Genomic DNA, 57501 nt, shown 5'->3' with positions numbered 1-57501 from the left:
CTGAGGGTCCCGGATGAGGACTCCCACCAGCCCCGCGTCCCCGGTCGGCATCGGGCCGATCGCCTCCCGCTCGGCCGCACTGATGCCCGAGGTGAACAACTCGGTGATCTGCTTGCACTCCGGGTCCACCACCCCGAGCGCCCCGAACCTGGCCCCTGCTAGTTGGGTGGCCGTGTCCACCAGGTGTTGCAGTGTCGTGGGCAGATCGAGATCGACCCCGACGCTCAGGACCGCCTCCAGGAACAGGGCGAGCCCGGCTTCCGTCGCCGTGTCCTGCCGTGCACCGGCGGGCGGCCGGGCCCGCTCGTCACCCTTCGGACCGTTCACGCCGGATGTGCCTCCGCTGTCACTCGACCTCTGCCAGTGGGTTGAGCACCAGCGGCCGGATCTTGCCCTCCAGCATGGCGCCCAGACCCAGGATCGCGCAGATGTCCGGACGTTCCGCAATCTGTACCGGCATACCGGTCGCATCGCGGAGCATCTGGTCGAAACCCGGCAGTAGTGCACTGCCCCCGACCATCATGATCCCCCGGTCCGCGAGGTCGGCGACCAGGTCGGGCGGGCAGTCCCGCAGCACCTTCCCGATGCCGTCGAGCACGGAGGTGAGGGGGGTGTGGATGGCGTTGCGCACGGCGGCGGTGTTCACCTGCACCGAGCGGGCCAGCCCGGTGGCCACGTCCCGACCGTGGATCTCGGTGGACTCAGGGCCCTTGGAGGTCAGACCGTTGCCGTGCAGCGCGATCTGGAGAGGGCGCACGGACTGGCTGGGCAGCATTAGCTCGTGCTGGGTGCGCAGGTGCTGGATGACCGCGTGGTCGATGGCGTTGCCACCGACCGGCACCCGCTCTGCGGTGACGATCGAACCGAGCGAGAGCACCGCGATCTGCGTGGTCGCCGCACCACACACCATGATCATGGTCGCGGTCGGCTGCTCCACGGGCAGCCCACAGCCGACCGCCGCCGCGATGAGGGTGTCGACGAGTTCGACGCGCCGGGCTCCGAGGCCCACGAGCGTCTCCACGGCCGCGCGCTGGGCGAGGGGATCACTCAGATGCGGGGTGCAGGCCGCCGCCCGCAGTCTCGGCTTGCGGCGCAGTTGGCGGCGCAACTTCTCCCCCAGCAGATGCCGGATCATCCGCTGGGCCATGTCGATGTCGACGACCGTGCCGCCGGAGACGGGACGGGCGACCCTGATGTAGTCCGGGGTGCGGCCCGTCATCTGCTCGGCCAGTGCCCCGACCGCGATCAGCGCACCGGTGCGGGTGTTCACGGCGGCGACGCTCGGTTCGTCCACGACGAGCCCGGCACCTTTGACGAAGACCCTGGTCCGCGCGGCACCCAGGTCGACGGCGACATGGCAGCGGCGCAACTGCTCAAGACTGACGGTCACGGCGATTCCTCCCGAGTGCGGTACCTGAGGGCATCGTCCGGCGGCCGGGGTCCGGGCGCGCGCTGGGTGGGCCGCTCGGGGGTACGGGAGCCCCGGTCGCCACAGTGCAGGGGTCGTACGAGGGCGCGGGCGTCCACCGGGCCACGGCGCAGCTGTGCCCGGCGCTACACCAGCCGCTGGAACAGCCCCCAGCAGAACTCAGCGGTACGGATCTCCCCGCCCGGGAGGGTCAGGGAGAGTCCCCAGCGGGTCGGCGCCGAGCCCGGCAGCGGGGAGGCGGGGGCGAAGGCACGTGCGGCCTCGTCCACCGTGCACGACCAGGGCCGTAGATCTGTGGCGGTGTGGAGATCGGGACCCGCCGCACCCGGCGCGCGCACCAGCCATTCGTTCCACACCGAGCCGCCGCGCGCCGCCGCCATCACCTCGAACCGGAGGTCGGGCCAGAGCGGGACCGGCCACAGCAGCGCCTCGCACTCCAGATCGCCGATGCGTCGTCCCTGGCGCGATTCGGGTTCGCCGAGGACCGAGCGGTAGCGGTTGAGCGTGCCCCGGCCCTTCGGTGAACGCACCATCGCCTGCCAGCGCCGGTTCGCCTCGCGCATGGCCGCCGTGGACACGCCGAGCCCGCGCCGGGCCTCCTCCACCAGCTCCGGGTGGAAGTCGGCCATCCGGCGCAGGAGGACCAGTTGGAAGTCGAGGGGCCCGAAGGGCGCTGTGGCCGTCATGGGCACCATCCTGCCGGTGCCGGTGGGTGCCGGGGATGGTGACGGCGGCGATGCTCATGCCCGGTCGGCTTGCGGCGCCCCCATGGCCCATTCGTACGCATGGGCGAAGAGTCCTCACCGCATCCTCACACCATCCGTCACTTCCGCGCCTTCCCGCCTCATAGCCTTCGGGGCCCATGGACTACTGCCACCCCTGCCAACGGCATCTGAACGGAGCCCTCGCCTGTGCGGGCTGTGGAACGCCGGCGTACGAACTGATCCGGCCCGCCTCGGCAGCCCCGGGGCCGGGCCGCGGCGAGGACGCGGTGGGCCGGAGTGCCGATGCGATCGAGCCGATCGACGTGGTTTCCAGGAGATCGCACTCCCGCCCCGGCCCGCGACCCTCCGTCCGACCAGGGGCACGTTCCCGGCGAGCCCGCAAAGGCCGTGGACGCAAGGTGCTGATCGGCGGTGTCTGCCTCGCACTCACTGCGGGCGCCTGGGGTCTGGTCGAGCTCACCCAGAACGACGAAGGGGCAGGGGCCGCCACCTCGGTCAAGGAGGCGACATCGCCGGAGCCGGAACCGGTGCCCGAGTCGACCGCCACCGTCGAACCTCCAGCCGATCCCGGTGATTCAGGCAATTCAGGCGATTCAGATGAGGCGACCGGTCGACCGACCACCAGCGCCCGCCCGACCGAACGCCCGCGCAAGCCCGCAGCGGATTCCCGTGCCGACCGCACCCGGGCGCCCTCGCCGACTGCCACCACTGCCCCCTCGTCGCGGCCCCCGAACCGACCCACCAGCCCCACCCCCAGCGCTCCCGGCCGGACCGCGAAGCCGCCGCAACCACGCCTTTCATCGCTGCCGACACCTTCGCCCTCGCCGTCCGACGACTGCGAGCAGTTCCTGTGGTGGTGCGTCTAGGCGTGCCGCCGCTCGGGCTCGATGTGCCCGCGTCGCCGGCTGGAGTCGGACGCGGCGCACCTCCCTCCCCGGGCGGCCGTCAGCGATCGGACGGACCGTATGTCCCGCCGAGCCGATGGATCTCCTCCAGCGGGTACGGAGTCCGTCTGCTCCGGCGCCGGAACTCGCGGTTGAAGTCCGACATCACGGCGGCGACCGGCGCGTGCCGGGCGATGATCGCTGCGGCCTCCTCGGGAATCCCGGTGGGACGCTTGCCCTCCGCATAGGCGCGCACCAGCGCGCCGCGGCCGTCCCGGTCCTCGATCTGATATCCGTACAACGCGGTGACCAGCCAGTTCACCAGATGTGTGGCGATGTAGCAGCGGTCGTACGTCTGATGTCGGTCGAAGAAGTCGACCTCGTCCTGCGACAGTGCGAAGCGCGAGGAGATGGCGAGGCCGTAGTCCGCGAAGTACAGCCGGCGACCGTCGGTGAGGATGTTCTCGAAGTGCGCGTCGAAGTGCTGGAGACCGCGGCCGTTCATGAACGAGGCGCCGGCCGTCAGCTCCCGCTCCACCATGGCGCAGGCCCGGTCGGCGGCCCGGTCTCCCGCTGCGATCTGCGTGCTCAGCCACTGATGCAGATTCTGCGGAAGGTACTCCAGGAACAGTGCGACGCTCGCCGATGACTGCTGGAGGGCCTCGATCCGGCTGCGCACCTGCGGCTCACCGCCCCAGTAGGCAACGGCCCGGTCGACGTCGGCCAGCTCTTCCGGCAGGGGCGTCGAGTCCGGCAGCACCCGCCAGTGGTACATCAGCGGGAAGCCCTCGTGCTCCGCCGCGAGCACCCAGTCCGTCGTCATGGTGTGCACGGCGAGTTCCCTCCAGGCCCCGAAGCCCGGCCCGCCGATGGCGCCGACGCCGTAGTGGCAGAAGTCCGGCAGCTCGAACAGGTTCGCCGTGGACCGGACGTGTTCGGGCCGCATCTCCAGATCGGTGAGGGGTACGCGCTTCACGAAGACCGGAGTTCCGGCGATCTCCAGCAGGGCCGACTTCCCGCCGATGCCGGATCCGATCGGCGCGGCCGAGTCGACGAGTTCGAGGAGGGCACGATCACCGTGCCGGGCCAGGGCCGCGGAGACGGCGCCATGGGCGGCCAGCCGGGCACCGTGCGACATGTCGGGGCACTCCACTGCGGCCTCCACCTCGATGTGAGCTCAATGGTTCGACTCTGGTCAGCCCGCCGCCGTCGCGATGACCTCGTCCAGGACTTCGCGCGTGTAACGCAGGTCCTCGATCGAGCGGTCGATCCGGCTGCGCTCTGCCTCCAACTGGTCGACCAGCCAGGGAGTTGCCGTCTCCGCCGGGCCCCCATCGTGGTCGCGCATGCAGGGAAGGAGGCTCGCAATCTTGTCGCCGCTCAGCCCAGCGGCCAGCAACTGCTGGATGAGGATCACACGGTCGACGGCTGCCTCCTGGTAGTCCCGGTGCCCTCCGCTCGTGCGCTCGGAGGCAAGGATGCCCTTCTCCTCGTAGTAACGGAGGGAGCGCACGCTCACGCCCGTACGCTGGGATAGCTCGCCGATCTTCATGGGTTTCCAGCCCCTCACTGAGCCCAAAGGTTGAACCTGACACCGACGTCAGATCCTACGGTTCCCGCATGACAAACACAGCCCCTTCTCCCCTCCTCGTCCCCTACACCTCCGGCAGCCTCATCCTCCCCAACCGTCTCGTCATGGCCCCCATGACCCGGTTCCGCGCACACGAGGATGGAACACCGCTCCCCGTCGTCGCGGACTACTACGCGCAGCGTGCGGAGGCCGGGCTTCTCATCACCGAGGGCATCTGGCCGCACCGCAGGGGACAGAGCGGCTGGCGCCTCCCGGGGCTTGAGACCGAGGCCAACATCGCCGGCTGGCGCGCGGTGACCGAGGCGGTGCACGCACGCGGCGGGCGGATCTTCGCTCAGCTCATGCACGGCGGACGCCAGGGGCACCCCCGCTCACGGCTGCTCGGCGACATCCCGGCAGGGCCGTCCGCTGTTCCGGTCCCCGGCCCTGTGCACGTCAAGGACGGCAAGGCCGAGGCGCCAGTACCACGTGAGATGACGGCGGCCGATATCCGTACCGCAATCAACGATCACGCGACCGCCGCGCGAAACGCCCTGCGGGCAGGCTTCGACGGTGTGGAGATCCACGGCGCCAACAGCTACCTGACCCACCAGTTCCTCGCCGACAACACCAACCTCCGCACCGACGGCTATGGGCGCGACAAGACCCGGTTCGCCGTCGAACTGGTCACCGCAGTCGCCGAGGCCATCGGAGCGCACCGGCTCGGGCTCCGCCTCTCACCCGGCAACCCCCAGTTCGGCATGTCCGAGCACGCACCAGCCCCCGTGTACCGCTCGCTGCTCAACGCGCTGGCCCCGCTCGGCCTGGCCTACCTCCACCTCACCGACAACGACGACTACCCGGCCCTGGCAGATCTGAGACCGCGCTGGAACGGCACACTCATCGCCAACGTCGGCGAGAACCACGCGCCCACCACCCAACACCAGGGAGAACAGGCGCTCACGCAAGGCCACGCGGACCTCATCTCCTACGGACGCGCGTTCCTCACTCACCCCGACCTGCCCGCGCGCATCGCCGCGAACGACCCGCTCGCCACACCGATTGACATGGAGCACCTCTACACACACGGCGCACAGGGCTACACCGACTACCCGACGCTGGACGAGCAGCGCGCGAGGCAGCTCACCGCCGCAGCGCCACAGTGACGCTCCAGGCGGGTGCACGGGGCAACATCGCTTCAAGGCGATCGACTTCGCCCAGTACACCTGGCGGCTCGGTGATCCACACTGAACGCCCAAGGGCGCCGCCCGGCCTCGTCGATGTGTTGTCCGCAGACACCAGATGAAGCTGTTCAACGCTCGCACGGGCGAAGTCTGAGACCGCGAAGGGATGCCGTGGGCCTGTGAGTACCACCAGCCACCGTAGGCAAGAGGACGAAGCCGATGCACCTTTCGGTGAAGATGAAGTCCTGATCTTCATGCAGAGGCTTGCTGAGCTGGGACTGGTTGCCACCGTTTCTGCCAACGGTGGGGCGGCAGGAGACACAGACCCGCTGCGTTGGACGTTTCGCGTTTTGGGGCAGGGCGGCGTCGTGACCGAGGGAGCATCAGTGGGGGAGTGTGTGCGCCGTGCATGGACCACACTGCGCAATGCCGGCCAGCCCATGGACGTGCGGCTGCCGGACTGGGCGGGGGATGCCGGTGGCGATGGAATCGGCATCCTCGTGTTGGACTGGCTCGTGGACCAGGGCGCCAGTGTTTTCCTCAAGGCCGATGGGGAGCGGTCTACGCCTGGCTGGACCTTCATCGTTCAGTTCGGCCCCCTGACCCAGACCCTGCGGGCCGACGGCCCCAGGGTGGAACGATGCTTCGGCCAGGTCGTGTCTCGGCTCCGGGCCGAAGGGACGAATGTGCCGGTCTGATGGATGAGTCGATCGTGATCGACAGTGCGGTGCGGAGGGGGTTCCAAGTCGAACATCGGTAGACCTCGCTGCACCTCATGTCGTGCACCCCACCTTGCCAAGCGGGTAAGCCGGCCCTCAGCGCTTGTACGCCTGCCCCAGTGCTCTGGTCCTCGTCCTAGCCTGGTCAGCCCGGCCCGTCGCCCAGCATGCGCTTGAGGAGATCCCGCAGCACCCGACGCTCTTCGGGCGACAGCTGCGCCAGGGGCTCGCGGGCGAACTCCAGCGAATCCCGGAGCCGCCCCGCCGTGCTGGCGCCCTCCTCGGTGGGCGCGGCCAGCTTGACCCTGCGGTCCTGCGGATCAGCCCGCCGCTCGACGAGGCCGCGGGCCTCCAGCCGGTCCACGATCCCGGTCACGTTCGACGGCTCGCAGGTGAGCTTCTCCGCTATCCGGCGCATGGGCAGCGCTTCGGCCGTGAGTAGTCCCAGCACCTTGGCCTGGGCCGCGGTGAGGGCCTGTTCGGCCGCAGCCTGTTCGTACTCCGCGTGGTAGCGGGCCACGACGGCGCCGATCAGGTCGACGACTTCGCGGGTCAAGGGGTCACTGCGCGGTGAGGCCATGGTGGACACCGTACCCAGATGTTTGTCATGGTGAAATATTCAGGTCGACAAGTATTCCATGTGCTGAACCAAAACCCGGAGGCTCCCCAGCATGTCCGCACTTCCCACGACCAGTCGTGAATGGCACCTCGTCGCCCGCCCCCACGGCTGGCCGACGACCGATGACGTCGCCCTGCGCGAGGTGGCCGTATCCGCACCGGGCGAAGGACGTGTCCTCGTGCGCAATCGCTACTTCAGCGTCGACCCCTACATGCGCGGCCGGATGAACGACGTGAAGTCCTATGTGCCGCCCTTCGAGCTGGACCGGCCCATGGAGGGCGGCGCGGTCGGTGAGGTCATCGCCTCCGCCGCGGAAGGGTTCGCGGTCGGCGACCACGTCCTGCACGGCCTCGGCTGGCGTGAATACGCCGAGGTGCCCGCCGCCCAGGCCACCAAGGTCAGCGCCGACCTCGCCCCGCTCTCCGCCTACCTCGGCGTCCTCGGCATGACCGGCCTGACCGCCTACGCCGGCCTGTTCAAGGTCGCCTCCTTCGTCGAGGGCGACACGGTCTTCGTCTCCGGTGCGGCCGGCGCGGTCGGCAGCCAGGTCGGCCAACTGGCCCGTATCAAGGGTGCGTCCCGGGTGATCGGCTCGGCCGGCTCCGCCGAGAAGGTCCGGCTGCTCACCGAGGAGTACGGCTTCGACGCGGCCTTCAACTACAAGGACGGGCCGGTCGCCGAACAGCTCGCGAAGGCCGCCCCCGACGGCATCGACGTCTACTTCGACAATGTGGGCGGCGACCACCTCGAAGCGGCCATCTCCTCGTTCAACCTCCACGGGCGCGCCGCTATCTGCGGAATGATCTCCCTCTACAACAGCACCGAGCCGTCGCCCGCGCCGCGCAACCTCCCGCTGATCATCGGCAAGCGGCTGCGCCTCGAAGGCATGTTGGTGTGGGACCACGTCGACCTTCAGCCGCAGTTCGTCCAGGATGTGGCCGGATGGCTGGCGTCCGGGGAGCTGAAGTACCGCGAGACCGTCGTCGACGGGATCGAGAACGGCTTCGACGCCTTCATCGGACTCCTGCGCGGCGACAACACCGGCAAGATGGTCGTCGCGCTCGACCACTGACCCGCGCGGGCGCAATCGACCAACGGCCGGACCCAACCCGCGGCGGCCTCAAGTCCCACAGCTGCGGGGCCTCGAAGCCCCGCAGCACGACCACATGCCGAAGGCCGCACCCCCGAACATCGGGGGTGCGGCCCTCACGCACTGGGTCAGCGGGTCAGCAGCGCCCGTCCGACCTGTGCGAACACACCCTTGGGGTGGTCGCGGAACATCGGCTCCGTACCGAACAGCACCACCGGCGCACCAGCCGCCGAGGTACCGCTGACGATCGACGCCTTGCCCGCCGCGTCGGTCGGTCCGCCCGTGCCGCTGCTGGTGGTCCGCCAGTGGCCCGACACCAGCGGGTTGCCCGTGCCGTACGTCTGGTCGGCCCGGACGCCCGAGCCGAGGCCGGTGAACCACAGCGGCGAGTAGACGAAGGTGTGCTCCGGAGCGCCACCGGTGATCGCGCCGCCCGCGTTGGACACCTTCACCACGCCGTTGGCGTCGCCGTTGCCCGCCACCGCGGTCACCGGGATCAGCCCGGCGCCCGCGTTGAAGTTCGCACCGCCGGCACCCCGGCCCACGACCGAGACACCGCTTGCCGCGAACGCCTCACGCGCGGCGGGGTTCAGGGTCGCAAAGCTCAGACCGGTCGAGACGATCAGCGCGTCCGTGCCCTTCCAGTCGTAGCCGGCGTTGAGGATCGCCGTCGAGACCGGGACCACGTCGAAGCCCATCTCCCGCAGGGCGAACAGTTCGCCCGCGGTCACCGAAGCGGCCACCTTGGTCCGCTTCAGCGGCGCGACCCCACGGTCCCACGTCGCATTGAAGGACACTCCGAGACGCGATGCCTGGGTGTAGGCGGCCTTGCGCGCCGACGCCGGCACGATCGCCGCACCGTCGGCCGTACGCCGGACCGAGACGCCCTGGGCCAGCAGCGCGTTGACCGCGGCCAGCTCCTTCGGGTCGTCCAGACGCAGCTTCAGGTCGCCGAACGGGGCGACGTAGCCGGTCGGACCCGCCGAGTTCACGGAACGGCTGATCACCCGGAGGTCACCGCTCGTGGCCTTGTGGACGGTCGCGCCCCACAGCAGTCCGAGGCTCCAGCCCGAGATGTCGTACATCGCCGACACATCGGGGCTGATGTCGCGGCCCTCGGCGAGGATCACATTGGCGATGCCACGCTTGGGCTGACGCATGTCCACGACGTACGAACCCGCCGGGTGCACCTTGCCCGCCAGCTTGAACGGCAGCAACGCCCGCTCGACCCGGATGTCGTTGGCGATCAGATGGTCCACCAGACGGCCCGCGGCCACTGAGCTGCGCTGGTCCCGCCCGGTCGGAATGACGTACGCCCGCGGGAAGGTGGTCGTGTAGACGTCCTCCGGACCGATCCCGGGCACGCCCGGCACGGTCTCCGAGGAGATCGGACGCTGTGCCTCACCGGCCGCGCCGCGTCGGAAGGTCTCGATCTGGTCGGCGATCACCGAGGAGCGGTTGGCCTGGGTGTAGTCCAGGGTCGACCGCATCACGGCACCGGCGATGTCGGTGTTGATGGCGGAGCGCCGACGCAACTCCTCCACCGGCAGCGACTCGTACGAGGCGTTGTTGACCCGCATCGGGAACTCGATGGTGTGCGAGGCGACCGCGCCCTGGAACGGCATGTACTGCGGGGTGAAGATGGGAGGCCAGTCGTCCCAGCCCTCCGCCTGGTCCCGGAACGGGATCTCGGCGGGCAGCACGCCGTCCTTCTCCGCGGTGTACCCGAGGCCGTTGACGGCCTTCTCCATGCCGAGGGCGTTGGCGTAGGAGTTCTTCAGGAACAGGTCGTACTCGTAGTTCTCACCGTGCGGCGGGGTCGTCGGCTCGATCAGCGTGCCGTTGACGTAGCCGTGCAGGTCGAGCATGACCGCGGGCTGCTTGTCGATCGCGATCTGCCGGATGGCGCGCGTCTCGGGCTGGGACGCCGTGATGAAGTCACGGTTGAGGTCGAAGCCGTTGGAGTTGGGGCGCGTGCCCGCTATGCGACCGTCGGGGTTGGCGGTCACATTGAGGTAGATGCGGTTCTTCGCCAGCAGGCCGGCCGTCTTGGAGTCCTTGGCCTTGGCGAGTTCCTCGATCAGCTTGAGGGCCGCGTCCGTGCCCTCCCACTCGTTGCCGTGGATGTTGTTGTTGATGAAGATCGGGGTCTTGTACGAGGACTTGATCTTCCGGTCCCGGGCCGCGGACGCCGGGGAGTTCTCTATCTGCTCGCGCATCCGCTCCTGGTCACGGACCTCGCGGGAGCTCTCCGGCTCGGTGACCGTCACGAGGTACAGGTCGTGACCGGCGGCCGACTTGCCCGCCAACTCCACGCTGATCCGGTTGCTGAGCCTTTGCAGGTCGTTCAGCTTCGGCGCGATCGAGTGGTAGGGGATCAACCCGAGCTTGATGGACTTGTCCGCCGGGTTGGTGGCCGGTGCCTTCAGGGCGGTGCGTCGGGGATAGGCGTTTTCCTTGTGGAACGAGGGGTGCTTTTGCCCCAGCGCCTCCGGGGAAACCCGGGACTTGCCGAACGTCGCGAGCGGGGAGAGCGTGGAATCGCTTCCTCCGCGGTCCCGAAGCGGATGTCGGTCGTCAGACGGCTTCGGTGCCGTGGGAGCGGCGGTGGCGGAAACGGGCGCGAGCAGGACTGCAGTGGCCAGCGCTGCCGTGGCGACCAGGACGGGTCTGGAAATGCCCATGCGTGGATGCCTCCGGGGTAGAGGGTCGATCGGCGCGACACGTGTCACATCGATCGTTAGGCGTCGGTCTATCGGTTGTAGGCCGCAACAATCAAGACTTGTAATCCACTTTGTTCTGGTATCTCAGTACGCGGGGTCTCCTCGGACCGGCCGTATGAGCAGCCCGGATAGGGTGCACCCATGCGCGATTTCGGGGTGGGTTTCAGCTACTTGATGAAGGGCCAGCGGTGGGTCGGTACCCACGGCCGCTGGTTCGGACTCGGTCTGCTGCCAGGCTTGTTGACGTTTCTGCTGTACGTGGGCGCCCTCATCGGGCTCGCCTACGGAGCCGATGACCTGGTCGGCTGGGCGACCCCTTTCGCCGATGACTGGACGTCACCCTGGCAGGGGCTGTTCCGTGGATTCCTGACCGGACTTCTTTTCGTCCTCGGGCTCTTCCTGTCGGTGATCACCTTCACCGCGGTCACCCTGCTGGTCGGTCAGCCGTTCTACGAATCGCTCTCCGAAGAGGTCGACCGGACCGAGGGTGGCGAGGTGCCGGAGTCCGGTCTGCCGCTCTGGCGCGAACTGTGGATCTCCGCCCGTGACTCGCTGCGGATCCTGGCGCGGGTCGCCTGCTACGGCGTGATCCTCTTCGCCCTGGGCTTCATCCCGGTCGTCGGACAGACCGTCGTCCCCGTCATCGGTTTCTGTGTGACGGGCTACTTCCTCGCCGAGGAGCTCACGGCGGTCGCGCTCCAGCGCAGGGGCGTCGAGCTCAAGGAACGCCTCCAACTGCTGCGCGGCCACCGGATGATGACCATCGGGTTCGGCCTCCCTCTGGCGCTGGCGTTCATCGTGCCCTTCGTGGCCGTCTTCCTGATGCCCGGAGCGGTCGCCGGAGCGACGCTGATGGTACGCAGACTGGAGGGCGCCGAGGATGGTGTGGGCGGCGTGGATGGTGTGGGCGAGTCCACTGATGGAGCACCGGACAGCCTCGCCGGCACCTGGCCGCAGCCTCCCGGCCATGGGTCCGATATGACGTACTGAACGTCCCCGTACTGGATGTCCCGTCACATCGGACGCTGAGCCAGGACAGCGACCGGAACGCATGTGCGGAGCGAAGGCCCGCCGCGTCCGCTCGACCTCCGGGCCCTCGTACACCGTGCTCTACAAGCCGCTGCGAGGACCGGGTGGGGAAGGGTGTTCTGAGCCCTTCCCCAGGGGCGGCTAGCCGCTGGTGGCCCCTTCGACGGCCGCTTCGGCGATCGCCAGGGACCGCACGGACCGCCCCGCCGTCGCCAGCAGGGTGCCGTCCGGCCCCCAGATGGAGCTGAGTCCCGGGCAGTCACCGATGTCGCTCGGTCCCGTCTGGTTGGCGAGCACCACGAACAGCCCGTTCGTGCGGGCGCGCACCGGATAGACGGTCTCGAATGAGTCGTTGCCCTCCTCCAGCACCGAACTCGCCACGTACACCCGACAGCCGTCCGCCCCGGCCCGCTCCGCGATCTCCGGGAACCGGTTGTCGTAGCAGACCGCCATCGCGAAGCGGACCCCATCGAGGGTGAACCGCCCGTCCGCAACGCCCGGTGCGAACAGTTCATGTTCCTCGCCGTGGAGATGACGCTTGTCGTAGCGGGCCAGCAGGGCGCCGTCCGGCCCGATCACCAGCGAGGTGATGCCCGGCAGCTCACCGGCCGTACGGACCACGGCGTTCACCACCACGGCGGTCGACGTCGCCCGGCACGCCTCCCGGATCGCCTCCAGCCGTGGATCGTCCTCGGTAAGCCAACTGCCGGGATCCCGGGCGATCAGCTCCAGCGCATATCCCGTCACCGCCAGTTCGGGCAGGACGACGAGCCGGGCGCCCTCCCCGGCCGCCTGGACGATCAGCCCACGGATGGTCTCCAGATTGCCCGCAACATCACCGGGTACGGGGGTGAACTGCGCCGATGCCAATTTCATGAGGTCATCATCGCTTCCCTTAGCGGTGCGGGCGCCGCTGCCCCTCGCCGCGAGGCCCCAACGCAGCGGGCCGGCGCCACCTTCGGCGCGAGCGCCGGCACCGCCCCGCTGCGGTCAACCGGTCCCCGGCCTACGGCTGGGCCGCGACCTGGATGATCGCCCGCACCTGGGCGATGATGTCCAACCGGTTCTGCACGAAGACCGGGTCCGTGACCTCGGCGCTGTTGCCCGGGCCGAACTGGAGGACCGGGGTGTGCACATGACCTCCCGCGTTCGTCAGCCCCAGCCGGTCGCGCAGCAGGGTCGCCCGGTAGGCGATCTCATTGGACAGGTAGTCACCGCCACCGCCGGCCCGGGCCGTGGAACCGGGCGTGGGGCCGTTCGGTGCGACGACCGCCGTGGTGGAGCCGGCGGGAATCTCCGTCACCGCCCGGTTGTCGTACACCGGGAAGCGGCCGGTGGGGCTCGCCACGATCCGGGCGTGGGGCAGGGTCGTCGAAGTCCACTGCGGTTGCGACGACGGGTCGGCCACGGGCACCGTCTCGGTCCGCGAGACATTGAGGTTGTCCGGGAAACCGCCCCGCCAGGCGCCGTTGGTCCGCTCGATGTCGAACCGGCCCACCCGCCCCTGGCTCACCGTCGTGAAGAGGTCCGCCTTCGGCAACTGCGCGCGGAGCGTGCGCTCCACCGAGCCGTCAGCGAAGTCCTGCCAGCGCACCGGGAAGATCGCCGTCTCGATCCGGGCCGGGCCGGCCGCCGTCTGGATCAGCGTTCCGTCCAGGGCCAGTGCGCTCGCCCCCGAGGGGTTGCTGATTCGGATGTCGCGATCGAGCGTGAAGGGGTCGAAGCCGGTCATCACCACGCGCTTGATCCGCTTGCCCGACGGCAGGTCGATCGAGTCCTGACCCCGCGACGAACGCTCCAGCCGGTCCAGGAGCCGGGCGCGCTGGCTGTCCGTCAGCCGGAAGGAGGGCTGCCACTGGCGCAGCTCCAGCGTCAGCGACAGGCGCGCCCAGTACAACGGCCGATCGTCGTCCCTGCTGAGATCGCCCACCGCGGGACCCTTGCCCTGTGCCCGGTAGACCGCCCGCTCCCAGAGGTCGGAGCCGTGCTCCTGCACCGCCTTCCGCGCCTGCCCAAAGCTCCGAGCACGATCGAGCGCCTTGCCGAGATCGGTCGCCTCGCCGTCGAACCCACTGCGCCGCAGGATCTCCTGCGGCACCGCATGGGCGAGCCGCGCTTCCTCGACGGTGGCGCCCGCCGTGGGGGCAGGGGCGGGCGAAGCCGTGGCGGGCAGCGGTACGGAGAGGGTGAGCGCGGCGGCCAGAGCGGTGCCGACCACCGTCGCGCGGGCGCGTATCGGGGACACGGGTAATCCTTCCGTTGGGGGGTGGCGGAAGTATCACCTTGGGCTCGCGGCCATGGCTAGAGAGATCATTTCGGCCAACAGGGGCGTGGACGGTCCGCATGGGGAGAAATCCCGCCAGCCTCAGTGAGAACACGGGCCACGTCCCGCGCCTGCCCGTCGAGGGGGAGCGGTGCGGCAATCCCAGCGTGCTGGGATTGCCGCACACTCGGGTACGGGATCACTCCGGGGGCACCGGCCGACACCCCCGTGCAGGCCGTGTGCGGCTGTGGATCGTGCCGCAGGCAACGCGGCTGACTAGACAGGCGGCTCGGCCGCCGTGACGTTCCGGTAGGCGATCTCCGCCAGCCGGCTCTGCCCGACCTTGCTCGGATGGAACCAGTCCCACCGGCTCAACAGGTCGCCGTCGAAGCGGTACTCGAACACCGCCCCGCCGTCGTACCGACAGCGCAGGTCCTTTCCGCAGACGTCCTTCAGCACCGCGTTGTACGCGACGACCCGCTCCTGCACCAACGCCCGGCGCTGGTGTGCCTTGGCGCTCACGTCCTCCGCATCGCCGAGCATGGTGGCGCAGATGCCCAGCTTCCAGATCTGCCGGCCCAACGCGTTCTCCTTGCCGGTGGACCAGAGCCGCTTGAGGTCCGGGACGCTGGAGACGTAGACGTGCGCCTTGGGCGCGGTGCGCCGCAACTCCCGCAACGCCTCGCTGAAGGACGCCCGGAAGTCCTCCACCGGGGTCATCAGCGTCACCGAATCGGCGCACGCGTCGTTCGCACCCACCATCACCGTCACCAGTTCCGGCTTCTGTGCGGCAGCCTTGGTCATCTGGGCCGGGAGGTCCGCCGCCTCGGCGCCCGTTCGGGCGTAGTTCCACGCCCGCTGGGCGACGGTCGCGGGTTCACCGATCAGCCGGGTGGCCAGGCTGCGCACCTTCTCGTCCGTGCCGGTTGCCCAGGACGCTTCGGGGCAGTCGGAGAGCACGACGCACGCGTCGAAGGCGCGGGTGATGGAGTCACCCACGGCGGCGATGGAGTCGGGGCTGCGATCCCAGACAGGAGTGGCGATGATGCGTTTCTTGGCGGGGGCGCCCTTGGTCTGCGTATCCGACGGGGAGTCACATCCGGTGAGCGCACCCGCTGTGAGGAGCGCGGCTGTGGTCAGGGCCGCGGTCGTCCGGATGCCTCGTGACTGATGGATCGGTCGTTTCCGTGGTGGCTGCATGGTGTTCTGCGGTGTGCGCTGTCCGCGCATCCCGTTCCCCTCCGTATCGACTGGCTGCCCCCGAGGTCCTGCCGAGTGAAAGCTTGGTGCGTACGGTCCTTGGAGCGAGATTACGGCACCTCGCAGTCACCTGCGCACGGTAGCTTTTCCCCGTCGATCCAGAGGCATCGTGCCCATCGGCTCCGGCGGTTCCGGTAAATTGCGTCACGTCACATACTGTCCCTTTTGCGGAGATTCACTCGTGATGCTGTTTACTGAGGCCGTTGGGAAGGCGATCCTCGTCCCACACTGGAGGTCCCGGTGACGACACGCGGCGTTTTGTATGTCCACTCCGCACCACGCGCGCTCTGCCCGCACGTCGAATGGGCGGTGGCTGGCGTGCTCGGTCTGAGGGTTCAGCTTGACTGGATCCGTCAGCCGGCTTCGCCGGGTACCTGGAGAGCCGAGTTCTCCTGGAAGGGTGAGGTGGGGACGGCGTCCAAGCTCGCATCGGCCCTGCGGGGCTGGCACCTGCTGCGTTTCGAGGTGACGTCGGAACCCTGCGCCACGGCCGAGGGCGAGCGCTATAGCGCCACCCCTGACCTGGGAATCTTCCATGCGGTGACGGGAATGCACGGCGACATCCTCATTCCGGAGGACCGGCTGCGAGCTGCCATGGTCCGCTCGTCACAGGGCGAGACCGACCTTGCAGCGGAGATCGAGAAGCTGCTCGGCAAGCCGTGGGACGACGAGTTGGAGCCCTTCCGCTACGCCGGTGAGGGCGCGCCGGTCCGCTGGCTCCACCAGGTCGTCTGAGCCCCTCTGCGCCACCTCGCCAAGAGTGTGCGCCCCGGTGTGCCTCCCGGTTGGACGCCAACCGTGAGCCCACGCGCGCCTTCGTGAACGAGCAACCGCCGTCCCACGGCTGACCCGCCCTTATGCCTGAGCGGTCGGGGTCGTCGGGGTCGAGGTCGCCGGGGTCGGGGGCGTTGGAGCGCGGCGCTCAGTCGATGCCATCGATGCCATCGATGCGGTCCCGGTGCGAGCCGGTCGCCACCCGACTGCGTTTCGGTGCGCCGGCGCGGTCCGGCCCGGCGTGCGCCCCCACATCGCCCGAGTGGCCCAATGGCGTCGATGTGTTTGAACGTCGGGTGGCCCCGGTCCGTGCACACGGCCCACGCACAAGGCCCGCACCCCCGATGGACGGGAGTACGGGCCGGGAGTACGGGGCCGAAGCCGAGAAGACCAGCCTGCCGGGGCCGCGGGCCACGCGGCCCGGCAGAAGGGCGATATGGGTGCGGTCAGACCGTCCGGAACGCCAGCACCACGTTGTGGCCGCCGAAGCCGAACGAGTTGTTGATGGCGGCGATGGTGCCCTCCGGCAGCGCACGCGGCTCGCCGCGCACGATGTCGGCCTCGACCTGCTCGTCCAACTCGTCCACGTTGATCGTGGGCGGGGCGATCCGGTGGTACAGCGCCAGCACTGTCGCCACCGTCTCGATACCGCCCGCACCGCCCAGGAGGTGACCGGTCATCGACTTCGTCGCCGAGACGGCCACGTGGTCGAGGTCGTCACCGAGGACCAGGCGCAGGGCCTTGACCTCCGCCACGTCACCCAACGGCGTCGAGGTGGCGTGGGCGTTCAGGTGGACGATCTCCTCCGGCTTGAGGTCGGAGGACTCCAGCAGATTGCGCATGGCCGCCGCGATGCCGCGACCCTCCGGCTCGGGCTGGGCGATGTGGTGGCTGTCCGCGGACAGACCCTGCCCCAGCACCTCGCAGTAGACGCGGGCCCCGCGCCTGGCGGCGTGCTCGGCGGACTCCAGCACGATCACACCGGCGCCCTCGCCCAGCACGAAGCCGTCGCGGCCCTTGTCGTACGGGCGGGAAGCCTTCTCCGGCTCCTCGTTGTTCTTGGACATCGCCATCATGTTGGCGAACGCGGCCACCGGAAGGGGGTGGATCGCCGCCTCGGTACCGCCCGTGATGACCACATCGGCCCGGCCGTTGCGGATCATCTCAAAGGCGTAGCCGATCGCCTCCGCGCCGGAGGCGCACGCGGAGACCAGGGAGTGCACGCCCGCCTGGGCGTTCACCTCCAGGCCGACATTGGCCGACGGACCGTTCGGCATGAGCATGGGCACGGTGTGCGGGGAGACCCGTCGCGGGCCCTTCTCCTTGAGCACGTCGTACTGGTCCAGCAGCGTCGTCACACCGCCGATGCCCGACGCGACCACGGCACCGAGCCGGGTCGGCTCGACCTGCTCGTCCTCGCCGGCCGGTGCGGTGAAGCCGGCGTCAGCCCATGCCTCCCGGGCCGCGATCAGCGCGAACTGCGCCGAGCGGTCCAGCTTGCGGGCCAGCGGACGCGGCAGTACGTCCAGCGGGTCGACCGCCGCAAGCGCGGCGATCTTGACCGGGAGTTCGGCAAAACGCTCGTCGTCGAGGAGCTTCGCTCCGGAGCGGCCGGCGAGCAGACCCTCCCAGGTCGATGCGCTGTCGCCACCCAACGGTGTGGTTGCGCCGATACCGGTGACGACCACGGTGCGATTGGTCGAGTTCATCGGAATTCATTCTCCACGTGTAAGGGGTGCTGAATGTGATGCGACGCCACCATCAGGTGGCGACAAGCGCGCCTTGGGGCTCAGGACCGATGGCCCGAGCCCGGGGCCGAACCGGTTACTTGGCGACCTGGTGCTTCGCGATGTAGTCCGCGGCGTCACCGACGGTCTTCAGGTTCTTGACGTCGTCGTCCGGGATCTTGACGTCGAAGCGCTCTTCGGCGGCGACGACGACCTCGACCATGGACAGCGAGTCGACATCCAGGTCGTCGGTGAAGGACTTGTCCAGCTGGACGTCCTCGACCGGGATGCCGGCGATCTCGTTGACGATCTCCGCGAGACCGGAAACGATCTCTTCCTGCGTGGCGGCCATGTGGCGCTCCTTCGGTTTCTATATCTAGCGGTGTGGCGTCCGGATGGTCCGGTTGCCTAGGGGAGGGTAACGACCGTGGCTGCGTAGACGAGACCCGCCCCGAAGCCGATGACGAGAGCTGTGTCGCCGCTCTTGGCCTGCCCGGTCGCCAAGAGCCGCTCCATCGCGAGCGGGATCGAGGCGGCCGAGGTGTTGCCGGTGGTCTCCACGTCACGGGCGACCGTGACGTGATCCGGCAGTTTCAAGGTCTTCACCATCGAGTCGATGATCCGCATGTTGGCCTGGTGCGGAATGAAGACGTCCAGGTCGCTCGCGCTGATTCCGGCCGCGTCCAGCGCCTGCTGGGCGACCTTCGCCATCTCGAACACGGCCCAGCGGAAGACCGCCTGGCCCTCCTGCATGATCGCGGGGAAGCGCTCCACCGTGCCGTCGCGGTAGTCGGTCCACGGCACGGTCTGGGTGATGGTGCCGGACTTGTCGCCCTCGGAGCCCCAGACGGTCGGACCGATCATGGGTTCCTTCGCGGGCCCCACGATCACCGCGCCGGCGCCGTCACCGAAGAGGAAGGCCGTCGCGCGGTCCTCCAGATCGGTGAGGTCGCTCAGCCGCTCCACGCCGATGACCAGGACATGGCTGGCCGAGCCGTCGGTCACCATGCCCTTGGCGAGCGTGAGGCCGTAGCCGAAGCCGGCGCATCCGGCCGAGATGTCGAACGCGGCCGGCTTGCCCGTGCCCAGCTTGTCCGCGATCTCGGTGGCGACCGCAGGGGTCTGCTTGAAGTGCGAAACGGTCGCCACGACCACGCCGTCGATGTCCTTGGGAGTGAGCCCCGCATCGGCGATGGCCTTCCCCGCCGCCTCCACGGACATCGCCGTCACGGTCTCTTCCGGAGAGGCCCAGTGACGCGTGGCGATGCCGGAGCGGGAGCGGATCCACTCGTCGGACGAGTCGATCGTCTCCAGGATGACCTCGTTGGGCACCACCCGGGTGGGCCGGTAGCCGCCGACGCCCATGATCCGCGCGTACGGGGAGCCCTTGCTGGGCTTGATCTTCGCCATCTCTACGGCTCTCCTTGTCAGACTCGGCAGGGCGCGGTCAGGCGCCCGAACGGTCGGCGGCGGCGTCGGTCCCCGCGTGCTCGGCGAACAGCGCCCGAGCCGCGTCGAGGTCGTCCGGGGTCTTCAGGGCGAGGGTGGCCACGCCCGGCAGGGCCCGCTTGGCGATACCGGTCAGGGTGCCCCCGGGGGAGACCTCCACGATCGCGGTCACACCCAGGGCCTTGAAGGTCTCCATGCACCGGTCCCAGCGCACCGGGTTGGCCACCTGCCCGACCAGTCGGGCGATGACCTCGTTCCCCGTGGCGACGAGCGCGCCGTCCTTGTTGGAGACATAGGGCAGGGCGGGATCGCCCACGGTCAGCTTCCTGGCCGCGTCCTCAAGGGCCACGACCGCGGGGGCCATGTGCTCGGTGTGGAAGGCTCCGGCGACCTTCAGCGCGACGACCCGCCGGACGTTCTCCGGCTTGTTCTCGGCCAGAGCGGTCAGCTGCTCCGTGGTACCCGCGGCGACGATCTGGCCGGCGCCGTTCACATTGGCCGCCGTCAGCCCGAGCCCTTCGAGATGGGCCACGACCTGCTCCGGTTCGCCGCCGAGCAGGGCGGCCATCCCGGTCTCGGTCACCGCGGCGGCCTCGGCCATCGCCCGGCCGCGCGCCCGGACGAAGCGCAGCGCGTCGAGCTCGTCGATGACCCGTGCGTACACGGAGGCGGTGATCTCGCCGACGCTGTGGCCCGCGACGGCGTCAGGCTTGGCGTCCGTGCCCAGCGCGGCAGCGGACAGCAGTCCCGCGGCGACCAGCAGGGGCTGGGCCACGGCGGTGTCCCGGATCTCGTCCGCGTCGGCCTTGGTGCCGTAGTGGACGAGATCCAGTTCGATGGCCTCCGACCATTCCCCGACACGGCTGGAGAGCCCAGGGAGGTCGAGCCATGGGGTCAGGAAACCGGGCGACTGAGCGCCTTGGCCGGGAGCGACGAGTACGAGCACTCTCACACTCTCTCTTGTGTACGCCCCTGGACGCCCGTGGGGACAGGGACGAAGAACCGTCAGGGGAATTGTTGGTGTCTGACAAAAGTCTAGGACTGTGGATCAGCGTCAGCCAAGCGTCCGAGGATGAGAGCGATTCGCAGAGTGAACGCGGAGCGAACATCGGAGGGTGACCAGCCGGTGACATCAGTCACACGTCGGAGCCGGTAGCGCACGGTGTTGGGGTGAACGAACAGCATTCGTGCCGCGCCCTCCAGGCTGCTCGCCTGTTCGAGATAGACACTGAGCGTTTCCAGCAGCGCGGAACCGGCCTCTTCCAGTGGTCTGTAGATCTCCTCCACCAACTGCTCACGCGCGGCGGGATCGGACGCAATGGCGCGTTCCGGCAGGAGGTCGTCGGCCAGAACCGGCCGCGGAGCGTCCTGCCAGGCCAAACACGCCTTGAGCCCGGCCGCTGCCGCCTGGGCCGACTTCGTGGCCGCCAGCAGGTCGGGCACCACGGGCCCCGCGACCACCGGTCCTGCGGCATAGGGGCCGATCAGCGCTTTGGCGACCTGGATCGGATTGTCGCTACCGCCCGCGATCACCACGAGACGGTCCCCGAGCACTCCGGTCAGCACCTGGAGCTTGGCGTGCCGGGCGGCGCGCCGAATGGCCTCGACGGTCAGTTCGCTGTCCCCGTCCGGAGCGGTGCCAAGGATGACCGAGACGTGCTCGGGCGAGTTCCATCCCAGCGCGGCGGCCCGGGACACCGCGCCCTCGTCGGCCTCTCCCGACAGGACGGCGTTCACCACCAGGGACTCCAGTCGGGCGTCCCAGGCGCCACGGGCCTCGGCGGCCTGCGCGTACACCTGTGCGGTTGCGAAGGCGATCTCACGTGCGTACACGAGGAGGGCTTCCCGGAGCACCGACTCGTCACCCGGTGCGGCGACCTCTTCGATCGCCGACTCCATCACCTCGATCGTCGTACGCACCATCTCCACGGTCTGACGCAGGGTGATCGCCCTGGTCAGCTCGCGCGGGGCGGTGCCGAAGACATCGGTCGAAATGGCCTGGGGCGTGTCGGGGCGCCGGAACCACTCGGTGAACGCCGCGATGCCGGCCTGGGCGACCAGGCCGATCCATGAGCGGTTCTCCGGTGGCATCGCCCGGTACCAGGGCAGCGACTCGTCCATGCGTGCGATGGCGTTCGCGGCGAGCCGGCCGGATGACTGCTCCAGGCGGCGCAGGGTCGCGGAATGCGGGTGGGCGGCGTTCGATGCAGGTTCGGGCACGGGGACAAGAGTGCCTTATCGGGACGCCGTAGCTAAGTGCCGGGGTTCGTGGACGGTGAACGGGACACGGCCGGGCCCATGGCGGAGGCTACGGTGGGCCCGTGATCGATGTACGGCGTTCGGATGAGCGCTACAGCGGTGGCGAGCCCGCACGGGGCATCACCACCCGCCACGCCTTCTCGTTCGGTTCCCACTACGACCCGGACAATCTTCGCTTCGGTGAGCTCATCGCCTGCAACGAGGAGCGTCTGGAGCCGGGGGCCGGCTTCGACGAACACCCCCACAGCCATACCGAGATCGTCACCTGGGTCGTGGAGGGCGAGTTGACCCACCGCGACTCGGCGGGCCACACCACCGTCGTACGGCCCGGGGACGTCCAGCGGCTGAGTGCGGCGAGCGGGGTCCGGCACGAGGAGCGCAACGACGGCGACACGCCCCTGGTGTTCGTCCAGATGTGGCTGGCGCCGCGCTCCCACGGGGGTGAGCCCTCGTACGAGGTGGTGCGCGCGATCGGGGACGCCGAGCCCTATGAACTTCCCGCATCGGGTGCGCTGCTCCACATCCGCCGCCCGGCGGTGGGGGAGCGGACCGCGCTTCCCACGGCGGCGGCGGTCCACGTCCATGTCGTCCGCGGTGAACTCCGGCTGGGCGAAGACGACCTGGGACCGGGGGACGCGGCGCGGATCACGGACGGCCGAGGGCTGGAGCTGATCCCGACCGCCGGACCGACCGAGGTGCTGATCTGGGAGTTCACCGGCTGAGCCGCTCGGTGGGGGCTCAGCCGGCAGCCGAACGCAGCTCGGCGAGCACGGCGTCCGTGAACGGTGGCCATGCCTCCACCGCCCACGCCCCGAAGGCCCGGTCGGTCAGGGCCACACAGGCCGCCCCCACCTCGGGGTCGATCCACAGGAACGTCCCCGACTGGCCGAAGTGCCCGAAGGTGTGGGGCGAGGAGGAGGCGCCGGTCCAGTGCGGCGACTTGCCGTCCTTGATCTCGAAGCCGAGACCCCAGTCGTTCGGCCGCTGCCGGCCGTACCCGGGCAGCAGTCCGTCGAGCCCGGGGTGCACGACCGTCATCGCCGCCAGGACCGTACGCGCGTCTAGGAGCCGTGGCGACTGCACCTCGGCCGCGAAGCGGACCAGGTCGTTCACCGTGGAGACGGCGTCCTTTGCCGCGGAACCCTCCAGCGAGGTCCCCGTCATGCCCAGCGGCTCCAGGACGGCCTGGTGCAGATACTCGGCGAAGGGGATGTCGGTGGCCTTGGCCACGTGGTCGGCCAGCACCTCGAAACCGGCGTTGGAGTAGATCCGACGCGTCCCCGGCTCGGCGCTGACCTTGTGCTCGTCGAACGCCAGCCCCGAGGTGTGGGCGAGGAGATGGCGCACCGTGGACCCCTCGGGTCCGGCCGGCTCGTCCAGTTCGAGCGCACCCTCCTCGACGGCCACGAGGACCGCGTACGCGGCGAGCGGCTTGGTGACGGAGGCGAGCGGGAAGCGTCGGTCGACCGGACCGTGCGCACCGGTCACGGTGCCGTCCGCGCGTACGACGGCCGCCGCCGCGGTCGGAACGGGCCAGTCGTCGATCATTGCCAGGCTCTGCATGACCACGAGCCTAAAGGGTCAGTCTCATGGCCGGATCGGGGGTCCGGACGAACCCGAGGGAGGCATAGAGCGGTTCGGCCTCCGGCGACGCCCGAAGCTCGACCCGGGTCAGGCCCCGCTCCCGGAACCAGTCCAGCAGGGCTTCCACACAGCCGCGGGACAGTCCCCGACGGCGCATGTCGGGGTCGGTGGCGACGCTGAAGAGATGACCGTTCCTACCTCCGGGGTTGCCCGGACTACCGAGCCGGCGCTCCACGGAGCCCACCGCACAGGCGGCCAGTGCGCCGCTCTCCGCACGCTCCGCGACGAACGCGGCCAGGTCAGCGTCCACGGGCGCGAGCCGGCTGCGCAGATCGGTGATCGCGACCGGTATCCATCTCCCATCGGGGTCAGGACTGCCGTAGGAGTCGAGCATGACTTTGCGCAGTCGGATGAGTTCCTCGGCGTCGGCGGGTGTGGCACGGCGAATGCGACTCATGGCCATGAACCTAGAACGGTCCGCAGAGCGAACTCCACCGGATTCCGCTTGCTTGGAGTGCACTCCAAGGTCCTAGCGTGGAGGACATGACGCTGACCGAGAGCAGCACCACCAGGGAGCGCATGTGCTTTGCCCCCGCCGAAGCGCTTCCCCGCCCCGACGGCCGGGACCTCTACACGATCAGCGAGGTCGCGGACTTCACCGGACTGAGCGCACACACCCTGCGCTGGTACGAGCGGATCGGGCTGATGCCCCACGTGGATCGCTCGCACACCGGGCAGCGCCGGTTCAGGAACCGCGATCTGGAGTGGTTGTCCCTGGTCGGAAAGTTGCGGCTGACCGGAATGTCGGTCGCCGACATGGTCCGCTACGCCGAACTGACCCGGGTGGGGGACTCAACTTTGGCAGAGCGCCGTGAACTGCTGGCGCGCACCCGCCGTGATGTCCTCACCCGGATCGCGGAGCTCCAGGGCACCCTCGCGGTGCTGGACTACAAGATCGAGTTCTACGCGGACCGCCAGCAGGCGGCCGACTGACCACTGGGGGCGGCCCGGTCGTGTCCCGTCCACCTTCGAGACCTGACGGTCGAACGCCCCGTTCCACCGTCCCATTTCACCGGCCTGTTTACCGCCCCTTCGACCGACCTTCGGCCGACTCCGATCGACCTTTCGCTTGATCGCTTGATCGCTTCCACTGAAACCGAAACGGATTGAATCTGATGGACACCAGCAGGATCGCATCGACCCGACTCGGCACCCACGGGCCTTCGGTCGGTGTGCAGGGCCTGGGCTGCATGGGCATCAGCGAGTTCTACGGGACCACCGACGAGTCCGTCGCCCGCGAGACCCTGGACGCCGCCCTCGACGAGGGCGTCACCCTCTTCGACACCGCCGACGCCTACGGCCGCGGTGCCAACGAACGGTTCCTCGCGCCCTTCTTCCGGGCGAACCGCGACCGGATCACGATCGCCAGCAAGTTCGCGATCGTCCGCACCGACAATCCGGAGGACCGCGGTGTGCGCAACGACCCCGCGTACGTCCGGCAGTCCATCGACGCCAGCCTGTCGCGGCTCGGCGTCGACGTGATCGACCTCTACTACATGCACCGCCGCGATCCGGCGGTTCCGCTGGCCGAGTCGGTGGGCGCCATGGGCGAACTGGTCACCGCGGGCAAGGTTCGACACCTCGGTCTGAGCGAGGTCACCGGCGCCGAACTGCGCGAGGCACACGCGGTGCACCCGATCACCGCGCTCCAGTCCGAGTGGTCCCTGTTCAGCCGCGATGTGGAGCACAGCGCCGTGCCCGCGGCGGTCGAGTTGGGCATCGCCTTCGTCCCGTACTCACCGTTGGGCCGCGGCTTCTTGACCGGGTCCTTCACGGACGCGGCCCGGGACCTGGCGGCCGGCGACTACCGTTCCCACCAGCCGCGGTTCACCGGTGACAACGCGCGACTCAACGCCTTGCTGCTGGAGCCCGTGCGGAAGATCGCCGCTGCACACGGGGCGACACCCGCGCAGATCGCCCTGGCCTGGGTCCAGCAGCGCGCCACGGTCCACGGACTGTCGGTGGTGCCGATCCCGGGCACCCGCAGCCCCGGTCGCGTGCGCGAGAACACGGCAGCGACCCGGCTGACGCTCACCGAAGCGGAATTGGCGCAGTTGGAGCCGATCGCGGGCCAGGTCGCCGGGGACCGCTACCCGGATATGACGTGGACCGCGGTGGCACGGGAACGGTCCTGACGGCACTGCCCACCCTTCCGTAACAACTCTCAGGCGAGCCCCAGCGCGAAGACGGCGAATCCGGCGGCGAGCACGCCCGCCGCCGCCCGACGGACCCCCGCCGATGCGCTTCCCGTCCGCCACGGCGATTCAAAGCCCCGTGCGTACCGTCCGATCAGTATGAGCAGCCCGGCGAACAGTGGGAGGAAGGCGATCCGGGCCAGCACCCAGCCGAGGGTGTCCGGGGCTGTGGTCAGCCCGGGCACCGCCCCCGCGAACGACACGGGCACGGCCGCCGCCAGCATCGCCGTCTGGTGCCAGCACAGGATCGTCATCGCGGACAGGTTGATGACCACGACGGGGGCCCAGAGCGCGGGCCGCGCCAGCAACTTCGCCAGTCGTCCCCGCAACAGGATCGCGGCGCCGCTCTGGACCATGGCCAGTGCCAGGACCAGCAGCGACGGCGGGTGGGAGTTGGTGCGGGCCTCGCCCGGAACACCGACCATCGACGCCGGGTAGTGGAAGACGGCGAGCAGCAGGGCGAACAGTGCGGCGCCGCCGATGAGCAGCCCACGGGCGTGCCGCCGGGTGATGCGGCCCTCGCCCCAGCTCACTCCGAGCTGATAGGCGAACAGCCAGCCGGGCAGGATGTTGAGCATGCTCAGCCAGGAGGGCACGGCATCCGCGTACGGTCCGTACCGCAGCAGGTCCACGACGGTCACGCTCAGCAGCAGCGGGGCAGCGGCCCAGGCGCCGAGTCTGCGGGCGGCCCGGATGCAGTAGGGCGTCAGCGCGGTGATCACCAGATACACGCCGACGAACCACAGGGGTTGGACGACCAGGGTGGAGCCGGTGCGCAGGGTGGTGAGGGGCACCCCGACCGCGTACAACACCGGGAGCAGCACGGCCCACACCGCCGTGACACCGAGCACGGGCCGACCGAGGCGGGCCGTGCGCTGGCGCAGCCACTGACCGGTGGTCCCGGTGTGCCGACGGAAGGACAGCACGGAGGCGTAGCCACCGACCAGGAAGAAGATTCCCAGCATCTGGAGCACCCAACTGATCGGTGCGAAGACGCCGAAGGAGGCGAGCGGACTGGCGTTGCGGAGTGCGCCGTCGTCGCCGAGAGCGAGACCGCCCAGGAGCCAGTGGCCGAGGGGGACGGCCAGCAGGGCGAGCGCCCGCAGCCCGTCGACGGCGCGGTCGCGGTGTGCGGGGGTGCGGGCTTCGATCTTCGCGACCGTCGCGGCGAACGTCATCGTGTGCCTCCCGTCCTGGCGATGGCGGCGAACGCGTGGAGCGAGTCGGTGCCGGGGACGAAGTAGCCGCTGTGCCCGTGGGCCTGGCGGGCCGGTACGGGACGGGCGCCGAAGTCCGGGTCGGTGGGGTCGTTTCCGTGGCCGAGCCCCAGGAAGTGCACAGGGGGCACCTTGGAGATCCAGTCGTCGGCGCTCTTGGCCGCCCACACCGGGGTCTTCAACTCCCGTGCCGAGTCGGCGCGCACACCGGGGGAGCCGAAGACGACGATGCCGGAGGCGTTCAGGCCCTCGTCCCGGGCGCCGAGTCCACAGACGACCGAGCCGTAGCTGTGGCAGAACAGCACAGGAGCCGGTAGCGCCAGCGCCTTGAGTCCCTGCCCGAAGCGGGTCAGCCGCACGGCCCCTGCTTCGGCGAGCTTCCCCGTGGCGGCGTCGGGACCGACACCGACGGGTGTCGTGTACCCCGCCCAGGCGATGACGGCGGTCCCGTTCCCCGCCGCGGTGCGCAACGACTTGGCCATGCCCGTCGGAGTGCCGTAGGGGTCGCCGGTCCGATCGAAGGTCCCGGCGTCGATGTCCGCCCCGGGCACGACCACGGACACGGTACGGGCCCGCTCCAGGTCCCCGTACACCTCGGCGACCTGCCCCCGCCCCCGGGGATCGAAGGCCAGGATCTGCCGCCCGGGAGCAGCCAGCCGCTCGAAGGAGGTGCCGCGCACCGCCAGTGAGTTCGCCCGGTAGCGCAGCGCGACGGGTACGCCGTCCAGGTTCCCCACGACGAGCGGATGCCGTCGCACGAGCTCCCCCTGCTGCGGAGGGCTCAACGTACGGAAGAAGCCGGCCACCTGCCGCGCCGATGCGGTCGCCGGGTGCGGCAACGCCCGTCCGATGGAGCGGTCTTCGACCCAGGCGTCGGTGCCGGGCGGCGGCCCGGTGACCGCGCGCTGCGCACTTCCCGACGCCCATCCGGCCGTCCCGGTGATGACGCTGGTCGCGAGCGCGACGGCCAGCAGGGTCCTCTTGTAGCGGCGCATCGGCCCGTCCCCTCCTTCTCCCGTTGGGTGTGACGGGAGGAAGGTAGGAAGGCGACGGGTCGGGGATCGTCACCCCGGGGAGCCAAGCCGGGGATGCTACTGGGGTAGGGGGTGTAGGGGGCGTGCACTCATCGGCGGTTAAAGCGCGCGGTGCCGACGGGAGCCCCTGATCAACGATGGCCGGGGTTCGGCACCGATGGACGAGCGGCATGGACGAGCCCCGACTCGTATGCGCTGATGACCAACTGCGCACGGTCCCGAGCGCCCAGCTTGCTCAGCAGCCGACCCATGTGGGTCTTGACCGTGCCGCCGCTGAGGTGGAGGTACTCGCAGATGTCGGTGTTGGACAGTCCCCGCGCCACGAGCACCAGGACCTCGCGCTCCCGTGCGGTGAGGGCCTCCAGTACGGGGCCCGGCGCATGGTGCGCCCGAGGGAGCCGGGCGAACTCGGCGATGAGCCGCCGTGTCACCGAGGGCGCGAGCAGGGACTCTCCGGCAGCGACCGTGTGGATGCCCGTCAACAGGACCTCGGGAGGGGTGTCCTTGAGGAGGAACCCGGCAGCCCCGGCCCGCAGTGCGCCGTACACGTACTCGTCGAGGTCGAAGGTCGTGAGGATGAGGACGCGCGTACCGGCGGTCTCGGGAGATCCGGCGATGCTCCGCGTCGCCTCGATCCCGTCCGTCCCGGGCATCCTGATGTCCATCAGCACCACGTCCGGGCGGAGCCTTCGGGCGCCGTCGACGGCTTCGGCACCATCGGCCGCCTCTCCCACGGCGGTCAGCCCCGGGGCGGTGTCGACGAGCACTCGGAAGCTGCCTCGCAGGAGAGCCTGGTCATCGGCTATGAGGACCCGGATCGGTTCGGTCACCTCGACCTCTCGTATCGGCTTCCAGCCGTGCTGTGCGGAGGTTCGGGCGGGAGTCGGGCCAGCAGGGCGAACCCGCCGTCGGGTCGTGGCCCGATCGTCAACGTCCCCCCGTGCACCGTAACGCGTTCCCGCATTCCCAAGAGCCCATGACCGCCCTGGAGTTCCGCGCTCCCGGAGGAGGTGGTGTTCCCGGCTCCGTCGTCCACCACTTCGATCGTCACTTCTCCCCGTGCGTCGACCGCGATCGTCACCTGGCAGTGCGTTCCGGCGCCAGCGTGCCTGACCACGTTGGTCAGTGCCTCCTGGACGATCCGGTAGACGGTCAGTTCCGTCCCCTGGTCGAGGTCGGCGGTCGGTGGGGTGCGCAGTTCGATACGGACTCCGGCCTGTTCGGCACGGTGGACGAGGTCGGGCAGGTCGGCCAGTCCCGGAGGGGGATCGGTCTGCGCAGGGCCGGGCTCTCGCCGGTGGTGCGCTGCGGATCCGCTGCGCAGCACGCCCAGGGCCCGACGCATCTCGGTCAGTGCCTCCCGGCCGGTCCGCTCGATCGCCCGGACGGCATCCCGCGTCTCCTGGGGGCGCTCCTCGGCCACATGATTGGCGACTGCTGCCTTCACGACGATCACGCTGAGGCTGTGCGACACGATGTCGTGCAGTTCTCTGGCGATGCGCAGACGCTCCTCGGCCAGGGCATCCTCCAGCAGACGCCGATCCCTTTGGACCGCCCGGGCTCCCCGGGCCCGCGCGACACGGCCCGCCGCCCAGGCGGCCCCGACGACGAGCCAGACGAACGCGGCGGTTCCGATCGCCTCCGACCACGGACCGGCCGGTGTGATGACCGCCTCGCCGATGACGACCGCGGCTGCCGAAACCACCAGGGCACCGACCAACCCTGCCGAGGCCCGTCGTACCGGCTCGACGGACGCCACCGCGCAGGCGGCCAGCGCAGTGGCCAGATAGGGATCGCGTGTGATGTCCAGGAGTGTTGCCGCCGTCGTGGCCCCGACGACCACGGCCAGGACGGGCAGGGGCCATAGGCGGCGAACGGCCAGCGGCCCTCCCACCCCGACCGCCACCAGCCAACCCAGCCACCACGGGCCGCAGAAGCGGGGCAGACCGTCGGAGGCGTCCTGGCCCGCCAGGACCACATAGACGGCCGTCAGGACCGCCGCCGTACAGGCGTCGAGGGCCAAGAGATGTGTGCCCGTCCGCGGGCGCCACCGGGCCGTGTGCATCGCACGACGATAGCGACGGTCGTTCATCCGGCCCGCCCGAAGAGGAACATCGCGACGCCCACGGCCCCCACCAGCAGCAGCCTTCCGGCGATCGTGGCCGCTCGGGGCACAGGCCCCGAGCGCAACGCGGCCACCCCGAGCGGGACGAGTGCGACACACAGTCCGACGGCGGCGACGACCGACCATGCAGTGGTTCCCTTCAACACCCCCAGCGGCATGACCGACCCCAAGGCCAACGCCGCCGTACGCAACGGGCCGAACACCCCCGAGCGGTACGCGCCGACGGCCAGCAGAACCCAGCCCCCCATGACGGCGGCGTTCAGCGCGCTGAACACATGAAACGCGCCGTACGTCTCGCTCACCGTCTGCGTCGCCGATATCGCCCCCTGCACGGTGACCAACTGGAAGCCCAGATGATCCACGCCGGCGTGAAACGCCCGGGCGAACAGGCCGAGGACCGTGAGTGCACCGCCCCACACGGCCAACTCGCGAAACCGCCCACCGATCCTGGCGGCGAGGAGCACGACTCCCGGCCAGAGCAACACCCACCCGACCGCCACCAGACCGTACGAGGTCGACATGAGATCCGGATGGCCCTCGTAGGCATTCAGTTGCGAGGGGAAGAAGAAGTCGAAGCGCAGGCGGAGCAGCACTCCGGCGAGCAGGAGCAGGGGGCCGATCACCAGGGAGGCACCGCCCACCCAGCGTCCCGGCAGAACAGGGCTCGACACAGGGGCCGTCGCAGCTGTGATGGTCATGGGGGAACATTGGCCCGGCTTCCGGCACCGCGTCGTCGGAGCACGGGCCGTACTTCCGGATCGGACCGTGGTCGTACCCGTGGTCCGTGTGCTCCGTGTGTGTCCGTGGACCCGTGTGCCCCGTGCCCGTTCGGCCGGTGAAGCGGACGCGCCGGCGGGTTTTGCGAGGTGTACCGGCGAGCTGTTGTCCCGTGTCCGGATCGACGTCTGCGGCGCCCCTCGCGGACGGCTTGAGCCGCGCCCCTCGCGGACAGTTTGAGCCGCGCCCGCATCCCACGCGCCCGAATGGGTCTGCGGAGTGGGCCCGGTGACCGCTACGACGACCCCGGCCGCACCAACCCCGACTCGTACGCGAAGATCACGGCCTGTGCGCGGTCCCGCAGGGCGAGTTTGGCCAGCACCCGCCCGATGTGGGTCTTCACCGTCTGCTCGGCCAGCACCAACTGCTCGGCGATCTCCCGGTTCGACAGGCCCCGGGCGATCAGCTCCAGCACCTCCGTCTCCCGTGGCGTCAGGCCCTTGAGCCTCAGCGACGGGTCCTTGCGCGGTGCCGGACGCTGGGTGGCGAAGTCCGCGATGAGCCGGCGGGTCACCGAAGGCGCCAGCAGGGCCTCCCCTGCCGCCACGATCCGTACCGCGGCGATCAGATCGGCGGGCGGTGCGTCCTTCAACAGGAAGCCCGAGGCACCGGCGCGCAGCGCCTCGTACACGTAGTCGTCCACGTCGAAGGTCGTTAGCATCAACACCTTCGGCACATGGATCACCCCCGGCGGCGGGGACAGGATCGCGCGGGCGGCGGCCAGGCCGTCCATCTCCGGCATCCTGACGTCCATCAGCACCACGTTCGGATGGGTGCTGCGGGACACCTCCACCCCCGCCCTGCCGTCCGCGGCCTCGCCCACCACGTCGATGTCCGACTGCGCCGACAGGAGCGCGGCGAAACCGGCGCGCACCATGGCCTGGTCGTCGACGATGATCACACGAATGGTCACGAAGGATCCTTCGGGCCGGCTGGCGGGGTCAGGGGCAGTTGGGCGGCCACCGTGAAACCGCCGTCGGGCAGCGGTCCGGTGTCCAGCCTTCCGCCGGTCAACCGTACGCGCTCACGCATTCCGACCAGGCCGTGACCGGTGCCGGGATGGGACTCCAGGGGGGCGGCGCGCTCCTCGGCCGGGCCATTGACCACCAGGACCATCAACTGCGCGCCGTCCGAGGTGATGGACACCCGCGTCGACGCTCCCGGCGCGTGCCGCACCACGTTCGACAGCGCCTCCTGGACGATCCGGTACGCCGACAGATCGACCGACTGCGGCACCGCCCCCGCCGGTGGGCTCATGGTCAACTCAGCCGGCACCCCGGCCCGCACCGCCGCCTCCACCAACTGCTGTACGCGGGACAGACCCGGTTGCGGTGCCAGTTCGCCCTCGGTGCCCTCGCTGCGCAACACGGTCAACAGTCGGCGCATCTCATTGAGCGACTCCCGGGCGCCGGCCGCGATCGCCGCGAACTCCTCCTGCGCGGCGGGTGGCAGACCTTCGATCCGGTACGGGGCCGAATCCGCCTGGACGGTGATCACCGACATGTGGTGGGCGACCACATCGTGGAGTTCACGGGCGATCCGGGTGCGTTCCTCCAACAGGGTGCGCCGGGCGCGCTCGGCCTCGCTGATGGTCTCCTGGGCCACCAATCTGCGCTGTGCGTCGCCGCGTTCGCGCAGCGCGCCCGTGACCACCAGGACCACCCCTGTCAGCACGAACAGCAGTACATGGACGCCGTCGCTCAGCGTCTGGGAGATCAGTTCGAAGACGAGCCCCGCGACACCGGTGGCCAGCCAGACCGCCGCCAGCGTGCGGCGCGGCTCCCGTAGGCCCACGAAGGCCATCAGCAGCAGATAGCCGACCACGACCATGGGCGTCCAGGGCCAGGCCAGCCCCTCGGTGCGGTCCGCGCCCATCAGGGCCACCGCACCCAGCACATCGGCGGTGTAAATGATCCACCACGCCTTCAGCGGGCGGGTCACGGCGAGCAGCAGCGGTGCGGTCTGGGCGGTGGCCAGCGCACCCGCGAGGGCGCCGTTGAGGCCGTACCCGTTGGTCAGCACGTTGATGGTGACCGGCAGCAGCGCGGCGACTCCGGCGAAGGCGACGACGTACGGCAGCGCCCGCAGCCACTGTCTGCGGGCCGTGCCGAGCAGGGGGGCCGTCGAGGCGGACGGCGCCCGGAGGTCGGCCGTGAGGAAGCCCCAGCCGCGGCGGGCGGTGTGGAGCGCACGCCTGCGCAGGTCGGGGGGGTGGGGCGGAGGAGTATCAGACATGGCCTGGTCAGAGTAGGCAGACCGGTTCGGCGAAGCGTCATACCCAGGAGCCGAAACGGGTGTCATACCTGGGTATGACACCCGTTCGAAGGCCGCCGAAGGTCAGAGCTCCGCCAGCAGCTGCGCCTTCTTGGAACTGAACTCGTCGTCGGTCACCAGGCCCGCCTGATGCAGTTCGCCGAGGTGTCTGATCCGCTCGGCGATGTCCGCCGGGTCGCGCCGGGCGGTGTGCAGGGCCAGAGCGGGCGCAGCGCCGGACTTCTGGACCGATTCCAACACCGCAGCCGCGAAGGGCAGCGACTCGTGCACCGGTCCGCTGCGGACGCCGAACACGACCGCTGCGGGATCCTGGTCCACCCGCGCGGGGGGCGTGCTCTCCTCGCCGAGGAGGACGTCCGACCGGCGCAGCAACCGCAGATATCCTTCGGCGGCTTCGGGCGTGCGCCACTCCACCCCGCTGAGCTCGCTCACCGAGAAGCTCTGGTCGCCCGCCTTCCACTTCGCTGAGGAGGCCCCTGTGCGGGACCAGCGGAAGCCGACGTGCCGGCCGTCGAAGGAGGCCCTTCCGTCGGACGCCTTGAACGCCAGCGGTGCGTCGGGGGCGGCAACGGTGTACCGCTCGGTGGGTCGGTCCGCGTCCACGGCCAGCGCCGCTCTCAGTTCCCCGGCATGGAACTCGGCCATGTCCTTGCCATCGGCCGGTAGCACCAGTCGATAGGGGTCGCACGCTTCCTTGAGCTGTCCGGCCGCGGCTTCCATCAGCGGGTCCGCGCCGGGTCTGGGCGCCGCGTACAGCACCACCGTCCCCCGCCTGCCCGGGGAGAGAGTCACCGATGCCAACGCCTCGTGGGGGATGCGGCGTTCGTGGAGCGCCTGCAAGAGCTTCGGCGTTCGGTGTCCCCGTTCATAGCGGATGAGCACGGAGTCGGACTCAAACTCCCATGTGGCTTGAATTCCAGCCAATACATCACCCATACGCATCATCGTAGGCTGCCGGCGCTTCCACGTCGCCCCTTCGTCAGATGTGCAATACACAGAGCTCTACGCGCGTCAGGCCGCTGCTTCACCGAAAATATCGTGGCCGCACTCGATGTCCGCGGGTGAGCAGACCACCTCGGCGTAGGACCCGACGCCTATCACCGCCAAGTTGGCGATGCTCTCGGTGCCCGGCTCGAAATAGCCGCTGTGGCCGATCGCGCCGTCCGCCGACATCACCCGTGCCCCGAACTCGGGAGCCATGGGATCGGCGCCGTGACCTAGGCCGCCGACCTGGAGATGGGGCACGTCCTCAATCCAATCATCCCGGTCCCGCATCGCCCACACCCGGGCACGGGCGCGTAGTTCGGTCACATTGCCGGCGCGCATCCCCGGGCTGCCCGCGACCGCGATGTCCGTGACGCGGGGCGACAGCTCCCTGGCCGCGAGCCCGCACACCACCGAACCGTAGCTGTGGCAGAACAGGGCGATCTCCGATGCGCCGGGCAGCGCGTCGACCAGCCGGGTCAGCCGCACCGCACCGTTCTCCGCGAGCCGCCCGGTGGCCGAGTCCATCCCGAGCCCAGCGGGAGCGATGTAGTCGGCCCAGGCGATGACCGCGGTACGGGTACGGGGCGAGGCAACGCGTTCGGCGGCGTAGAGCGACTGGGCCATGCCCACGGGGGCGCTGTACTTGCGGGCGCTGCGCTGGAAGGTGAGGAGATCGGTGTCGACCCCGGGGACGATCACCGAGACCCGGTCGGCCCGTTCCAGACTGCCGAAGACCTCGGCAGCCCTGCCGGAGCCGGCCGGATCGAAGGCCAGGATCTGCCGTCCGGGCCGCATCAGTGCCTGGAAGCGATGGATGCGTCGCATGCTGTGGTGGCGACCTTCGGCGGTGAGCCGGGCCGTCTTGCGTCGCTGGGTCTCGACGGCGAGCGAGCGGGCAATGGCCGCGCGATTGGCCTGATAGCGCAGCGCGACCGGGGCGCCGTTGAGATTGCCGACCACCAACGGGAAACGCTGGGCGAGCCGATCGCTCCGGGCGCGGTCGAGCGAGGCGAAGAAGGCGGCCAGCTGCGAGGGCGTGCTGTCCGTGCCGGGTAGGGCACGGCCGTCGACCCTGGCTTTGCGCCATGCCGTCGACTCCGCCTCGAAGAAGTCACGCGGCGCGCTCCGCTGGCGTTCGGCGGTCCAACCGGTGGTGGTCAACATGATGAACACGACCGCGAGCGCAAGGAGACCGCGCCAACCGGCCAGGGCGGGAGAAGGGCTGAAAGGAGTCACTGCCCACCACCCTAGGAGAGACGTGATGGGCCTCGTGGGGACCGTGAGGTAACTCACGTGTTCAAGAGGGATATCGGGAGTGAAGGGGGGAAAGGCCGTGACTCGACGGGCAGTGGATCGTTGGCGCAGGCCCGCATGACGGTCCCTGACGAGCCGTCAGGCGCCGCAGCGCGTCAGAACCGCAGGGTCGTTTGGCCGGGACGCGATGCCGCGGGACCGTTAGTCACTGCTCACTGCTCACTGCTCACTGCTCACTGCTCACTGCTCCTACTGATTCACCGTCGAGCGCGGTCTCGCGGCTCCCGTGCCCGCTGTGCCCGCCGTGCCAGTCCTGGGCCAGTGCCGGACCCAGCTGCACCAGGTATTCGGCGGTCAGGTCCCGCAGGGCGTCCTTGCTGGGGTCGTCGCCACGGCTCCACAGCTGTCCGGCCACCCTCATCACCGCGCTGAAGGCCGCCACCAGGGTGCGCGGTCGGGGGTCCGCGTCGACATCGAGCCCTTCGCGCGCCGCGATCAGCCGGGCGACCTGCTCTTCCATCTCCGTGGAGCGGCGCAGATGCGCGGCGAGCAGGGCGGGTGTCGACTCGATCATGAGGCAGGTCTGGAAGTGGATCTCGACCGGCGCGACCTGGCCGAGCGCCTCGTCGATGTGGTCCCAGCCCAGGAGGACCGCGTTCCGCAGGGCTTCGAACGGCACTTCGTGGGCCGGGCGCTCCTTCAGGAGTGCGCAGAAGCGGTTGCTGACGAGGTCCTGGAGGGCGAAGGCCACTTCCTCCTTGCTGGTGAAGTACCGGAAGAAGGTCCGCTGGGAGACGTCGACCACGTCCGCGATCTCATCGACGGTGGTCTGCTCGTACCCCTGGGAGATGAACAGCTCCAAGGACGCACGCACGAGCGCATCACGGGTGAGCTGCTTCTTTCGCTCACGCAGCCCGGTCGGCTCGGCCATGGGCTCGGCCGCCATCTGGCCCGTCACTTGGCCCTCGATTCATGGTCTCTTGCACACCGGACGTCTCACCGCACGTGCCCGGCGCGTTGAACTGATCGACCGGTTCAGCCTACCTGTGAGACAGATGACAGTCACCGACTAAAGAAATCGTTTGTCAACTGTCAGAGGCTGTCACTAGTCTCATCGCATGACTAGTCAGACCACCATCGACAAGACGCCGCAGGATGACCCCCTGGGGCCACGCGACGTAGCGGCGGGTCCGGCCAAGGGGCTTCGCGGCCACCCTTGGCTGACGCTCTTCGCAGTGGCCATCGGCGTGATGATGGTCGCACTGGACGGCACCATCGTAGCCATCGCCAATCCCGCGATAGCCGCCGACCTCAAGGCCACGATGGCCGACGTCCAATGGATCAGCCACGGCTACTTCCTGGCGCTCGCCGTCACCCTGATCACCGCGGGCAAGCTGGGTGACCGCTTCGGCCACCGCCAGACCTTCCTCATCGGCATCGTCGGCTTCGCCGCGTCGTCTGCGGCCATCGGATTCTCCGAAGGCATCGTCTCGATCGTGACCTTCCGAGTGGCCCAGGGCCTCTTCGGAGCCCTGTTGATGCCCGCCGCGCTCGGTCTGCTCCGGGCGACCTTCCCCGCCGAGAAGCTGAACATGGCGATCGGCATCTGGGGCATGGTCATCGGTGCGTCCACCGCGGGCGGACCGATTGTCGGCGGTCTGCTGGTCGAGCACGTCAGCTGGCAGTCCGTGTTCTTCATCAACGTTCCCGTGGGCATCATCGCCCTGATCCTCGGTCTGGTGATCCTCAAGGATCACCGAGCGGAGAACGCCCCCAAGTCCTTCGACGTCCCCGGCATCCTGCTGCTGTCGGGCGGCATGTTCTGTCTCGTCTGGGCGCTGATCAAGGCCGGCGAGTGGGGCTGGGGCGATGGCAAGACATGGGGCTTCATCGGTGCCTCGATCGTCGCCTTCGCGCTGTTCGCCTTCTGGGAGAACAAGGTCGCCGAGCCGCTGATCCCGCTGAAGCTGTTCCGCTCGGTGCCGCTGTCTGCCGGTGTGGTGCTGATGGTGCTCATGGCCATCGGCTTTATGGGCGGTCTGTTCTTCGTCACCTTCTACCTTCAGAACGTCCACGGCATGAGCCCGGTCGACAGCGGTCTGCATCTGCTACCGCTCACCGGAATGATGATCGTCGGCTCCCCGCTGGCCGGCGCGGTGATCACCAAGGTCGGACCGCGGATCCCGCTCGCGGGCGGCATGCTCTTCACCACGATCGCCCTGTTCGGCATGTCCACCCTGGAGACCGACACCAGCAGCCTGACGATGTCGATCTGGTTCGCCCTGCTCGGTCTCGGCCTCGCGCCGGTCATGGTGGGTGCGACCGAGGTCATCGTGGGCAACGCCCCGATGGAGTTGTCCGGTGTCGCCGGCGGTCTCCAGCAGGCAGCCATGCAGATCGGCGGCAGCCTCGGCACCGCGGTGCTGGGCGCGGTCATGGCCGCCAAGGTCAACAGCGATCTCGCGGGCAACTGGGTCGCCGCGAAGCTCCCGCTGCTGCCCCCCGAGCAGATGGACAAGGCCGCCGAGGCCGTCGAGGTCGGTGTGGCGCCGGTCGGCGAGGGCACCCCGCCCGAGCTGGTCGCCAAGATCACCGAGGTCGCGCATGACACGTTCGTGTCCGGCATGGGCCTCGCCTGCCTCGTCGCTGCGGGCATCTCGGCTCTGGCCATCGGGGTGGCGCTGCTGACCAAGCGCGGCGCCAACGCGGAGGCGGGCGCCGGCGCGGCCCACATCTGAGCCGTTCCATCTCCGCGAGGCGTCAACCTCGTACCGCCAACAGCCCCACCGGGTCAGCCCGGTGGGGCTGTTCGCCTATCAGGGTGATCCCGCTCGGTGCCCCTGTTGCCGTCGTCGGGCCGTGGGTCAGGGTGCGGTCGACCGATTCATATGATCACGGGGGTTCACTGTCATGCGACGACACACCATCGCCCTGTCCGCACTCATCGCCCTGGCCGCCCTGAGCACGGCCCTCACCCCGGCGGGGCCGGCGCTGGCCGCGACGCGACTGGGGGAGTGCCCCACGGGCGCGCTCTGTCTGTGGGAGCGGTCCGGCTTCGGCGGAGCCCGGCAGCTGTACGAGCTCTCCGGCACCGACATCGAGAGCTGCATCCCGTTGCGCGCGGGGACCACCGCACAGTCGCTCGCCAACCGCACCGGGCGGCCCGTCACCACCTACCAGTCCGCCGAGTGCCAGGAGACGGGCGAGTTCGAGACCTATCCCGGCTCCGGGACCTGGTCGCCCCAGTCGCCCTACCGGGTCCGGGCGTTCAAGATCTGGGAGAGCTAGCGGACCGGCCCGTGGCCCGGCGCAGCCGGGAGGGCCCGTAAACCGGCACGAGGGCGGCGGAACCTCATCGGAGGTTCCGCCGCCCTCGTGTTCACACCGCTGGGGGCGTCAGGCGTCGCCGCCCGCAGGGCCGGGGTCGGCCGCCGCCACGTCGAGCAGCTGATAGCGGTCCACGGCCTGCTTCAGCACCGAGCGATCCACCTTGCCCTCGCGCGCCAACTCGGTCAGCACGCCCAGCACGATCGACTGCGCGTCGATGTGGAAGTAGCGACGGGCCGCACCACGGGTGTCCGCGAAGCCGAAGCCGTCCGCGCCCAGGGAGGCGTACGTACCGGGCACCCAGCGGGAGATCTGGTCGGGTACCGAGCGCATCCAGTCGGAGACCGCCACGAACGGACCCTCGACACCGGAGAATTTGCGCGTGACGTACGGAACGCGCTGCTCCTCCTCGGGGTGCAGCAGGTTGTACTCCTCCACCGACACCGCCTCGCGGCGCAGCTCGTTCCAGGACGTCGCCGACCAGACGTCGGCGCGCACGTTCCAGTCCGTCGCCAGGATCTGCTGGGCCTCGACGGCCCACGGCACGGCCACACCGGATGCCAGGATCTGTGCCGGGATCTGCCCCTGCTCGGCGCTCTTGTAGCGGTAGACGCCCTTGAGGATGCCGTCCACGTCCACGTTCTCCGGCTCGGCCGGGTGCTGGATCGGCTCGTTGTAGACGGTCAGGTAGTAGAAGACGTCCTCGTTCTCCTCGGGCGTCCCTCCGTACATCCGCCGCAGACCGTCCTTGACGATGTGGGCGATCTCGAACCCGAACGCCGGGTCGTACGCCACACAGCCGGGGTTGGTCGAAGCCAGCAGCTGCGAATGGCCGTCCGCGTGCTGAAGGCCCTCGCCGGTCAGCGTCGTGCGGCCCGCGGTCGCGCCCAGGACGAAACCACGCGCCAACTGGTCAGCCATCTGCCAGAACTGGTCACCGGTGCGCTGGAAACCGAACATCGAGTAGAAGACGTACACCGGGATCAGCGGCTCGCCGTGGGTGGCGTACGCGGAACCGGCGGCGATCAGCGAGGCCGTGCAGCCCGCCTCGGAGATGCCGTCGTGCAGCATCTGGCCGGTCGGCGACTCCTTGTAGGCGAGCAGCAGCTCGCGGTCCACGGACTCGTACTGCTGGCCCAGCGGGTTGTAGATCTTCGCGCTCGGGAAGAAGGAGTCCATCCCGAAGGTGCGGTACTCGTCGGGCGCGATCAGCACGAACCGCTTGCCGATCTCCTTGTCCCGCATCAGGTCCTTCAGCAGCCGCACGAACGCCATGGTGGTGGCGATCGACTGCTGCCCCGAGCCCTTGCGCACGGCCGCGTAGGTCTTGTCCTCGGGCAGCGCCAGGGGCTTCGCCCGCACGACGCGGGTCGGCACATAGCCGCCCAGCGCCTTGCGGCGGTCGTGCATGTACTGGATCTCCTCCGAGTCGCGACCCGGGTGGTAGTACGGCGGCAGGCCGCCTTCCAGCTGGGAGTCCGCGATCGGGATGTGCAGCCGGTCCCGGAAGCCCTTGAGGTCGTCGACCGTGAGCTTCTTCATCTGGTGGGTGGCGTTGCGGCCCTCGAAGTTCGGGCCGAGGGTCCAGCCCTTGACCGTCTGGGCGAGGATCACGGTCGGCTGGCCCTTGTGGGCCTTGGCCGCCGCGAACGCCGCGAACACCTTGCGGTGGTCGTGGCCACCGCGACCGAGGTGCAGGATCTGCTCGTCGGACATGTTCTCGACCATGGCGCGCAGCCGCTGGTCCCCACCGAAGAAGTGCTCGCGGATGTACGCACCGGTCTCGGTGGCGTACGTCTGGAACTGGCCGTCGGGGGTGGTGTTCAGCTTGTTCACCAGCAGGCCGTCGCGGTCCTGCGCCAGCAGCGGGTCCCAGGAGCGGTCCCAGACCAGCTTGATCACATTCCAGCCGGCGCCGCGGAACTGCGACTCCAGCTCCTGGATGATCTTGCCGTTGCCGCGTACCGGACCGTCGAGCCGCTGGAGGTTGCAGTTGACGACGAAGGTGAGGTTGTCCAGGCCCTCACGGGAGGCGATGGAGAGCTGACCGAGCGACTCGGGCTCGTCCATCTCGCCGTCACCGAGGAACGCCCACACATGCGACTTCGAGGTGTCCGCGACGCCCCGGGCCTGCATATAGCGGTTCATCCGGGCCTGGTAGATCGCGCCGAGGGGGCCGAGGCCCATCGAGACCGTCGGGAACTCCCAGAAGCCCGGCATCAGCCGCGGGTGCGGGTAGCTGGAGAGCCCGTTCGGATACTTCGACTTCTCCTGGCGGAAGGCGTCGAGCTGGGTCTCGCTCAGCCGGTCGAGCAGGAAGGCGCGGGCGTAGATGCCGGGCGAGGCATGGCCCTGGAAGAAGATCTGGTCGCCGCCGTCGCCCTCGTCCTTGCCCCGGAAGAAGTGGTTGAAGCCAACGTCGTAGAGCGAGGCTGAGGACGCGAAGGTGGCGATGTGGCCGCCGACGCCGATCCCGGGACGCTGGGCGCGGGAGACCATCACCGCGGCGTTCCAGCGGGTCGCGTTGAGGACCTTGCGCTCGACCTCCTCGTTGCCGGGGAAGAACGGCTCGTCCTTGGTGGCGATGGTGTTCACATAGTCCGTGCTGCGCATCTCGGGCACGGCCACGCGCTTCTCACGGGCGCGCTCGATGAGGCGGAGCATCAGATAGCGGGCCCGTTCCCGGCCTCGCTCGTCGACGGCGGCGTCGAGTGAGTCCAGCCATTCCTGGGTCTCTTCGGGATCGAAGTCCGGAACCTGACTGGGAAGGCCGCCAATGATGATCGGGTTGCGATCTGATCCGGAAGCCACGCTGATCCTTCACTGTTCGGGGTGGTGAGCCGAGTTTTCTGGCAGAGTTTGCAGAGATCGTGGGGCGCTGCCGCACCGCCTCCATCGTGTACCGCGGGACGGGAAACGTCATCTCTACTGAGAGGTAACCCATGATCTCGCCGACGTCCCGCCCTGATCGGGTACTGCTCACCAGGTGGGCTAGGTAGGGTCAAATCGCAACCTTACGCCCATCCCGGTATCGCGTTCAGTTCGGGTGTTCGGTTCCGAGGGTGGCAGCAGAGGGACGTAAGGTGGCAAACGCGACCGAAGAGTGTCGCGTGCCCGACAGGCTCTGTTGGGACGTGTGTGGAGTTGCGTCGAGACGGGCGCAAACGTCACCGTTTCGGCGGTCTGAACGGCCGGGTACTTGCGCGATCCGCCCGGCGCGTGTGGACTACGGCCAACGCCACGCGTACGCGCGAGGCCGCAGCATCTACCGAACATGATCAGGAGGCAAGCCGTGAGCGCGACCGCGGACCACGCGGAGGAGCGGACCAACCCAGCAGCAAGGCTGGGGTTCGAGCCCGGACAGGTGGTCCAGGAGATCGGCTACGACGAGGACGCCGACCAGGATCTCCGTGAAGGCATCGAGTCCGTGATCGGCCAGGACCTCGTGGACGAGGAGTACGACGACGTCGCAGACGCAGTCGTCCTCTGGTTCCGCGATGAGGACGGCGACCTGACGGACACGCTGGTGGACTCCATCAGCCTGCTCGACGAAGGCGGCCTGATCTGGCTCCTTACGCCGAAGACGGGCCGGGAGGGCTACGTGGAGCCCAGCGACATCAGCGATGCCGCGCAGACTGCCGGTCTCTCGCAGACCAAGAGCATCAGTGTGGCCAAGGACTGGTCCGGCAGCCGGCTGGTGGCACCCAAGGCGAAGCGCTGAGGAGCCCCTAAGCAGGCCCGGGCCAGGCACCGGGCACACCCTGAGCGCATCGGCACCAACTACCGGTAGGCCCCCTTTGACCCAGGTCAAAGGGGGCCTACCGGTGTCTAGGGGGTTCTTGGTGCGCGCCTAGAGTGGACCCGTCACCCAAACGGGCTCAGCGAAGGGAACCACCCATCATGGCGATTGACGTCGGCACCGAGGCACCCGCATTCGAGCTGAAGGACAACCACGGGCGCACGGTGAGGCTCGCCGACTTCCGCGGTGAGAAGAACGTGGTGCTCCTCTTCTACCCCTTCGCCTTCACCGGTGTGTGCACGGGCGAGCTGTGCGCGCTCCGCGACGAGCTCCCGGCGTTCGTCAACGACGACACCCAGCTGCTGGCCGTCTCCAACGACTCGATCCACACCCTGCGCGTCTTCGCCGAGCAGGAGGGACTGGAGTACCCGCTGCTGTCCGACTTCTGGCCGCACGGCGAGGTGTCCAGGGCGTACGGGGTCTTCGACGAGGAGAAGGGCTGCGCCGTGCGTGGCACCTTCATCATCGACAAGGAGGGCGTCGTCCGCTGGAGCGTCGTGAACGCCCTGCCGGACGCCCGCGACCTGAACGAGTACACCAAGGCCCTCGCGGCCATCTGAGACCGCCCGAGCGCCCCGTACCGCCCTCCGTCGTGCGGACCCCGCCACGAGCGGGCGGCGGTTCGGGGCCGGGGTGACCGTACTGATCGGGCGGGCGGCGGTGCGCACCCGACCCCGGCTGGGACGCCCCCGCCCTCCTCTTCCCATCGGCCGCCGCGGGCCCCAGTGGCGCTCCAGAGCCGCGCTGGTGTCGCCGACGCATTCAGGACAGCGACCACCGCCCGGTGGGTCCGCCCAACCAGCATCCAACCGGGATGCAACGGGCGACCTCCCGAGTCAAACCCTGTCTTGCGCGGGAACCGGTCACTAGGATCGGATCGTTGATCCGACACGAACGCACGACGGGGGCGCTGCCCCTGGAAACCAATGGAGGGACTCGTGGGAGTCAGCCTCAGCAAGGGCGGCAACGTCTCGCTGACCAAGGCCGCGCCCGGCCTCACCGCCGTTACGGTGGGCCTGGGCTGGGACATCCGTACCACCACCGGCACGGACTTCGACCTGGATGCCAGCGCCCTGCTGACGAACGCCGAGGGCAAGGTCACCAGCGACGGCAACTTCGTCTTCTTCAACAACCTCAAGAGCGCCGACGGCTCCGTTGAGCACACCGGGGACAACCTCACGGGTGAGGGCGAGGGCGACGACGAGCAGATCAAGATCCATCTGGCGTCGGTCCCGGCGGACGTCGACAAGATCGTCTTCCCGGTCTCGATCTATGAGGCCGAGAGCCGGCAGCAGTCGTTCGGACAGGTGCGCAACGCGTTCATCCGCGTGGTCAACCAGGCGGACAACAATGAACTGGCTCGCTACGACCTGAGCGAGGACGCCTCGACCGAGACCGCGATGGTCTTCGGCGAGCTCTACCGCAACGGCGCGGAGTGGAAGTTCCGAGCCATCGGCCAGGGCTACGCCTCCGGTCTGCGCGGCATCGCGCAGGACTTCGGCGTCAACGTCTGAGCAGCTCGTATTCCGTCCGGCGCCGCACTGAGCAGTGCGGCGCCGGACGTGCCTGTTCCCACGGGCACGGCGCGGTGTGATCAGGGCATGTCTGTGCCAGTGGGTCCGGTCCGCTTCGGCGCCGGTTCCGCATGCGTGCGCAGCTGTCCCCTCGTACACCCGTGATGCCGATGCGGGTGCTGCACCCCCGCGAGAACGGGGTGGGGGCGGCTATGCGACCGCAGCGCGGGCGGGGGCGCCGACGTCGGACGGGGGCGGGGTCCATGGCGTTACTCGACGCCGTACGAACGGGGTGGCGTGCCCGTGCAAGCACGCCGAGGGTGGATTCCGGGGCGAACGGCGCCGGACAGCCACAACGATCGACTGGGGAGGATCACATCATGGGCGTCACGCTCGCCAAGGGAGGCAACGTCTCCCTCTCCAAGGCCGCACCCAATCTCACGCATGTGCTGGTGGGACTGGGCTGGGACGCACGCTCCACCACCGGAGCCGACTTCGACCTCGACGCGAGCGCACTGCTCTGCGGCAACGGTCGCGTCCTGGGCGACGACTACTTCGTCTTCTACAACAACCTGAAGAGTCCCGAGGGTTCCGTCGAGCACACCGGTGACAACCTCACGGGCGTCGGCGACGGCGACGACGAGTCCCTGATCGTGGACCTCACCAAGGTGCCGCAGACGGTCGACAAGATTGTCTTTCCGGTCTCCATCCATGATGCGGACAATCGCGGCCAGTCGTTCGGCCAAGTGAGCAATGCCTTCATCCGCGTGGTCAACCAGGCGGACGGCCAGGAGTTGGCGCGTTACGACCTGAGTGAGGACGCTTCGACCGAGACCGCGATGATCTTCGGTGAGCTGTACCGGTATGGCGTGGAGTGGAAGTTCCGCGCCGTCGGCCAGGGGTACGCGTCGGGACTGCGGGGCATCGCTCTAGACTTCGGGGTCAATGTTTCGTAAAGCTCCGCACGTTGCGCGGAGAACTGTCCTCGGTGTGTGGGCGCTACTCCCTCGGGCCTGGCCCGGGGGTACCCCCACCTAAACGATTGGGTGCCAGTGGTTCTGAAAACCTTCGGCTGGTCGTTCGCGGTTACCGCGCTCGGCTTGGTCGCAGCGGTGCTCTACGGAGGATGGACCGCGTTCGGGATCGTGGCGATCCTGTCCATCCTTGAGATCTCGCTATCGTTCGACAACGCGGTCGTCAACGCCGGCATCCTGAAGAAGATGAATGCCTTCTGGCAGAAGATCTTCCTCACGATCGGCATTCTCATCGCCGTATTCGGTATGCGGCTGGTATTCCCCGTCGTCATCGTCGCTGTCAGTGCTCAGCTCGGCCCCATCGAGGCGGTCGAACTGGCACTCAACGACAAGGACAAGTACGAGGAACTGGTGACCGACGCCCACCCGTCGATCGCCGCCTTCGGTGGCATGTTCCTCCTGATGATCTTCCTCAACTTCATCTTCGAGGACCGGGAGATCAAGTGGCTGGCCTGGCTGGAGCGCCCGCTCGCCAAGCTCGGCAAGGTCGAGGCCCTCTCGGTCTGCATCGCCCTGATCGTTTTGATGGTCAGCGCCATGACGTTCGCCGTCAACGCCCATCAGCACGGCGGTGGCCATGCGAACAAGGCTGAGACGGTTCTCCTCTCCGGTGTCGCCGGTCTGATCACTTATCTGATCGTCGCCGGTCTCTCCAGCTTCTTCGAGAACAAGCTCGAAGAAGAGGAGGAACGCGAACACGAGGAGGAGGAGAAGGCCCGCAAGAGCGGGAAGAAGGTCACCGCCGTCGCCGTCGGTGGCAAGGCCGCCTTCTTCATGTTCATGTACCTGGAGGTCCTGGACGCGTCGTTCTCCTTCGACGGAGTCATCGGCGCGTTCGCGATCACCAATGACATCGTGCTCATGGCCCTCGGTCTCGGCATCGGTGCCATGTACGTCCGATCGCTCACCGTCTACCTGGTGCGCCAGGGAACGCTCGACGAGTACGTGTACCTGGAGCACGGCGCCCACTACGCGATCGGCGCACTGGCGATCATCCTGCTGGTCACCATCCAGTACCAGATCCACGAACTGATCACCGGCCTGGTCGGTGTCGCCCTGATCGGCTGGTCCTTCGTGTCGTCGCTGCGACGGAATCGAGAGGTCGCCGCTCAGGAAGCCCTGAGCGAAAAGGCCGAGCCACACTCCTGATCGGGGGTGTGACCGTCGGCGAATTGCGGAACGCTTCTCGCGGGGCGGCTACGAGGCCCGTGCCTCGTAGCCGCCCCGTACCGTGCGCGGGAGCGGGGCCGGGCGCGCTCGGCCAAGGCGCCGGGGAGATGTGTCGGGCGGGTCCAACGAAAGGACTAGGGGCGGGACATGGCCTTCTGGGACAACCTGTGGCAGGGCGGGTCGACGCAGTTCGACTCCGGCAATGCCGCGACGAACTCCATCTCACTCAACCGGCGCCGCCCCTCGGTGTCGCTCACCAAACAGGGAGCGGCCAGCGGCCATCTGCGGGTCAACCTCTCCTGGCGGATGCGGACGTCCGACATCGAGGGCAGGCAGCAGAACAGTCTGCTGCGCCACCCCTTCAAGCTCTTCAAGCCCGAGGTGGTCCAGGCCCACACCCAGGGCATGGTCAACGTCGACCTCGACCTCGGCTGCCTCTACGAAATGGCCGACGGCAGCAAGGGAGTGGTCCAGCCGCTGGGCAACTTCTTCGGTTCCACCAATGAGGCGCCGTACGTCAAACTCAGCGGCGACGACCGGTTTGGCTCCGGTTCCGGCGAGACCATCTACGTCAACCTCGATCATCACGCCGAGATCAAACGACTGCTGTTCTTCGTCTACATCTACGACCAGACCCCGGCCTTCGATCGTACGCACGCCCAGGTGACCCTCTATCCGAGCAGTGGCCCCCGGGTCGAGATCGAGCTCGACGAACGCGCGCCCGAGGCCCGTTCCTGTGCCGTGTTCTCCGTCGACAACACCAAGGGAGAACTGGTCGTACGTCGTGAGGTGAGGTTCGTCTACGGCTTCCAGGCGGAGCTGGACCGACTGTACGGCTGGGGCCTCCAGTGGGGCCGCGGGTACAAGTCGCGGGTCTGAACCGACCCGCACCCGTGCCGACCCGAGGTTCAAGGACGAGCGAACTGTGGGCCCATCGGCGGCAGCCGGAAGTCCGGGTCCGGCACCAGGGCCGGCTGAGGATAGCCGTATCCCTGCTGCTGCCCCGGGCGGGCCGCCCCGGACTGCGGATAGCCCTGGGCGGGGTCCGCGGTCGGCCGGGCTGCCGGCACCGCGGGGGCGCCCGCCATGGCCGAGGTCTCCCCGACGTCGGCCGAATCGTTCCCGGAGCCTTCGCCGTCGTCCACCGAAATGCCGAAATCGGTCGCCAGCCCCACCAGACCGGTCGGATAGCCCTGTCCCACGGCCCGGAACTTCCAACCGTCACCGCGGCGGTACAACTCGCCGCAAATGATGGCGGTCTCCGCACCCGTCTCGGGTTGCACATCGAAGACGGCCAGCGGCTCGGCATCGATGAGAGTCGCGTCGTACAGCAGTATCCGCAGATCACGCACGTGCTGGAAGGTGTCGCCATCGGAGGAGGCGGCCAGCACCACCTGGTCGACGGAGGGCTCCAGCGCGGAGAGATCGGCCTCCACGGTGTCGGTGAGATGGTCGGCCACGCGCTTCTTCGGCAGCCTGCGCACCAGCCCGGAGGGGTGGCGCGGCTGGTTGTAGAAGACGAAGTCCTCGTCGGAGCGCACCCGGGCGTCGGGGCCGAGCAACAGGGCCGAGGCGTCCACATCCGGTACGCCGGCACCCGGTGTCCAGCGCAGCACGGCGCGTACGGCCGTCGCATCGAGGGGGACGTTCGAGCCCTTCAGCATCGCGTGCGTCATGTCGGTCATCCTGCCTTCTCAGGGGCCGCCCGGACAACGCGGGAGCACGGCCGTCCGCGCGGAAGTAGCAGTTCCGGGCGGTGGGGCCCTCGCTGCGCGCGGCGAGCGCCACCCGGATGGACACTTGAACGGGGCTTTCCGAGCGATCGTCGCGGGAGACTCGTGCGGTAGCCCGGCGTGTCGTCGGATGGAGTGGTACGGAAAGACACATGCATGGTGCATGTGGGATACCTGGAATTCATGGACCCGGGGAACTCTTGAGCCACTTTCGTACGTACTATTACCGGCCATACCAGTCAGGTGAGCCGCCAAGCAGTACGGGGGAGTTTCATGCGTCATTTCGGGCAGCTTTCGCTCGCAGTGCGTGAGCGTCTGTTCCACCAGGAGCCGTGCGATTTCACCGCCGACTCCTCCGCCCGTACGCTCGCGGTGGCCTTGGGCGCCACGCTCTACAGCCCGGCCACCCGTCCCAAACTCGCTGACGACATCCACAAGCAGGTAGCGCGCGGAGTGGTCTCCATGGTGCTCTGCCTGGAGGATTCCATTGACGACTCCGAGGTGGCGGACGCCGAGGAGAATCTCGTCCACCACTTCGCCGACCTCCATGCGCGCGGTGATGAACTGCCCCTGCTCTTCATCCGAGTGCGTGAGCCGCGGCAGATCCCTGACCTGGCCACTCGCCTGGGGGAATCCATCGGGTTGCTGTCGGGATTCGTGCTGCCCAAATTCACCGAGGAGCGGGGCGTCCCCTTCCTGGAGGCGCTCGCTGCGGCCGAGGCGGCGACCGGGCGGCGACTCTTCGCGATGCCCGTCCTGGAATCCCCCGAACTGCTCCATCTGGAGTCCCGGGGTGAGACGCTCGCAGGCATCTCCCGCACCGTCGACAAATACCGCGACCGGGTGCTGGCACTACGGCTCGGCGTCACCGATTTCTGCTCCGCCTACGGTCTGCGCCGCAGCCCCGATATGACGGCGTACGACGTCAAGATCGTGGCCTCGGTCATCGCGGACGTGGTGAATGTCCTCGGCCGCGCCGACGGTACGGGATACACGGTGACCGGTCCGGTGTGGGAGTACTTCCGGGTCCAGGAGCGCATGTTCAAACCGCAACTCAGGCGCAGCCCCTTTATGGAAGGCCGCGCAGATGAGCTGCGTACCGCTCTTATTCGGCATGATCTCGATGGACTTCTGCGCGAGATCGAACTCGACCGGGCCAATGGTCTGACAGGCAAGACCTGTATCCACCCCACGCACGTGGTCCCGGTGCACGCGCTCTCCGTGGTCAGCCACGAGGAATTCAGCGATGCCCGGGACATCCTGCGCCCCGATCGGGAGGGCGGCGGTGTGCTGCGTTCCGCGTACACAAACAAGATGAACGAGGTGAAACCCCACCGGGCGTGGGCGGAGCGGACCCTGCTGCGGGCGGAGGTCTTCGGTGTGGCCAGGGAGGACATCGGTTTCGTGGAGCTCCTGACAGCCGGACACTCGGCTTGAGGGCCATCGACACGACGACCTGCCCTGCCCGACCTGCCCTGACCTGCCCGGGGCCTGGCCCCAGCCCGTCCGCCGGGGCCGTAGCCGTAGCCTGCATGGGGCCATACCGTGCGCACAGATCGCGACGACAGCGAAGGCTGGGATGACAGCGAAGGCCGGAAACACTGCGAATGCCGCTCGGACCGCGCAGAGCGCGACGACGGCGAGCACCAGAGGGAGAGAGACGGTCGACGTGGAGTGGTCGGGATCATGGGTCGCCCAGCGACTCGGCGTGACGCTCGAAGGTGATCCGCAACTGCCCGCCCTGTTGGGGATGGCCCTGCGCCGCAACCCCAAACGGGCCCATCTGCTGGTGTCGAACGTGCTGGGCAAGCACGTGCCCCAGTCGCCCGCCGTCGTCCACGGGGCGGGACACGACCTCGGGGTACGGGTCCGGGCCCTGCTGGGGGACGAGGAATCGTCCCGCGCGGTCGTCCTCGGTTACGCGGAGACGGCGACGGCCCTCGGCCACTCGGTGGCCGACGGCGTGGGCCTCGCCCCCTATCTGCACTCCACCCGCCGGCCAGTCGAAGGGGTGGCACGGGCGGGTGGATTCGAGGAATCCCACTCCCACGCCACCTCGCACCTCCTGCTCCCCGAGGACCCGCAGCTGCTCGCGGGCGAGGGTCCGCTGGTGCTGGTGGACGACGAGTTCTCCACCGGCAACACCGTGCTGAACACCATCCGCGCACTCCACGAGCGCTATCCCAGGGACCGCTATGTGGTGGTGGCGCTGGTGGATCTGCGCTCGCTCGCCGACCAGGGACGGTTGGCGGCCCTGGCGGCCGAGCTCGATGCCCAGATCGACCTGGTGACATCGGCGAAGGGCACGGTGGGGCTGCCGGCCGACGTCCTGGCCAAGGGGCAGGCCCTGGTCGCCGAACACACCGGACCCACAGCACCCTCAGCACCCACAGCACCCACCGGCCGTGAGGCAGCACCCACCGGCCGTGAGGCAGCACCCACCGGCCGTGAGGCAGCACCCACCGGCCGTGAGGCAGCACCCACCGGCCGTGAGGCAGTGACCGAGGGCGCCGGAGCCGCCGCCCGAGTGGACCTCGACTGGCCCCCGGGCCTCCCCGACGGCGGACGCCACGGCTTCACACCCGAGCATCGCGCCCGCCTGGAGTCGGCCCTGCCCGCGATGGCCGGGACCATTGCCGCCGCCCTCGGTCTGGAGACCACGACACCGGACTCCATACCCACCGGCCCGCCCGCAACGTCCCAGCCCCCGGCCTCCGACGCCCCCCGGCGGGTCCTCGTCCTCGGCTTCGAGGAGCTGATGTACGCACCCCTGCGTCTGGGCACAGCCCTGGAACGCCTCACCACCGCCGAGGTGCGTTTCTCCACCACCACCCGCTCACCGGTGCTCGCCGTCGACGATCCGGGCTACGCCATCCGCACCACGCTCGCCTTCCCCGCCCACGACGACCCCGCAGACGGCCCGGGCGAGCGCTACGCCTACAACGTGGCAGGTGCCGGGTTCGACGCTGTCGTCGCCGTCGTCGACTCCACCGCCGACACCGCCGAGCTCCACGCTCCGGGCGGCCTCCTCGACCGGCTCGCCGCCCACACCCCCCGGGTGTTCCTTGCGGTCGTCCCCAGCCACCGACCCGAAGGGGCAGCCATGGCGCCCACGCCCTCCACCTCGGCCCTTGCCGAGCCCCTGCGCGGCCCCGCCTTCTCCTCGTACGCCGCAGAGGACGTCGGCTGGCTGCTCCAGGACCTCTCCGACGTACAGCTCGAAGCGCCCACGGAGGAGCGCGAGGAGGCGATCCAGCACGGCGGTGCTCACTACGCCGAGTCGCTGCCCGTCGAGTACCAGCCATCGGCCGACTACCAGCAGCTCTTCCACAATGCCCTGGAGACCTCGGCCGTCCGTATCGCGCAGGCCGTCGGGGTCGTCACCGAGACCGTGCTCGCCGAGCGGGCCGCCGTGACGGACCGTCCCGTACTGGTCTCCCTGGCCCGGGCCGGCACACCGGTCGGGGTGCTGATGCGCCGCTGGGCCCAGTGGCGGCATGGTATCGACCTGCCGCACTACGCCGTCTCCATCGTCCGTGGGCGCGGCATCGACGCCAATGCCCTGCGATGGCTCGCCGACCGCCATGACCCGGCCTCGGTGGTGTTCGTCGACGGCTGGACCGGGAAGGGCGCGATCACCCGCGAACTGGCCGCCGCGATCGCACGCTTCGACGGCTTCAACCCGGAGATCGCCGTGCTCGCCGACCCCGGTGGCTGCGTCCGCACCTACGGCACCCGCGAGGACTTCCTCATCCCGTCGGCCTGTCTGAACTCGACCGTCTCCGGACTCATATCCCGTACGGTTCTGCGGTCCGACCTGGTCGGCGCCGATGACTACCACGGCGCCAAGTTCTACCGAGAGTTGGCCGATGCCGATCTCTCCCAACACTTCCTCGACACCATCGCCGCCCGCTTCGACGAGGTGACGGGCCCCGTGGACGGGGAGGTGAAGGAGTTGCTGGCGATGGACCGTGCGCCCACCTGGGAGGGCTGGGCGGCCGTCGAGCGGATCAGCGAGGAGTACGGCATCCACGATGTGAACCTGGTGAAACCGGGCGTCGGCGAAACCACCCGCGTGCTGCTGCGGCGCGTCCCCTGGAAGATCCTCGCCCGCGCCGGTGCCGGCGCCGACCTCGATCACATACGGCTCCTCGCCGACCAGCGCGGCGTACCCGTCGAGGAGGTCGACGACCTCCCCTACAGCTGTGTGGGGCTCATCCACCCCCAGTACACGCGCGGCGCGACCGGTGCCGACGGCAAGGCGGTGACGTCCCCGTGAGCACATCCCAACACCGGACAACGCACCACGACACCGTCGAGAAGGGCCCCGACAACATGGCCGCGAGCGCATCGGCCGACGCGTCGGGCAGCGGACGCCCGCTGGTCGCCAGCGACCTCGACCGCACCCTGATCTACTCGCCCCGAGCCCTCCACCTCACCATGCCCGACGCTGAGGCCCCCCGGCTGCTGTGCGTCGAGGTCTACCAGGGCGGGCCCCTGTCGTACCTCACCGAGACGGCAGCCGCACTGCTGACGCGACTGGCCGACGAGACCGACTTCGTACCGGCCACCACGCGCACCCGGGAGCAGTACGCGCGCATCCGGCTCCCCGTCCCCACCCCCCGGTACGCCATCTGCGCCAACGGCGGCCACATCCTCGTCGACGGAGTCTCCGACCCCGATTGGCAGCGGCAGGTGACCGCTCGACTCGCCGATGAGTGCATCCCCCTCGCCGAGGTGCGCGCCCATCTGATCGCGACCTCCGACCCGGCTTGGCTGCGCAAGGAACGCGTCGCCGAGGACCTCTTCGCGTACCTCGTCGTCGAACGCGAACTGCTCCCCGCCGACTGGATCAAGGAACTCGCTGCCTGGGCAGGCCCTCGGGGCTGGGCCGTCTCCCTCCAGGGCCGCAAGATCTACGCCGTACCGCAGCCGCTCACCAAGAGCGCTGCCGTGCGGGAGGTGGCCCGGCGCACCGGGGCGCAGCGGGTGCTCGCGGCCGGTGACTCCTTGCTCGACGCCGATCTGCTGCTCGCGGCGGACCGCGGCTGGCGGCCCGGCCACGGTGAACTCGCGGACTCCGGCTGGAGCGCTCCCCATGTGGAGGCGTTGGCGGAGTCGGGCGTACTGGCGGGCGAGGAGATCATCCGCAGGTTCCTGGCAGGCTGAGCGCACGAGCGACCGACGGCTCCATCGGAGCCCCGTCGGTCGCTCGCCGCGGGAACCGTCGGGCGTTGCTGGGTGGTCCTCGGTGAGGTCGCTACTTGCGGCGGGAGCCGGCGCCCGGCTTCATCATCCGCACCACGATGAACGCCAGTACACCCACCACCGCGGCGATCAACACCACCTTGGAGTAGGTGGAGACGTATCCCGCGACCTCTTCCCAGTTCTCGCCCAGCGCGTACCCCGCCAGGACGAACGCCGTGTTCCAGATCGCGCTGCCGAGAGTCGTGAGCGTCAGGAAGAGCGGGAGCGGCATCCGCTCCACACCGGCCGGAACTGAGATCAACGACCGGAAGACCGGAATCATCCGGCCGAAGAAGACGGCCTTGGCGCCGTGCCGGGCGAACCAAGCCTCCGTGCGCTCGATGTCTGAGACCTTCAGCAGCGGCAGTTTCGCCGCGATACGCACCGTACGGTCCCGACCGAGCAGCGCTCCGATGCCGTACAGGGCGAGCGCACCGACCACCGATCCGGCGGTCGTCCACAACAGGGCGGCGATCAACCCCATGTGTCCCGTACTGGCGGCGAAACCGGCCAGCGGCAGGATCACCTCGCTGGGCAGCGGAGGAAAGAGGTTCTCCAGGGCGATCAGTATGCCCGCCCCCGGCGCACCGAGGGTCTCCATCATGCTGTTGACCCAGCCGGGAGCACTGCTCTCCAGGCCCGCCGCACTGCTAACGATCATGTGATCCATGAGCTCCACGCTAGAAAACCGCAGCTGAAGGGAGTCTGAAGAGGGCCTCGGCCCATGCTGCGCGTCTACCCCAGTGTGCGGGACTCATGGCTGGCTGATGTTCTGGATCATGGCGAGGGCAGCGGGACGGACCCTTCCCTACGGTCGATACGCGGTCGATCGACGCGGACCGGGGCACCACGAGACGCAACGGACCTCACTGCGGGTCCTCATCGAGCCGAGATACCCCGCTGACGGCTCCGGGCCCCTCTGACGGCTTCCGGTGCGAGCTTCCCGACCTTCAGGGCCTGGCCCGGCCACCACAGGTGGACGAGAGCCCGGGTAGTGCCGTCAGTTGTTCGCGGGTCTGGGAGGCGCCCGGATCCACGGTCGGGTGACGCTCACAGGACAGGGCGGCTCCGGGCACCGAGAACAGCGGCCCGGAGCTGCCCTGAGGAACGGTCACTTTCGCCAGAACAAGTGGTGCGCCACTCCGCTGGGGCTGGGTACGACCTCCAGGTGGAACCGGTCGAGCAGCTCATCGGGGGACTCCCAGAGCCGTACTCCGGATCCGAACTCCACTGGCGAGACCGCCACGTGCATAGTGTCGACGAGGTCCGCGTCGAGGAACTGCCGGATGGTGGTGGCCCCGCCGCCGAGCCGGACGTCCTTGCCCTGCGCCGCCTCCCGGGCCTGTTCGAGAACCGTGGCAGGGTCCCCGTCGACGAAGTGGAACGTGGTGTCGGAGAGCGTGAACGATGGACGCTTGTGATGGGTCAGGACGAACACCGGGGTACGGAAAGGGGGCTCGTCACCCCACCAGCCCTGCCACTCATGGTCCTGCCAGGGCCCGCGCTGGGGACCGAACTTGTTGCGGCCCATGATCTCGGCGCCGATGTTGCGCGCGTAGTCCCGCGTGAGGTAGTCGTCCAGGCCCCGGCTCCCCCCGGGGTCGGTGCGCATGGGCCAGCTCGCCGTGGCGCCGGCCCAGGCGAACAGCCTCCCGGGATCGACATGACCGAACGGCCTCTCAAGGGTCTGGTCGTCACCGGCACCGATGCCGTCACTTGAGACGTTGAAGTTCTGGACTCTGAGTAGCTGAGCCACGCGTTCCTCCTGTGCTGGGGCGATAACGGTGGTGAGACTCTTTGGGCGAGTCAAACTCATCGCTCCCTTTGTGGCCGGTCAATGGGAGCCTTCGGGGTGTTGACTCCTGGCCCAATATCCGCGCGCTCAGAGACATATGAACACGGCAACGAGCGTGGTCACGTGGGGATGTGGACTTCCTGTGGCATCTGGCCACAGGAAAGGCCCCCCGGTCGCGATGACCGGAGGGCCGTAAACAGGCTCTCACCTGCTAGTTCCTACTGGTGGGCGCGGACGGTTTCGAACCGCCGACATCTGCTTTGTAAGAGCAGCGCTCTACCCCTGAGCTACGCACCCGTGGATGAGGCAACAGCGTACATGGCGAAGGGGCCCGTCCCGCAAACGCCGGCAGCGAGGCTCATCGGGGCGACTGGCTCGACCGGTGGTCGGCAGGAGTGGTGGTGGGGGGCTATCCCCACCTCGGAAACGGTAGGCGGCCGGATCGTCGAGGGGTTCCGGGCTGCCTAGCGTAGGAGGACATCGGGCGGACCGGACCGAACAGCCCGACACACCAGTCAGAGCAGCAGGGGAACGATCACCATGGCCGCACGCCCGACGCGCACCACCACCATCGCCGCCCGTCGGCGGTCCCGGATCGGACGCGGGCTCGTGGCGCTCGCCGGAGGTGGTGGGTTGTTGTTCGCTCTGGTCGGCTGTGGGAGCGCCGACGCGGATGCGGCTCCGGTAGAGCGCAAGTCGTTTCCCCTGGACGGGGAGTCGTTGACCATCGACAGTGACAACTCCTCCATCAATGTCGTCTCCGATGATGTCAAGGACGTCGAGGTCACCCGGCAGGTCGACGGATGGGTCTTCATCGGCAGTGGGCCGGAACCCTCCTGGAAGATGGTGGACGGGCGGCTTACCCTGCGGCTGGATTGCGATGCTGTGGCCAGCGACTGCCAGGCGCAGCACACGATCAAGGTTCCGCGGGGGGTCGCCGTCACCGTCGAGGACGACAACGGTGGTGTCACCGCTAGTGGTTTCACCACACCGCTGAAGATCAAGTCGGACAACGGCGACATCACCGTGCGTGACTCGTCCGGCGATCTAGCGCTCAGGACCGACAACGGCACGGTGTCCACCCAGGGTGTCTCCGGCAAGCGGATCAAGGCCGAGTCGGACAACGGCGCCGTCAGGATCGCCCTGAAGGCCGGGGCCGTACCGGAGTGGCTGGAGACCGTGTGCGACAACGGGGACATCGACATCAGGCTCCAGCGCGCCGGAGCTCCATACGCCGTGGAGGCCAAGTCCGACAACGGCTCCACCCGGGTGGACGTGCCCACCGACGCCGAGAGTGCCCGGGTGGTGAACGCGCGCAGCGACAACGGATCCGTCAAGATCCGACTGGCCGGATGATCGAAGTCGTGGGGCGTTCGCGAACCATCTGACCCGTGTGTTCGTCATTACCTGGTGGGACAATGAACCAGGTACGGCGACGCAGCACGGGAGAGGGATGTGACGGCGACACAGACGCAGCCGCAGGGAAGAGCGCGTGCGAATGCCGTCCGGGGTGTCCTCGATCTCATCGGGTTGGTGTGGTTGCCGCTGCCGCTCGCGGTCGCCGTGTTGCCCGGTTCGTTCACCGGTGGTGGACAGCGTCGTTGGTTCGGTGGGCGCGCCGAGAGCCAGCGGGCCGAGGCGCAGGCGGCGAAGGACGCCGCGGCAGCCGCCTTCTACGACCTGGACACGGCACAACGCGATCTTCGGATCTCGATCGAGACGATCACGGCGGTGGACGACTCGCCCGCGGCGCAGCGGGCGGTCGCGGAGTTCACGGCGCTCGGTGGACGGATCGACGAGGCGAGCCATCAGTACATCGGCGCCGTCGATGCGCATGATCTTGATCGGGACGATCTGGAGGCCGCCGTCGCCTCCAGGGCTCGTGGTGGTCTCAACCGGGCCAAGGACGAGCTGGTGCGGGTCAAGGCCGAGCTGGATCGGTTCGCCGCCGGGCTGGGGCCGCTGCTCGACAAGGCCGAGACACAGCTCGCGCGGCTCGTTCCGGCCGTGGAGCGGGCGAGGTCCGCGCTGCTGGCTGCGAGCAACGCTCTGGATGCGGTGCGTGAATCGGGGTTCCGGGCGCCTGACCTGGCCGGTCGGCTCGCCAGCCTTGCGCCGGAGCTCACCAAGCTCAACCAGGGCGCGGGGCAGCACGGCGTCGCGGAGACCATCCACCGGGCGGACCGGGTGCTGCGTGACGCCGAGTCCGTGCGGGCGGAGGCAGAGCGGCTTCCCGAGCGGGCCGCGGAGATCGACAAGCGTCTGGTCTCGTTGCGGACGAGGGCCCAGGCCCTGACCACGCGGGCCGAGTCCGTCGAGCCGATCCTGAGCGAGTTGCGGCGACGGTTCTCCGCGGAGTGCTGGCAGGACCTCCAGCCCGTCCCCGATCAGGCCGCGCGGAACATCCACCAGGCCGAGGAGAAGCTCAGCGAGGCCGCGAAGGCCCGGGACGAGCAGCGCTGGCCGGATGCCACGGCGTTGCTCAGTACCGTCCGTGCCCTGCTGAACACCACTGACGAGGCGGTTTCCGCCGCTGGTGAGCGGCTTCAGCGGCTCAATGCGGTCGCCGAGGATCCGCAGCAGGAGATCGATCGCACGCGCTTCGCCGTGCGGGACGCCCAGCGGCTCGCGATGGCCGGTCGCAACACCCCGGACGTCCGTCATGCGCGCC

Annotated in this window: 54 protein-coding genes and 1 tRNA gene (2 of these 55 running past the window's edge); 22 read left to right on the top strand and 33 right to left on the bottom strand. The window is 69.0% G+C overall.

Annotated features, from left to right (window positions below; genetic code table 11):
* From OID54_RS12480 to OID54_RS12470, 3 genes are all read right to left on the bottom strand, one after another.
* Nucleotides 1–327 carry the 5' end (the start) of a GAF domain-containing protein gene (locus OID54_RS12480; RefSeq protein WP_443055571.1) on the bottom strand. Its footprint begins 1284 nt before the window's first position, so 327 of the gene's 1611 nt are visible here — the first part of the coding sequence; it begins with the start codon at nucleotides 325–327; its stop codon lies off the left edge, out of view.
* 19 nt (nucleotides 328–346) lie between these two features.
* Nucleotides 347–1390 carry a rod shape-determining protein gene (locus OID54_RS12475; RefSeq protein ID WP_329018292.1) on the bottom strand — a complete coding sequence of 348 codons (1044 nt, stop codon included), beginning with the start codon at nucleotides 1388–1390 and terminating at the stop codon, nucleotides 347–349.
* Between the two features lie 164 nt (nucleotides 1391–1554).
* The gene (locus OID54_RS12470; RefSeq protein ID WP_329018289.1) at nucleotides 1555–2115 is read right to left on the bottom strand and encodes a hypothetical protein; all 561 of its coding nucleotides are present in this window, start codon (nucleotides 2113–2115) and stop codon (nucleotides 1555–1557) included.
* A 176-nt stretch (nucleotides 2116–2291) separates the two neighbouring features.
* On the opposite strand from OID54_RS12470, the gene OID54_RS39185 reads away from it, so the two are divergent.
* On the top strand, nucleotides 2292–3020 hold the full coding sequence (locus tag OID54_RS39185) for an SCO2400 family protein (protein ID WP_443055570.1): 729 nt from the start codon (nucleotides 2292–2294) through the stop codon (nucleotides 3018–3020).
* Nucleotides 3021–3099: 79 nt separating this feature from the next.
* Here the strand turns inward: OID54_RS39185 and OID54_RS12465 are convergent, their stop codons facing one another.
* Complete coding sequence (locus OID54_RS12465; protein ID WP_329018286.1) at nucleotides 3100–4176, bottom strand: serine/threonine-protein kinase; 1077 nt, start codon at nucleotides 4174–4176, stop codon at nucleotides 3100–3102.
* A 57-nt stretch (nucleotides 4177–4233) separates the two neighbouring features.
* Nucleotides 4234–4590: a MerR family transcriptional regulator gene (locus OID54_RS12460; RefSeq protein WP_329018284.1), complete on the bottom strand. Its 357-nt coding sequence runs from the start codon at nucleotides 4588–4590 to the stop codon at nucleotides 4234–4236.
* Between the two features lie 68 nt (nucleotides 4591–4658).
* On the opposite strand from OID54_RS12460, the gene OID54_RS12455 reads away from it, so the two are divergent.
* Together OID54_RS12455 and OID54_RS12450 are read left to right on the top strand one after the other, a co-directional pair.
* A complete protein-coding gene (locus tag OID54_RS12455; RefSeq protein ID WP_329018282.1) occupies nucleotides 4659–5774 on the top strand; it encodes an alkene reductase in 1116 nt (371 codons plus the stop codon).
* A 386-nt stretch (nucleotides 5775–6160) separates the two neighbouring features.
* Complete coding sequence (locus OID54_RS12450) at nucleotides 6161–6490, top strand: hypothetical protein (protein WP_329018279.1); 330 nt, start codon at nucleotides 6161–6163, stop codon at nucleotides 6488–6490.
* Nucleotides 6491–6656: 166 nt separating this feature from the next.
* Here the strand turns inward: OID54_RS12450 and OID54_RS12445 are convergent, their stop codons facing one another.
* Nucleotides 6657–7091, bottom strand: a complete 435-nt coding sequence (locus tag OID54_RS12445) for a MarR family winged helix-turn-helix transcriptional regulator (protein WP_329018277.1) — start codon at nucleotides 7089–7091, stop codon at nucleotides 6657–6659.
* Nucleotides 7092–7182: 91 nt separating this feature from the next.
* Here OID54_RS12445 and OID54_RS12440 point away from each other — a divergent pair, with 91 nt between their 5' ends.
* Nucleotides 7183–8202, top strand: coding sequence for an NADP-dependent oxidoreductase (locus tag OID54_RS12440; RefSeq protein ID WP_329018275.1), 1020 nt, complete (start codon nucleotides 7183–7185; stop codon nucleotides 8200–8202).
* A gap of 146 nt (nucleotides 8203–8348) precedes the next feature.
* Here the strand turns inward: OID54_RS12440 and OID54_RS12435 are convergent, their stop codons facing one another.
* Nucleotides 8349–10904: a M14 family zinc carboxypeptidase gene (locus OID54_RS12435; RefSeq protein WP_329018272.1), complete on the bottom strand. Its 2556-nt coding sequence runs from the start codon at nucleotides 10902–10904 to the stop codon at nucleotides 8349–8351.
* A 180-nt stretch (nucleotides 10905–11084) separates the two neighbouring features.
* On the opposite strand from OID54_RS12435, the gene OID54_RS12430 reads away from it, so the two are divergent.
* Complete coding sequence (locus OID54_RS12430) at nucleotides 11085–11933, top strand: EI24 domain-containing protein (protein ID WP_329018269.1); 849 nt, start codon at nucleotides 11085–11087, stop codon at nucleotides 11931–11933.
* A 180-nt stretch (nucleotides 11934–12113) separates the two neighbouring features.
* On the opposite strand, the gene OID54_RS12425 is transcribed toward OID54_RS12430, so the two are convergent.
* The 3 genes from OID54_RS12425 to OID54_RS12415 form a co-directional block, all read right to left on the bottom strand.
* A complete protein-coding gene (locus tag OID54_RS12425) occupies nucleotides 12114–12848 on the bottom strand; it encodes a carbon-nitrogen hydrolase family protein (protein WP_329018266.1) in 735 nt (244 codons plus the stop codon).
* A gap of 130 nt (nucleotides 12849–12978) precedes the next feature.
* Nucleotides 12979–14217 carry a pyroglutamyl peptidase gene (locus OID54_RS12420; protein WP_329018263.1) on the bottom strand — a complete coding sequence of 413 codons (1239 nt, stop codon included), beginning with the start codon at nucleotides 14215–14217 and terminating at the stop codon, nucleotides 12979–12981.
* Nucleotides 14218–14511: 294 nt separating this feature from the next.
* Entirely contained in the window at nucleotides 14512–15465 is a 954-nt protein-coding gene (locus OID54_RS12415) for an SGNH/GDSL hydrolase family protein (protein ID WP_443055569.1), read from the bottom strand.
* Nucleotides 15466–15735: 270 nt separating this feature from the next.
* Here OID54_RS12415 and OID54_RS12410 point away from each other — a divergent pair, with 270 nt between their 5' ends.
* A complete protein-coding gene (locus OID54_RS12410; RefSeq protein ID WP_329018260.1) occupies nucleotides 15736–16230 on the top strand; it encodes a DUF3145 domain-containing protein in 495 nt (164 codons plus the stop codon).
* 485 nt (nucleotides 16231–16715) lie between these two features.
* On the opposite strand, the gene fabF is transcribed toward OID54_RS12410, so the two are convergent.
* From fabF to OID54_RS12385, 5 genes are all read right to left on the bottom strand, one after another.
* Nucleotides 16716–17978 carry a beta-ketoacyl-ACP synthase II gene (gene fabF, locus OID54_RS12405; RefSeq protein ID WP_329018256.1) on the bottom strand — a complete coding sequence of 421 codons (1263 nt, stop codon included), beginning with the start codon at nucleotides 17976–17978 and terminating at the stop codon, nucleotides 16716–16718.
* Nucleotides 17979–18093: 115 nt separating this feature from the next.
* On the bottom strand, nucleotides 18094–18348 hold the full coding sequence (locus tag OID54_RS12400) for an acyl carrier protein (RefSeq protein ID WP_250918979.1): 255 nt from the start codon (nucleotides 18346–18348) through the stop codon (nucleotides 18094–18096).
* A gap of 56 nt (nucleotides 18349–18404) precedes the next feature.
* The gene (locus tag OID54_RS12395; RefSeq protein WP_329018253.1) at nucleotides 18405–19406 is read right to left on the bottom strand and encodes a ketoacyl-ACP synthase III; all 1002 of its coding nucleotides are present in this window, start codon (nucleotides 19404–19406) and stop codon (nucleotides 18405–18407) included.
* A 37-nt stretch (nucleotides 19407–19443) separates the two neighbouring features.
* A complete protein-coding gene (locus OID54_RS12390) occupies nucleotides 19444–20391 on the bottom strand; it encodes an ACP S-malonyltransferase (protein ID WP_329018250.1) in 948 nt (315 codons plus the stop codon).
* Nucleotides 20392–20480: 89 nt separating this feature from the next.
* Nucleotides 20481–21665, bottom strand: a complete 1185-nt coding sequence (locus OID54_RS12385) for a PucR family transcriptional regulator (protein WP_329018247.1) — start codon at nucleotides 21663–21665, stop codon at nucleotides 20481–20483.
* 101 nt (nucleotides 21666–21766) lie between these two features.
* Here OID54_RS12385 and OID54_RS12380 point away from each other — a divergent pair, with 101 nt between their 5' ends.
* Entirely contained in the window at nucleotides 21767–22426 is a 660-nt protein-coding gene (locus OID54_RS12380) for a pirin family protein (protein ID WP_329018244.1), read from the top strand.
* A gap of 16 nt (nucleotides 22427–22442) precedes the next feature.
* Here OID54_RS12380 and OID54_RS12375 read toward each other — a convergent pair whose 3' ends face one another.
* Entirely contained in the window at nucleotides 22443–23267 is an 825-nt protein-coding gene (locus tag OID54_RS12375) for a serine hydrolase domain-containing protein (protein ID WP_329018239.1), read from the bottom strand.
* A 10-nt stretch (nucleotides 23268–23277) separates the two neighbouring features.
* Nucleotides 23278–23745, bottom strand: coding sequence for a GNAT family N-acetyltransferase (locus OID54_RS12370; RefSeq protein ID WP_329018236.1), 468 nt, complete (start codon nucleotides 23743–23745; stop codon nucleotides 23278–23280).
* A gap of 86 nt (nucleotides 23746–23831) precedes the next feature.
* Between OID54_RS12370 and OID54_RS12365 the strand changes: the two genes are divergently transcribed.
* Entirely contained in the window at nucleotides 23832–24281 is a 450-nt protein-coding gene (locus OID54_RS12365; protein ID WP_329018231.1) for a MerR family transcriptional regulator, read from the top strand.
* Between the two features lie 182 nt (nucleotides 24282–24463).
* Nucleotides 24464–25483, top strand: coding sequence for an aldo/keto reductase (locus OID54_RS12360; RefSeq protein ID WP_329018228.1), 1020 nt, complete (start codon nucleotides 24464–24466; stop codon nucleotides 25481–25483).
* Nucleotides 25484–25512: 29 nt separating this feature from the next.
* Here the strand turns inward: OID54_RS12360 and OID54_RS12355 are convergent, their stop codons facing one another.
* From OID54_RS12355 to OID54_RS12310, 10 genes are all read right to left on the bottom strand, one after another.
* Nucleotides 25513–26721 (bottom strand): acyltransferase family protein, encoded by a 1209-nt coding sequence (locus OID54_RS12355; RefSeq protein WP_329018227.1) that lies wholly within the window; start codon nucleotides 26719–26721, stop codon nucleotides 25513–25515.
* Complete coding sequence (locus OID54_RS12350; protein ID WP_329018224.1) at nucleotides 26718–27755, bottom strand: alpha/beta hydrolase; 1038 nt, start codon at nucleotides 27753–27755, stop codon at nucleotides 26718–26720. Before OID54_RS12350 ends, OID54_RS12355 begins: the two co-directional genes overlap by 4 nt.
* Before the next feature lie 170 nt (nucleotides 27756–27925).
* Nucleotides 27926–28624: a response regulator transcription factor gene (locus OID54_RS12345; protein WP_329018221.1), complete on the bottom strand. Its 699-nt coding sequence runs from the start codon at nucleotides 28622–28624 to the stop codon at nucleotides 27926–27928.
* On the bottom strand, nucleotides 28621–29859 hold the full coding sequence (locus OID54_RS12340) for a sensor histidine kinase (protein ID WP_329018218.1): 1239 nt from the start codon (nucleotides 29857–29859) through the stop codon (nucleotides 28621–28623). The genes OID54_RS12345 and OID54_RS12340 overlap by 4 nt, the downstream gene beginning before the upstream one ends.
* Before the next feature lie 23 nt (nucleotides 29860–29882).
* Nucleotides 29883–30617, bottom strand: coding sequence for a hypothetical protein (locus OID54_RS12335; protein WP_329018214.1), 735 nt, complete (start codon nucleotides 30615–30617; stop codon nucleotides 29883–29885).
* Between the two features lie 314 nt (nucleotides 30618–30931).
* Complete coding sequence (locus tag OID54_RS12330; protein ID WP_329018212.1) at nucleotides 30932–31609, bottom strand: response regulator transcription factor; 678 nt, start codon at nucleotides 31607–31609, stop codon at nucleotides 30932–30934.
* Nucleotides 31606–32931 (bottom strand): sensor histidine kinase, encoded by a 1326-nt coding sequence (locus OID54_RS12325; protein ID WP_329018209.1) that lies wholly within the window; start codon nucleotides 32929–32931, stop codon nucleotides 31606–31608. Before OID54_RS12325 ends, OID54_RS12330 begins: the two co-directional genes overlap by 4 nt.
* A 102-nt stretch (nucleotides 32932–33033) precedes the next feature.
* Nucleotides 33034–33906, bottom strand: a complete 873-nt coding sequence (locus tag OID54_RS12320) for a DUF4429 domain-containing protein (protein WP_329018206.1) — start codon at nucleotides 33904–33906, stop codon at nucleotides 33034–33036.
* Between the two features lie 75 nt (nucleotides 33907–33981).
* Nucleotides 33982–35193 carry an alpha/beta hydrolase gene (locus OID54_RS12315; RefSeq protein WP_329018203.1) on the bottom strand — a complete coding sequence of 404 codons (1212 nt, stop codon included), beginning with the start codon at nucleotides 35191–35193 and terminating at the stop codon, nucleotides 33982–33984.
* A gap of 244 nt (nucleotides 35194–35437) precedes the next feature.
* Nucleotides 35438–36157 (bottom strand): TetR family transcriptional regulator, encoded by a 720-nt coding sequence (locus OID54_RS12310; RefSeq protein WP_443055771.1) that lies wholly within the window; start codon nucleotides 36155–36157, stop codon nucleotides 35438–35440.
* 190 nt (nucleotides 36158–36347) lie between these two features.
* Here OID54_RS12310 and OID54_RS12305 point away from each other — a divergent pair, with 190 nt between their 5' ends.
* Nucleotides 36348–37949: an MFS transporter gene (locus tag OID54_RS12305; RefSeq protein WP_443055770.1), complete on the top strand. Its 1602-nt coding sequence runs from the start codon at nucleotides 36348–36350 to the stop codon at nucleotides 37947–37949.
* A 172-nt stretch (nucleotides 37950–38121) separates the two neighbouring features.
* On the top strand, nucleotides 38122–38499 hold the full coding sequence (locus OID54_RS12300; RefSeq protein WP_329018197.1) for a peptidase inhibitor family I36 protein: 378 nt from the start codon (nucleotides 38122–38124) through the stop codon (nucleotides 38497–38499).
* Between the two features lie 108 nt (nucleotides 38500–38607).
* Here the strand turns inward: OID54_RS12300 and aceE are convergent, their stop codons facing one another.
* Nucleotides 38608–41349, bottom strand: a complete 2742-nt coding sequence (aceE, locus tag OID54_RS12295) for a pyruvate dehydrogenase (acetyl-transferring), homodimeric type (RefSeq protein WP_329018194.1) — start codon at nucleotides 41347–41349, stop codon at nucleotides 38608–38610.
* Between the two features lie 481 nt (nucleotides 41350–41830).
* Here aceE and OID54_RS12290 point away from each other — a divergent pair, with 481 nt between their 5' ends.
* From OID54_RS12290 to OID54_RS12265, 6 genes are all read left to right on the top strand, one after another.
* Entirely contained in the window at nucleotides 41831–42259 is a 429-nt protein-coding gene (locus OID54_RS12290; RefSeq protein ID WP_329018191.1) for a DUF3052 domain-containing protein, read from the top strand.
* A gap of 179 nt (nucleotides 42260–42438) precedes the next feature.
* Nucleotides 42439–42897 (top strand): peroxiredoxin, encoded by a 459-nt coding sequence (locus OID54_RS12285; RefSeq protein ID WP_329018188.1) that lies wholly within the window; start codon nucleotides 42439–42441, stop codon nucleotides 42895–42897.
* 378 nt (nucleotides 42898–43275) lie between these two features.
* Nucleotides 43276–43851 carry a TerD family protein gene (locus OID54_RS12280; RefSeq protein WP_329018185.1) on the top strand — a complete coding sequence of 192 codons (576 nt, stop codon included), beginning with the start codon at nucleotides 43276–43278 and terminating at the stop codon, nucleotides 43849–43851.
* Nucleotides 43852–44231: 380 nt separating this feature from the next.
* Nucleotides 44232–44807 (top strand): TerD family protein, encoded by a 576-nt coding sequence (locus OID54_RS12275; RefSeq protein WP_329018183.1) that lies wholly within the window; start codon nucleotides 44232–44234, stop codon nucleotides 44805–44807.
* A 96-nt stretch (nucleotides 44808–44903) separates the two neighbouring features.
* A complete protein-coding gene (locus OID54_RS12270) occupies nucleotides 44904–46034 on the top strand; it encodes a DUF475 domain-containing protein (RefSeq protein ID WP_329018180.1) in 1131 nt (376 codons plus the stop codon).
* Nucleotides 46035–46202: 168 nt separating this feature from the next.
* Entirely contained in the window at nucleotides 46203–46934 is a 732-nt protein-coding gene (locus OID54_RS12265; protein WP_329018177.1) for a TerD family protein, read from the top strand.
* A gap of 29 nt (nucleotides 46935–46963) precedes the next feature.
* On the opposite strand, the gene OID54_RS12260 is transcribed toward OID54_RS12265, so the two are convergent.
* On the bottom strand, nucleotides 46964–47731 hold the full coding sequence (locus tag OID54_RS12260) for a TerD family protein (RefSeq protein WP_329027451.1): 768 nt from the start codon (nucleotides 47729–47731) through the stop codon (nucleotides 46964–46966).
* 330 nt (nucleotides 47732–48061) lie between these two features.
* On the opposite strand from OID54_RS12260, the gene OID54_RS12255 reads away from it, so the two are divergent.
* The 3 genes from OID54_RS12255 (at nucleotide 48062) to OID54_RS12245 (ending at nucleotide 52957) form a co-directional block, all read left to right on the top strand.
* A complete protein-coding gene (locus tag OID54_RS12255) occupies nucleotides 48062–49225 on the top strand; it encodes an HpcH/HpaI aldolase/citrate lyase family protein (protein ID WP_329018175.1) in 1164 nt (387 codons plus the stop codon).
* 232 nt (nucleotides 49226–49457) lie between these two features.
* A complete protein-coding gene (locus OID54_RS12250; RefSeq protein WP_329018173.1) occupies nucleotides 49458–52067 on the top strand; it encodes a phosphoribosyltransferase domain-containing protein in 2610 nt (869 codons plus the stop codon).
* Between the two features lie 56 nt (nucleotides 52068–52123).
* Complete coding sequence (locus OID54_RS12245) at nucleotides 52124–52957, top strand: HAD family hydrolase (protein ID WP_329027449.1); 834 nt, start codon at nucleotides 52124–52126, stop codon at nucleotides 52955–52957.
* A 91-nt stretch (nucleotides 52958–53048) separates the two neighbouring features.
* On the opposite strand, the gene OID54_RS12240 is transcribed toward OID54_RS12245, so the two are convergent.
* From OID54_RS12240 to OID54_RS12225, 4 genes are all read right to left on the bottom strand, one after another.
* Entirely contained in the window at nucleotides 53049–53696 is a 648-nt protein-coding gene (locus OID54_RS12240) for a DedA family protein (RefSeq protein WP_329027448.1), read from the bottom strand.
* A 289-nt stretch (nucleotides 53697–53985) separates the two neighbouring features.
* Entirely contained in the window at nucleotides 53986–54150 is a 165-nt protein-coding gene (locus OID54_RS12235; protein ID WP_329018170.1) for a hypothetical protein, read from the bottom strand.
* Nucleotides 54147–54791: a dihydrofolate reductase family protein gene (locus OID54_RS12230; RefSeq protein ID WP_329018167.1), complete on the bottom strand. Its 645-nt coding sequence runs from the start codon at nucleotides 54789–54791 to the stop codon at nucleotides 54147–54149. Before OID54_RS12230 ends, OID54_RS12235 begins: the two co-directional genes overlap by 4 nt.
* A gap of 261 nt (nucleotides 54792–55052) precedes the next feature.
* Nucleotides 55053–55127 (bottom strand) — tRNA-Val (locus tag OID54_RS12225).
* A gap of 243 nt (nucleotides 55128–55370) precedes the next feature.
* Between OID54_RS12225 and OID54_RS12220 the strand changes: the two genes are divergently transcribed.
* Together OID54_RS12220 and OID54_RS12215 are read left to right on the top strand one after the other, a co-directional pair.
* A complete protein-coding gene (locus OID54_RS12220; RefSeq protein WP_329018164.1) occupies nucleotides 55371–56186 on the top strand; it encodes a DUF4097 family beta strand repeat-containing protein in 816 nt (271 codons plus the stop codon).
* Between the two features lie 99 nt (nucleotides 56187–56285).
* Nucleotides 56286–57501, top strand: the 5' portion of a protein-coding gene (locus tag OID54_RS12215; protein ID WP_329018162.1) for a hypothetical protein. 161 nt of this gene lie beyond the right edge of the window; only the first 1216 of its 1377 coding nucleotides appear in the window; its start codon is at nucleotides 56286–56288; the stop codon falls past the right edge of the window.

Source organism: Streptomyces sp. NBC_00690, from assembly GCF_036226685.1.
Lineage (GTDB): Bacteria > Actinomycetota > Actinomycetes > Streptomycetales > Streptomycetaceae > Streptomyces.
This window is presented reverse-complemented; position numbering and strand designations above follow the sequence as displayed.

Coding starts and splice junctions, on each gene's coding strand:
- OID54_RS12470 (WP_329018289.1), bottom strand. CDS start 2,115: ATGACGGCCACAGCGCCCTTCGGGCCCCTCGACTTCCAACTGGTCCTC.
- OID54_RS39185 (WP_443055570.1), top strand. CDS start 2,292: ATGGACTACTGCCACCCCTGCCAACGGCATCTGAACGGAGCCCTCGCC.
- OID54_RS12465 (WP_329018286.1), bottom strand. CDS start 4,176: ATGTCGCACGGTGCCCGGCTGGCCGCCCATGGCGCCGTCTCCGCGGCC.
- OID54_RS12460 (WP_329018284.1), bottom strand. CDS start 4,590: ATGAAGATCGGCGAGCTATCCCAGCGTACGGGCGTGAGCGTGCGCTCC.
- OID54_RS12455 (WP_329018282.1), top strand. CDS start 4,659: ATGACAAACACAGCCCCTTCTCCCCTCCTCGTCCCCTACACCTCCGGC.
- OID54_RS12445 (WP_329018277.1), bottom strand. CDS start 7,091: ATGGCCTCACCGCGCAGTGACCCCTTGACCCGCGAAGTCGTCGACCTG.
- OID54_RS12440 (WP_329018275.1), top strand. CDS start 7,183: ATGTCCGCACTTCCCACGACCAGTCGTGAATGGCACCTCGTCGCCCGC.
- OID54_RS12435 (WP_329018272.1), bottom strand. CDS start 10,904: ATGGGCATTTCCAGACCCGTCCTGGTCGCCACGGCAGCGCTGGCCACT.
- OID54_RS12430 (WP_329018269.1), top strand. CDS start 11,085: ATGCGCGATTTCGGGGTGGGTTTCAGCTACTTGATGAAGGGCCAGCGG.
- OID54_RS12425 (WP_329018266.1), bottom strand. CDS start 12,848: ATGAAATTGGCATCGGCGCAGTTCACCCCCGTACCCGGTGATGTTGCG.
- OID54_RS12415 (WP_443055569.1), bottom strand. CDS start 15,465: ATGCGCGGACAGCGCACACCGCAGAACACCATGCAGCCACCACGGAAA.
- fabF (WP_329018256.1), bottom strand. CDS start 17,978: ATGAACTCGACCAATCGCACCGTGGTCGTCACCGGTATCGGCGCAACC.
- OID54_RS12400 (WP_250918979.1), bottom strand. CDS start 18,348: ATGGCCGCCACGCAGGAAGAGATCGTTTCCGGTCTCGCGGAGATCGTC.
- OID54_RS12395 (WP_329018253.1), bottom strand. CDS start 19,406: ATGGCGAAGATCAAGCCCAGCAAGGGCTCCCCGTACGCGCGGATCATG.
- OID54_RS12375 (WP_329018239.1), bottom strand. CDS start 23,267: ATGCAGAGCCTGGCAATGATCGACGACTGGCCCGTTCCGACCGCGGCG.
- OID54_RS12370 (WP_329018236.1), bottom strand. CDS start 23,745: ATGAGTCGCATTCGCCGTGCCACACCCGCCGACGCCGAGGAACTCATC.
- OID54_RS12365 (WP_329018231.1), top strand. CDS start 23,832: ATGACGCTGACCGAGAGCAGCACCACCAGGGAGCGCATGTGCTTTGCC.
- OID54_RS12360 (WP_329018228.1), top strand. CDS start 24,464: ATGGACACCAGCAGGATCGCATCGACCCGACTCGGCACCCACGGGCCT.
- OID54_RS12355 (WP_329018227.1), bottom strand. CDS start 26,721: ATGACGTTCGCCGCGACGGTCGCGAAGATCGAAGCCCGCACCCCCGCA.
- OID54_RS12350 (WP_329018224.1), bottom strand. CDS start 27,755: ATGCGCCGCTACAAGAGGACCCTGCTGGCCGTCGCGCTCGCGACCAGC.
- OID54_RS12340 (WP_329018218.1), bottom strand. CDS start 29,859: ATGCACACGGCCCGGTGGCGCCCGCGGACGGGCACACATCTCTTGGCC.
- OID54_RS12335 (WP_329018214.1), bottom strand. CDS start 30,617: ATGACCATCACAGCTGCGACGGCCCCTGTGTCGAGCCCTGTTCTGCCG.
- OID54_RS12325 (WP_329018209.1), bottom strand. CDS start 32,931: ATGTCTGATACTCCTCCGCCCCACCCCCCCGACCTGCGCAGGCGTGCG.
- OID54_RS12320 (WP_329018206.1), bottom strand. CDS start 33,906: ATGGGTGATGTATTGGCTGGAATTCAAGCCACATGGGAGTTTGAGTCC.
- OID54_RS12310 (WP_443055771.1), bottom strand. CDS start 36,157: ATGGCGGCCGAGCCCATGGCCGAGCCGACCGGGCTGCGTGAGCGAAAG.
- OID54_RS12300 (WP_329018197.1), top strand. CDS start 38,122: ATGCGACGACACACCATCGCCCTGTCCGCACTCATCGCCCTGGCCGCC.
- OID54_RS12285 (WP_329018188.1), top strand. CDS start 42,439: ATGGCGATTGACGTCGGCACCGAGGCACCCGCATTCGAGCTGAAGGAC.
- OID54_RS12275 (WP_329018183.1), top strand. CDS start 44,232: ATGGGCGTCACGCTCGCCAAGGGAGGCAACGTCTCCCTCTCCAAGGCC.
- OID54_RS12265 (WP_329018177.1), top strand. CDS start 46,203: ATGGCCTTCTGGGACAACCTGTGGCAGGGCGGGTCGACGCAGTTCGAC.
- OID54_RS12260 (WP_329027451.1), bottom strand. CDS start 47,731: ATGACGCACGCGATGCTGAAGGGCTCGAACGTCCCCCTCGATGCGACG.
- OID54_RS12255 (WP_329018175.1), top strand. CDS start 48,062: ATGCGTCATTTCGGGCAGCTTTCGCTCGCAGTGCGTGAGCGTCTGTTC.
- OID54_RS12245 (WP_329027449.1), top strand. CDS start 52,124: ATGGCCGCGAGCGCATCGGCCGACGCGTCGGGCAGCGGACGCCCGCTG.
- OID54_RS12240 (WP_329027448.1), bottom strand. CDS start 53,696: ATGATCGTTAGCAGTGCGGCGGGCCTGGAGAGCAGTGCTCCCGGCTGG.
- OID54_RS12220 (WP_329018164.1), top strand. CDS start 55,371: ATGGCCGCACGCCCGACGCGCACCACCACCATCGCCGCCCGTCGGCGG.